Origin of the sequence: Nitrospira japonica, from assembly GCF_900169565.1 — a bacterium.
Lineage (GTDB): Bacteria > Nitrospirota > Nitrospiria > Nitrospirales > Nitrospiraceae > Nitrospira_C > Nitrospira_C japonica_A.
On the sequence record NZ_LT828648.1, the window covers coordinates 346029 to 403699 of the forward strand.

Sequence of the window (57671 nt, forward strand, 5' to 3'; positions counted from 1 at the left end):
CCGCACTGGAGGCGATCCAAGAAACGGTGCGTTTGTTGAAAATTCCCGGGCTGACAATGCAGAAAGAAAGCCACGTGTAACTATGCGATCCGTTGGAGGCTTGAAATTTGGAACTTGGAGTTTGAAGCTTGAGAAGCCACGAGGCTTGCGTTCATATTTGGCCGTTGCTTTTTAGTCGAACCAAGAGGACAATTCGGCGACATACATGCGGATCGAGCCCGGGTCGGGCCATGCGGTGTACGCAAAGAGAGAATCCATGCTTCGGTCGTGTTCACGGATTCTGAAGCGATTCCGCCCTCACATTCTGTTCTTCCTTCTTTTCCTCTCAACTCCGGCAAGGGCCGGGATCACAATCGACGGTCGTGATGCGGCCGACTATGTCTCCGAGCAGACCGGTGAAGTCTGGGCCGTCGTCATCGGAATCAATGAGTACCAGTATGCGCCAAAGTTGAAATATGCCGTGTCGGACGCCAGAGAGGTGGCGCGGGTGTTGGAGCAGCAGGGCTTCCAGACCACGGCGTTGTTCGATCTTCAGGCCACCCGCCGTGCCATCGTCAGCGAGCTGGGCGGAAAGCTCGTGAAGAAGGTGTCTCCCCGCGACCGAGTCCTCATCTACTATGCCGGACATGGCGTTGAGCAAAAGGTCGAAGGAGGCAAGGTCATGGGCTACCTCCTTCCGGTGGACGGCGAAATGGACGACTTCGCCGGAACCAGTATCAGCATGGGACTGATCAAAGAGCTGGCCGACGCGCTGCCTTCGAAGCACGTCTTATTCGTTGTCGATTCCTGCTATGGAGGAATCGCAGGACAATCGTTTCGCAGCGCGAACCGGTCGAAAGCCACCGAAGACTACGTTCGCTTGATTACCAGGGAGCGGGGACGGCAGGTCATCACGGCCGGAGGCCCGGATCAGGAAGCCCTGGAATCTCCGGAATGGGGTCACAGTGTGTTCACCCACTATTTCCTGAACGGCATCGAGCAGGGATTGGCTGACCTCAACAACGACGGCATCATTCCCGCCTCCGAGCTCTATACCTATCTGGACAGCCGGGTGTATGCCGCCGCGCAGCTGAAGGGGCATACGCAGAGACCCGAACTGTGGTCGCTGGCAGCGGACAAGGGCGAATTCGTGTTTATATACGGGGGAAAGTCATCCCGTCCGACCGCTGAAATGTCCGCCGGGACGACACAGCCGCCCGAACGAGCAGCCGGTACCGGTCGACCAGGAACACCGATGCCCGTCGATCAAGACTCCCGAACCGGCATCGCCCACTACGCCACGAGACCACGGGTTACTTCATCGGAATCCCAGAATCCCGATTCCGGATCCACCGACGCCCCAGATGTCCGGGTTCTTGACCGAGATCCGGCCGGCTGCACCTGGGTCGGTTCAACCGCTCGGGTGCCGTTCGGTGTCCACAACACGAGACATCAGGCTCAGGCGCAGGCGGTCTCCGTAGCGAGGGCGAAAGCCCTGCGCCGCTTTCTCGGCATCAAGGTACAAAACAGTTTTGTGGATTTCATGCAGGCCAACGATCTGAAGGACCAGGCCTCCTTGACTCAGCAAATCCTGCACATGACGCAGGAAGGGCACATCCTCAAAGAACAGATCCTGACATCCCGCGTGGAACACGGGACCTCCTGCCAGAGTTGCGAATACGAGGTCGCATTGAAAGACTGCCTGCTTCCCTCCTCCGACCGGATCGATCGGAATTTCAGAGTCTCCCTTGCAATGAGCCGGAGCACGTTTCGCGAGGGAGACGAAGGCCTTCTCTATGTGAGTGCGACCAAAGACGCCTACGTCCATATTTACAGCATCGACGTGGACCAGAATGCGGTTCTTCTGTTTCCCAACGAGTACGCGAAGGACAATCTCATCCGCGCCGGGCGGCCGTTCATCTTCCCGAGCGAGGACCTGCGTCAGCAAGGGATGAAACTGAAAGCCCGCCTTCCGGCCGGGGCATCGAGCTCCGCCGAAATGATTCGGGTGATTGCGACAAGCACGCCCATGCCTCTCCCGCTCCTCGACCCCAATCAGGACGACCGCGGTCATCCTGGCTCCCCGGTCGAAAAGGATCTGCAGGCCAGGGGGACATACCTGTATCTGGTCGCGAAACTGCTTCGCGCCAAAGTATCGTGGGTGGAGGACGGCCAAGCTTTCACGATTCATGCGGACTGACGGGCTTCGGCGGAAGGATCGGGAGATTGAGCATTGACCAATTGTATTTCACGGACGCTGCGGAGGAAGAATCCGGCATGAAACCGTCTGGGATGCGAAGACACTGGGCCGTCGTTGCCTTTCTGATCCTGACAATGGGCCTGCAATCCTGCGCGCCGACCAAGCTTCCGTTGAACACATCGGTTCCCGCCATGAAGGTGAGAAAATTCCCGGTCAGCGCGGCGGTGGTGATCCCGGAGACCGTGCGAAACGGCGTGTCCACGTATGACGTGTCGTGCGCCGGCAACTACGAGATTCCCATCGGAGCGGAATTGGAAGCAGGAATCGGGGAGACGTTATCCCCCATCTTTGACACTGTCGATGTGGTCACCGATAAGGGACTGGCGGTCGGACACTATGACGTCGTCGTCGAACCCAAGCCGCTGCAGCTCACAACGGACGGACATTGTTTATCCAGGAGATTCCTGTATCTTCTCGGCCCTTTCTACATCTTCACCAACCCGACCGACAGTTTTGATGCAACCGCGGAAGTGCCGGTGACCGTGATGGACCGGCAAGGTCAAACGATTCTCACGGACACGTTCAAGTCAAAGACCCATAACAAGGACGCCTTGTTCCAAACGGCAGCCGACAAAGACAGCGCCGTGAGGATTGTGTTGCGAGAAGCCGTGATCGACGCGCTGCAACAGTTGAGCCGGGGACTCGCCAACTCGCCGCAAATGGTCTCGTATGCCCGAACCGCTCCCAAGAGGCCGGCTGACCGTGCGCAGGCCTCGGTGGTTCGAACGGAACGATCCAGCGACGTCGATATCCTTCCTCAAGTGGCGGTCAAACCCCAAAAGACGCGCTTCGCCGTCATCATCGGCATCGAGCAATATCGCCAGAACCTGCCGCCGGTGGAGTTCGCCTCACACGATGCGTACATCATGAGAGAATATCTCACGAAAACGCTGGGCTACCCGGACGAAAACGTCGTGCTGGTCGTCAACGAGCGCGCGGCGAAAAGCGACTTGGAAAAGTATATTGAACGCTGGCTTCCCAATCGGGTCGACAAGGACAGCAGCGTGTTGATCTACTACTCCGGTCATGGAGCCCCGAACCCCACCACGCAAGAAGGATTTCTCGTCCCTTACGACGGGGATCCCACGTTTCTCGAAATTACCGGGTATCCGTTGAAGCGGCTGTATGAACAATTGGCCAAGCTCCCTGCTCGTGAGATCTTGGTCGTGCTCGATTCCTGCTTTTCGGGTTCAGGCGGGCGATCGGTTATTGCGAAGGGAGCCAGGCCGCTTGTGGTCAGCATGGAGAATCCGGTCTTGACCGGCGACAGGGTCGTGGTGCTCACGGCCAGTTCCGCCTCGCAGATCTCCAGCACCTACGATCAAAAAAGCCACGGATTGTTCACGTATTTTTTCCTCAAGGGGCTCCAAGGCGCGGCTGATACGAATAAGGACGGTACGATCGATCTGTCGGAGCTCTATGCGTATGTGAAACCCGAAGTCGAGCGGGTCGCGAGGCGAGAATATAATAACGATCAGGTTCCGCAGTTGATCGGCAGCCCGGAAATCCTCAAGAGAGGCGTGCAGCTACTGGACCGTGGCGGTCCGTAGCATGAACTAGTCTGAGAACCGCTCTGTTCTACGGCACGACGAGACCGTCGGCGACTCCTTTGGGCCCTCTGATAGAGACAAGGAAAATGTAGTTGGCGAATGACTCCGTGTCTCCAAAACAGCCATCAACCCAGAATCTCACGTTAAAATAGGGCCAGTTGGTTCCGAGCTTCTTCTCTTGAAAATATGCTCCTCCTCTCTTGAAAAAGGTAGGAGTGAGAAACACCTCATCGAGAACCCAGTCATTCGCCAACCTCGCGTTTGTGAAAAATTCATCGTTCCCCTTATAACCGATGAAGGGATTGGGGTTCCCGTGCCCTATTTGCTGATGGCCGAGATTGCTATTTCCGCCGACAATCTTGAAATCTTTTCCCGGCTGCCCGATGCGCCTGTCTGCGGTATAGATAATTGTCCTGAAATCCACGGTCGGTTCAAAGTGAAACGGCGTGAGGGAAGATTTTCCTTTGTCCGGATTTCTTACCACGTACACGAAGCCGTTGTAGGCTCGCAAACCATCCTCCTGTGGCACATGCACCAGTATTTGATTGTCGTACCACCAAACTTGACCTGTATAGGTGACGTCTTTGTTTGGACCAAGGATGAAATGGACCTCTCCTTGATTAGTACCAAATCCGCTGCCGTTGACGATCACCTGATCTCCAGGTTGACCAAGTCCACCCACGCTCAATGAGGTGATGGTGGGATTCTGCATCACCTGCTGAGGCGGAGGGCCTGATCCTGCCGCTCCCAGAGCCTGCTGCGAACTCACGGGCTCTTCCATTGCGGCCATGGTCGGAGGCCGAACCCCGCCGGGAGCTTGCATAAGCGGCGCACCTGGTTGTTTCAGCGCGCGCGTGCCGATTTCGTCGGTCGGCTCAGCAGGAATGTCGGGACTGTCGCCTTCAACTCCCCGAGGCCGGATCTGTCCACCTTGGCGACTCTGCAGTTGATTGAGCACAGGTTGAATCTGCGCAATCAAGGCGGCCCGACGACCCGCCTGCTGCTGGAGGAACTGGGATTTGTGTTGTTGGAATGCCTGCTCGAATTGAGCGGACCCCTGCGCTGCCATCTGTTGCTCTTGTGCTTGCTGCTGCGCAGCTTGCTGTTGCACGGCCCGTTGCTGAGCGGTCATCGCTGACTGGACTTGTGATGGATTCGGTAACGGATACTGCACGTTCACCGTCCCTGCAGCCCGGCCTCCCTGCTGTGGCGGCATGGGCTGAGCCAAGCGAATCTGCACCATCCAGAGAACACTACGCTGCACATCCTGCGGCGTGACGTTGTAGCTCATTCGCACATTGCCGGTGGCCTGCTGCGTGATCGGCTGGCCGCCGGGAGATTGCAATGTCACAAGGACCGGGGCTCCTTGACCCTGTACATCTATGACGATTGGCCCCGGCTGAGTCACTGCGAAGCCGAAGGAGTCCGATTCGGGTCCCTGCACCTGAAAATTCTGAGGGAATGTGGGTATCTGCACATTCGATTGTCCGGCCCCTCCCGGTTGCACTGGAACTCCCGGCTTCACCGGCTGCTGCATCTGACCGACTCCCCGGCTCTCGACGCCGCCCTCGCTCGTCGGCGAGGCATTTTCGGTCGATGAACAGGCTGTCAGCATACCGACCAGGACGAACAGTCCGCAGTTCCAACCTGTTCTCCTCAGCCCCCGACCGCATGAACGTTGCATCAGGTTTCTCCTCTCATTGGAACGCTCCTCACATCACCCCTCTCGATCCATTCCTGCAGCGCCGCCCTCTTGCGTCATCGCGTCGGAGGAATAGGCTTCATGCCCGGCGCCACCATGTCCTTCTGTTGGACAGATGGATGTTTCTGTTGAGTCGCGTCCATCCGTTTCTGCGCAGGATCGAACTTTTGCTGCGTGGCATCCGGTTTCATCCGGTCTCCGGACTGGCGCATGCCTTCCGGCGGCATCGGCGACGGGGACGACGAGGCCAACACTGTCGGTACGTCGACACCGACCGATGCACCCAACAGGGCGAGTGCCGCCGCCATTGCCAGCCTATTCGCACGTCCAGCATCGTTGTCGTTGGATTGTCCCACGGGCATCCCTCCTTGATGGATGGTTATAGTTTGTCCAGCCGCTCCGTCACGGCCCTGATATGGAGAGGCATCCTCTCCGTTACGTCGTCGGGCACGGTCATTCCTCGTTCAAGGCAATACTGCGTCAGGACGGAATCCATGTCCGTCCAATCCCGCAGGATCGCGTCATGCCGTTGATCGACGCCTTCGGTCGCCTGCTTCACCTCGGCCAGCAGGTCGTGGTCATTCGCCGCCACGCTGTGCAGTTTGACGGCCATGCTCCCGACCAACTCGACGTAACGATCGACGGCCTCGATGAACGGCTGCGCGCCTTGCGTCGTCAGGAAATCTTGAACCGTTCCTCCACGACCGTACTCTCCCTCGGTCCGTGGATGGGGCGTGAGTTCATGGAACGTTTCTTCGCCTTCGGCCGTTACGCGGCGCCCCAACGGATAGAGCCGGCAGACCAATGGGCGATCCTCATGCACGCCGCACCCCTGCCTGCTCAAGAATACACAGGCGCCCTCTTCAACGCGCCGGAGAGATGTTCCGTTGGACTCCGTATAGCGCGAGAGAAATTCCGTCGTCGTGATCCCGCGATTCATGGCAAGCCGGTCCACTTCATACGGATTGAGACGAATGACCTTGTCGTGGCAACACCGGCTGCATGCGTGACAGGCATACGAAAAGGCGCTGTCGCGCCGATAGACGGAATTCACCGGCCTGACGACGACACCATCCTTCATGGCATCCACGGCTTTCTCATCCTGCCCTTTCACGGTCGGTCGCTTCGTCTGCCACAAGCGTTCAACGCTGCCTCGTTCGAACTGCGTGTATCATGACGGTCCGTCCGTTTCGCACGACCGGGCAGGTCCGCACTAGTACGGATTGGGCTCGATCGGATATCCGTTAAGGATCGCCCCCTTCATGGGCTGCTCGCGATCCGTGGCGACAAAGCCCACACGGTTGACACGCCCGTCGTCGTACTCGAGCACGAGCGTCCAGTGCTCGAACCTGTAGTGCCCTTGTCCCGGCAGCACGCGCGCCTCATGCGCTTCCTTGCTTTCACCTTCCCGGTCGGGCGACACAATCCACATCAGTTTGTCGTCATGAAATGTCCCGTCTCTTGAGAATGACAATCCCTTCAAGGTTCCGAGGCCGCTGGCATTGCCTGGCGCGGGCCAATGGTCCTTGCGTCGCACCTCGCTGTCGAGCCGCACGCCGTCAAGGCTGGGTCGAGGAATAAACCGTTCGCCTGTCCGCTCCTTTCCTCCTTCAATGTAGCGATGTTCAAGGACGCCGTCTTGCAGCACGGCATACAGGCGTTCTTCCTTTCCCCTGGTAACGATCACTTGCTTATCGCGTGCCGTATAGGCACCCCATCGCTCGGGCCAACGTGCCCGATAGGCAGTTCGATCAAAACCCAGAAGTCCCTCGCCCGGCATGCCCCATAGGGCTGTGCCATCGGCAAACAGAATCAGCTCCGACACCACCGGTTTGTTCGCCAGGCCGGTCGTCCCATAGCGCAGTTCATGCGTCGTCGCCGTCCACACACCGGTAAGGCGGCCGGGGCCGGATGTACCGAGCGGACTCGGTCGGCCGAACACCGGCGCCTTCTCTCGCATCCGGGCTGCTTGAGTCTTGGCCGGCTCTCTCGGACGCACCGAATTGAGCACGGCATCGATGCTCTTCTGATGTCGTTCGAGCGCGCTCGGCGTTCCAACCGTCAGAAATCCCTCCGCTCGGCCGGCAAGTTCCACGACGCTGAGCAGGAGAAGGTACGGCGTCCCTGCCTCCTGAATGATTGCGGAATCAACCGTCCACTGGCGTCCCAAGTCGTCCTTGTCTTGTTGGGTGGGATTCGCCTGCAGGACCTGACGGCTACTCAGGGCGGAAGCCCACAGCTGCCGATGAGCATCGGCGCGCGTCAGTGTCTCGCCGAGCTGCAGGCCGGTTCCAACCGGTGCGATACCCAATTCATTGGCTCCTCCCGACGGGTAGAGCATCCACCGTTCCCCATCGACTTGCGACGACCAGCCGGCAGGCACTTGAAGGCTGTAACGAGGCAAGTCCAATTGTTCTTGCGCGGCAACGAGTGTTGTTGCACAGCCAAACAGGAAAAGTACCGTGGCTATCATGGCCACGGTAATGGCTCGTACATTCAACAGACGCACCATGCTAGACATCATAGGTCCACTTCTCTAGGCGCGAAAATTCGCTCCTCGGCATCACCGCTCTCGATGGTCCTAGATTTGACTTGTCCTTGGAGGCGAGCGCGCGCAGCCTGCATCTGAGGCAGGGATTGCAGCCCGGCTGCAATGGCTGCACGGCGAGCCGTCTGCTCTTGTTTAAACTTTGCCAATTCTGCTTGGAATGATGCATCCGTCGCGGCCTTTGCCCGAGCAGCTGATTGCGGATCTAGCGGAGGGTGCGGGGTATTCTGTGCCTGTATCTGCGAGCGCAGGGTGTTCATGTCCGCTGGTGGGCTTTGGACGGCGATTGTGCCGGCAGCTTGTGCCGACGGTCCTCCAGGCTGAGCGAGCGCGATCCCTACCTTCCAAATGGCACTGCGTTGGACATCTGCCGGCGTGACCTGATGGGTGAGCCGAATCGAACCGCTGCCTAACTGCTGTTGAACGGATTGAGGGCCGGCGCCAACTAGCGCAACGACCACCGGCGCGCCCTGACTTTGAACGTCTACTGTCACGGGTCCTGGCTGGGTCACACCAAAGGCGACACCATGCGGTTCACGATTGTTGACATCCCACTTCTGCGGCCAGCTTGGCAGTTGAAACTTTTGTGGCGTCGGCGCGCCGGGTGCCGCAGCCATTCCGGGCTTTATCGGACGCGGCATTTGCGGCGCGCCCCGGCTTTCTACGCCGGCGGAGCTCGGACCGATGACCGGCTCGTTTCCTGTGCATCCCGCTACAAGCATCGCAGCAATGACCCACCACCCTCGATGCGATTTCGGTTTCATATTTTCTCCCAGTGAACGATATGCTTCTATCTATTTGGGTGGATCGCGACGGCCGAGGGTCATGGGGCGCTGCAGGCGGCCACTGTATGACACAGGACTCCGTCCGGCACATTTTCAGGGCCCCGGATGACAAAGAGATACGTGTAAGACATCCCGGGAATAAACGCATCGAACCACCACCGGACCTGAAGCTTCAAGGTCTGATCGGATTGGGCGACATAGGCGCCCGTCCCAAAGGGGATTCCGTAAACTGTGTTGGTGGGTTGACAAGAGCGTAGATCGTAGGGGATGACTTCCACGCAGCTGACGCGCCAGCCGTTCTGAAGTGCGGTGTTTTCGAAGAACCAATCGCGTCCGTCCTTTCCAAAGAAGATATCACCGGGAGCGAAAATGGAAGCGGCGACCCTGTTATGATGAATGTCATTACCGATTACGGATGCTTCAGTCATCGCCCCTCCCGTCGCTTGAGAATAGGTCTGGGTACTCGCAAGACGCCGGTCAAACGGCGAGACCATCGTGAGTACCCTGCTCTGTTGTCGAGGCACGAACAGAAATGGGGCCGCGTTGCTGAACTGTGGTCCTCCTGGGTCGCCCTCGACCGCGACAACCAAGCTCGCGTTGAAATGCGTGACGCCGGTAAGCTCCGGAACGGTAACCTCGATGAGCGTGTCGGTCCACGTGGGGCCGGCCGGCCCCATCACCACCCTCGCATCATGCTGCACGAGGCCTGTCGTCCCCGTCATGTAGACATGCCCCGCCGTAGTGGTGAAACCACTTCCATGGACAACGACCCTTGCGCCCGGCTGGCCGTTCGTCACGCTGAGACTGTCAATATGCGGAGGCGGTGGAGGTGTAAATTCGGGTCTCTGCGCGCGAGCGCCTGGCGGCAGCTTAGGCGCGATCCTCGCGGAGTCAGAAGGTGGCGGAACGGCCCTGCTTTGGACTTGGGCTTGGAAGCCCTTCTGCTTGAGGAACGTGTCGGCTTTAAGTGCCGCTTCTTTGAGGTGTTCTTGGTAGTGCCGGGCATCTTCATTCTTGTTGATCTGCAATAACGCTTGCATGTGGGTCTGGAGTTGAGCCGGGTTGAGCTGGGTCTGCTGCTGCACCTGTGCAACCCGCGCACGCACCGCCGCCTCTGCTTGCGTCTCGTTTGCCGGCGGATACTGCACTGACACTTGACCGGTCGCTTGACCTTTTGTGTTGGGAAGAAGTCCGAGATTGACCACCCACAGGACTCCTGCCTGGACATCTTGCGGCGTCACTTGATACGCCAAACGGACCTGCCCCTGACCACGTTGCACGATGGGTTGTGCGTTCGGCCCACGCAGCACAGCTTCCAACGGAGGGCCCTGCCATTGCACATCGACGACGAGCGGTCCGGGCTGCGTGACCGGGAACCCAAGCGACGCCTGCCTGCGATCTTCGATCTCAAACTTTTGCGGCCATGTCGGCAATTGGAACTTTTGCTGCGCCGGCGCACCGGGCGCCATCGACATCCCGGGTTGCCCCGGGCGCTCAAGCTTCGGCATGCCACGGCTCTCGACCTCGTCCGGCTTTTCCTCATCGGCAAATACACACGCAGGCCCGACGAGTCCCGCGACGAGACACGCGAGAAGAGCCCCGTTATACGAAACACGCCCCCATAGGCTTTGCTGATCCATGATGCCCTCCGTGGTGAGAACCCGCTTCATTGGTTGTTTGCCAGATCGATGCTCTCCGTGTCGCCGGACGCGGCTTCATGATTTCCCGATGCATCCGACCCCCACCGCACGAAGCTCAACTCCGACCTTGGTCGAATAACGTCCGGTCGCCAGATGGTCATAGGGTCCCTGTGCGTGGGGCATGGTGCCGAATCGGCAGATCGCCGCGCCGGGATTCGACTGTTTGAAGTTGTCGTAGGTTTCGAAATCGATGCGAGCGGGTTGCGCCATGTGGCAGAGCCGGCAATACTTCCCCACGAAATCACGATAGAGATCCTCGTGCCCTCGCCAGCCTGCGGGAACATAATGGGCGGCTGCCGCATTCGCCATCCCGTTCGGCGCCCGATGCATACCGTCGATCATCCGCGCGATCGGACGGCTTGGATTGTCCTTGCTGGGACTCGTTTCAGCCACCAGGAGATTGAGGTCTCGAAATGCCACTTCCTGATCCTGCCTGCGAAATCCTGGGTTTTCGGAATAGAGAAAATTATACGGGTCGAACGGCAGGAACGAGGCTCCGCGAACCGTGTGGGTCGCATCATCATAGGCGCCGCCGTGACAGGCAAGGCACATGTGGGGCACAAACTTCGGCCCTTCGCGGTCCAACGCCACATTGGGGATGAGCCGGCCGTCTTGATCGTAGACGTAGAACGTCACCTGCCGCTGGACCCTGATCGATACCACAAAAGATCCGGCTCCGTTTCCCGGCCTGTCGTCATTGATGCGCAGATACAAACGCCCCCTGGCGGCACGAACTGTAGTGGTATTGCGATCACCGATGAAGAAATAGGACGGACGAGGTTTGCACGGAGGAGATTGCCCGTATTCGTCATAGGTTTTGATGCAGTCGACGTCCGAATACGCTCCGACATCGTTTGGCTGACCAATACGTCCGACCAGACCGAATGGGGAGGCGTTACCGATGGGGAGTTTGGGGTTGTCCGGTCTCGGTCCCCACCCGGAGGGACCATTGTTGCCGGTCAGACATTCACCGCCCCAGATGGATCCTGTCGCCGAAAATTCAATCACATCTCCCGGCATGACATCGATGCCCGTATCCACGTCCTGCCGGATAGGAGGGCCATCGCTATGACTTCCAAGACAGACTTCTGGATTGGATTGAGTAAACAACCCGTCACGTTCCCGTACCACCACCGTCTTGGACGCAGGCACGGGGTGATATTCCATCGCTACGGTTGCCAATGGCTTCGACGGTGCCGGTGTTGATCCGGTCCCGGTCGAAGGGCGAACGTTTGCCGATCCGCGTGGCGCATTCAAGGCACTGCTCGATGGTTGCTGGAGCGAACCGGGTGGGATGAGACCTCCGGCGGCTTGAACCGCTTCCGTCAGCGCAGCATGAGGGTCCGGATAGGCCGGATTGGCTGCTCCGTTGAGGAATGCCGGTGGCCCATAGTTGGAAACATAACAGGCGATTCCACCGGCGTTTCGTCGGCAGTGCATATCGCGGCCGATCCGCAGGTCGATGTTATTGAAGTACGTGGCCCGGACTTCCCCCTGACCGACCGCAAAGCCGTTGCGGGCCTTGAATTGGTTCAGCGAGTCGGTGAATTGTTTGACGCATGAAAGCCATTGGTCGCTGCACTTGGCCAGCCCGAGTGTGCGAAAGAACTCGAACGATTCATCGAGCGCCCCGAGCCCGCGTCGGCTGAGCCAGCATTGTGCCCGTCCCTCGCAGGGAATCGGCATGGTAAACCGCTCCGACAACAGTTCCGGAACGACGAGGACCGGAGCAACGGCAAGCGGCGGCGGTGGGGTCGGTGCGATCGGCTTGAGCTGCGGAGCCGATTGAGGATTTGAAGGAAGCGGAGCGAACTTATCCCTGGGCGGAAGAATCGGACGATCCGGATTCGGGATGCCACGTGATTCGACGTCCCTATCTGCGGAAGTGGTTTCATCAGCATTCGGCGGGAACGCGACGTCCGCAATGCCCTGCTGATTGACGCGGGCGTCCGGCATCTCCTTCCGATCGCTCGCGGTACAGGCGATCGAGAGGCAGCCGATCAAGAGAAGAATGATGTCCGGAGGATGTCCGTGGACTCGATTCTTCATAGGTCGCGAGCCCTCCTCTCGATGCGTCTCGACGTCAAGGCACGAGAATCCCGTCCGGCGTCCCGGCCGGACCACTGATCGTCACGGCATAGGTGTATGTCATCTCTGGTATGAAGGGCTCGAGCCACCAGTGGACGGCAAATTGTGGACTTGAGGTCCCAAGACCTGCGACCACATATGCACCGGATCCTGGCGGAACCCCGTACGCCACTGTTGTTGTTGGGCCGGACGTGGGACCGCACGTCCGAGGATCGTACGGTAAGACTTCCACGCAGTCGAATTTCCAGCCGTTCTTCAGTGTCGTGTTCTCAAAGAACCAATCGTTACCTTTCTTGCCGACGAAAGGAAGAAACATGCCCCATACCGGAATGAGTGTGCCCAGCTTCGTGTGGTGAACGATATTGTCCTTCACAAATGAAATTGCACTGCCGCCGACGTCGTCGATGCGATGATCCCCGGTGACAAGGGTGATGACCCTGGCTTCCTGACGGGGGATATACTGGAAGGGGACGGAGTTGCTTCGGTATTCAGGCCCCGGTGACGAAGGATCCACTCCAATCGATACGAAGAAGTTCGCCATGAAGGGAAGGACTCCGGCGATCTCCGGCACCGTGACCGCAATGAAGCCATCGGACCATATGGGCTGCGCCGGGGCTCCGACGACCTTTGCAAACAGCTCTCGTGTGGGAGCGGTCATGTGGACAAAACGGGGAACATTTCCAAATCCACTTCCCTCGATGATGACAGTACTGCCCGGCGGGCCTTGCGTCACGCTGAGCTTGTCGATATGAGGACCAGAAGGGATCGCACTCATTTGAGGTGTCTTTTTTCCTTCATACAAGACCCCGGGTTGACCGAATCCTCTGCTCTGGATCTTTCCTCCTGACTGCGCTTGCTTGAGAAATGCGTCGAGTTGAACTCCTGTCACTCTAATGACGTCTTGGTACTGGCGGTCCAGCTCGCTTTGACGAGCCGCAAACAGAGCCTGCCGTCTTGCTTGAACCTGTGCGTCGTTGAGTTGGGTACGTTGCTTCGCCTCTTCAACCCTCGTGCGAACCGCCGATTCTGCCTGAGCCTCATGCACCGCGGGGTATTGAATCATCACCTGACCTGTCGCCTTGCCTTGTGTGTTGGGAGCGAGAGATATCCGCACGACCCACAAGATCCCGCGCTGCACATCTTGTGGCGTGACTTGATAACTCAGGCGAATGTTGCCTTGGCCCCGCTGGACAATCGGTTGCGTGTTCGAGCCTCGCAGAGTGATATCCAGTGGCGGCCCTTGGAACTGCACGTTGACGACGACCGGACCCGGCTGCGTGACTGCGAATCCGAACGAGGCCAGCTGCCTGTTCTCGATGTCAAATTGTTGAGGCCAAGTCGGGAATTGAAACGGTTGCTGCGCGGCTGAACCGGGCGATATGGACATTCCCGGCTGCACTGGACGCTCGATTCTCGGCATGCCTCGGCTCTCGACCTCGTCCGGCTTTTCCTCATCGGCAAATACACAGGCAGGTCCGGCGAGTCCCGTTACGAGACATGCGAGAAGAGCCCCTCCATACGAAACTCGCCCCCATACGCCTTGGTGATTCATGGTGTCCTCCTGGTGAGCACCACGTCTGATCGGTTGCGCGTCAAACCATTGACGGCACCGCAACGCCATCCGCGGTCTTGGCCGAATGATTGATCGTCACGGCATACAGATGCCTCAGCCCGCCGCTTAGGGAGCAAGCGTGAGATTCCATGTGCAGTCGACGGTTCCTCTCGGCATCATGTTCTGATACGCCGGCATCATGTTCGGAACATTTCTGTTCTGGACGGCATCGATCGGAAAGACCTTCGACTCCTTGGTCGTCAGCGTTCCGTTCGAATCCATGATCGGCATGCCCGATATCTGTCCGAAGGGTTGGTAGCCGAATGCATTGGACATTTTTTGAACCTGGACGGGCGGGGGCACAGGGCTTCCGGCGATCACATGTTGCTGTGTTTCGCGGATACCACCCGGGAACGCCGTCGGAAGCATGTTGACGATCCAATTGCCGCCGGCACTGTTGAGCGCGGTGAGTTGCGGTTCGCCCGTCATGACCGTGGGAATGCTGCTGGCTCTGCTCCCGGCAATAGTCCAGGTCCAATGATCGCTCGTCCCCACGCCGTTGTCGTCGCCTCGATCGCCTGATCCACTGGTCGCCCATTGGACCGCATAGGACCTTCTCGTCGCACTCTGTCCTGGAATCGGCATCGAAGTGACGATCCACAGTTGGACCTCGAAGTGACGATATGATCCTCTGGCACCCGGCTGCCCGACCGGCGGTCCATATTGTCCCTGGACGTCGACGACGCATCGCCCGCCGTTGGCCGGAACCGGCGGAATCGTCGGAGGCGCGGTTGGATTCGCCAATTCCCTTCGTACGTCTTTCAATTGGTTGATCCGATTTCGACAATTGATATCCGCGCTCGACAGACAGGGGTCGGAAGGCAACACGCGTCGGCTGGCGACCTCGCCTCCATCTCCAACGGAAGCGGAGCCTTCGTCCGGCGATGCGGCCGGGACTGGCGCAACGGGCGGCGTCGGCTGAGCAACCCGTTTGTCCGATGAATTGTCGGTCGTTGAACAGGCGGCAATCAGCAGTCCCAACAGTACCGTCCCGATCATCGGTTCAATTGGCCGTCCAACCTGCCGCATGGCTCTTCTCCCGATCGGATAGAGGCTGTAATCCAAATGTCCTCTGTCTGGTTTGTCGATCGTTCTTATGAAAAGGTTCAACCCTCCCTATGCCCGACAGACCGCCATCCCAGATCGTTCCTCCGTACCTTCCGGTCGTCTTCCGTTCACATGATCGAGGACGTACGCAGTGTCAGCGCCCCACTCCTGGTTGCAGGCTTCTATTCGGAGGGGCCTGCATGGGCTCTTGAGGCAACGGCCTTACCTGGTTCGGCGCATTGGGGTCCAGAACTGGTCCGCCTTCCATTGGGCCGCGTAGTTGTTTCGAAGATTGAGGTTTGACGATCGGGCAACAGGGATTCAGGCTGTCGAGGGATACTTGTTGCTTGTTGAAGTCCGCATACACCAATTGTCCCATCTTCAATGAACGAAGGAGTTTCGGATCCGTGACCTGGAAGGAGAAGACTTGCTTCGTCTTCAGGTCAGTGGCCGTAACCAGGCCGCTCTTGTCGATGCTCGTGATCGCGCCGCTCCCAAATGCTCCGTACGCGTACTGGCCAATCAACAGAACGAGTGCGACGAGCCCCGCACCGATAGGCATTCGGCATTTGAGTGACATGACGTGGCTCCTTCCTCATGACGGTTTGACGGACTCTCGAATGATACGCGTCTCTCTATTTGATCCAGACCGTTCCGGGCATCCCGGGCATTTTGTTATTGGGATCGAACTTATCGTACGTCAGGTATCGCCTGGGAACGACGAAGAGCTCTTCCGACAGCACCTCGTTTCGGATGTCGGTCACGTCCATGCGCGCTTGAGCCTTGCCATTGTTCATTCTGATCACGACCAGCGGAAAGATCTTTTGGTCTCGGAGGGCTCGCACCCATTCAGGGGAATCTCCTGCTCGGCCGAATCCGGAAGCGCGCGTATGTAACCCGATAAAGACCCCCAACCCGGTCGTTCCCCAGATCTCGGTCTCCTCTTCCTGACCCGTATGGATAAATTGGTCGGTGTGATAGCCGAGGATCGTCCGGGTTTTCCCGGTTTTCACGAGGCTCCCGACGGGTCGGACGGAGGCCAGCCGCGAGGCTTCTTCCATGTTCATCACCATGGCCAGCCTCCAGCTCAGCAGAAGCATGGACACCTTGCGCGCATCCAAGTCCATGATCACTGCCGCTCGACCATGCCTCGAGCGGTTGGTCTCCATTCGAGCCTTGTTTCCTTTGGAATAGTAGTCGAACTCCGATTCCTCCCCCCAATAATTGCTCTTGAAATGCACCACCCCTTCAAACGAGGCTGCAAACGCGGGCGAGAACGACATCGCGATGACGATACCGGACGGGATCATCATCACCATGAGCGCCGGCAGGAGCGTTCGCCGACCCGCTGTCCATTTCATCTCGAGTTCCCTCTGTTGAGTCGACCGTTTCTTCTCCACGGTTCAACCACAGTTTCAATACACCGCGAAGTCGTATTCCAGGTTCTCCCGCCTGGCGGTCGGATTCTGGCCGCCCTCCGTCAGCTTGCGCACTTGCTCGATGACATAGCCTTGCAATTCGCTCACGGTGACGGTCCGGTCCTTATTGGTGTCGGCGACCTGGTTCTTGAGCCCGTTCAACAAGGCATAGGTGAAGACGCCGTTCTTCCACTGTTCTCCTTCCAGGCTGTATTCGTTTCCGCTCGAACTGGAAATGACCGCCGCGCCGGTACCCCGCCTGAGGTCCGCAAACCAGTCCTGCTGGAACTTCACCATATCGGTGGAAAGCCGCGGCTCAGCCGGCGTGTTTGCCTGGCCATCACCCGCGTCCGCCACCAAGGTGACGCCCCTGGCCGCCTTGAACGACCGCATCTTGACCGTCCCCGAGCCGCCCGCGTCGGCTTTGGCCACAACCACCGGCTGATCCTTTTCGATTTCTCCCGAGAAACAGGTATCGAGCAGGAGCATCTTCTGCAGCGCGGGAATCCCATCGAGCAGGCGTTCAAATTCCTCATAGGGCAGTCCGTTCACGGCCGGATGTTTGGGATCGATGTCGTGCGTGCCGAAATAATAGTTCGACTGCTCATCAGTCATTCCATGCCCCGCGGCGAAGACGATCACCAGATCGTTGGCCTTGGAGCGCTTGAGCCAATCCTTTGCTTTCCGAATTTCCGGTCTGGTCGCCTTCTCATTCGTCAGATCCAACAGATGGACGTTTCCCTTCACCCCTGAACGCGCTTCGACCGACTTGTACAAGGCCAGCAGGTCGTTCGCGTCCTTGGCCGCGTAGCGCAGATTGTAGGCGCGGTTCTTGTACTCGCTGACGCCGATACCCACGAGATAGATGTCCGGGGGAGCCATCTCGGCCGTGGACGTCGTATAGAGCGTTTCCCTCAGAGACTCGGTCCCTTGCTGATTCAAGACGGAAACCTGGATCTTATTGCGTCCCGCCACGAGAGGAACCTGGATCTCCTGTTCATAGCTCCGTGCCGTCCGGTCGGCAATCATCAAGCCGGACGTGCCGTATACCGGCACGTCGTTGACGTACACCTGAAGCCGATCGAGGGCATACTTCGTGTCCATGGCTTTCACACGGAGCGGCAAGGTCGCTCGGTCGATCGAAACAGGGACCTCTCCTCCCTGGATGTGAAGTTCCGGAAGATGAAAATCGATGCCGAGCATCTGGTCATTGAGGCCCATTTTTCTGAGCCGTTTCTCATAGGCGAGCCGGTAACTCTTGACGAGATCCGGGGATGCCATGCCCAGACGCTCCAACACGATGTCGGGCCGGTTGAATCGCAAGTCGAACTGTTCGAAAGGATACAGCTGATCGTTGACACGGAAGGCGACGCCCTTGATGCGGCTCTTGGACGCTCGATAATACTGATCCGGCGTGACGGCGACGAAATCCTCATGGCCGAGCGCGATGAGCGAGGCCACCTCCTTCCCCGAACGCAGGCTCCAAAGCCGAATGGCCCCGTCGCCGCCGGCGCTCACAATGAAACGGCCGTCGGGGCTGAACACGAGGGAGCTGATTGCGCCCGTGTGTCCCACCAATTGAAGAACGTCCTGACCTGTCGCCACGTTCCACACCTTGATGATCTGGCCGTGGCCTCTCGCGGCAATCCGGCCGTCCGGGCTGAACGCCGCTCCCCTTCCTCCGATGTTCATTTCCAGGTTCTCGACGACGCTCATCGGATCGAACTGAGCGCCCCGCATCTGTCGTTTCGGCACGTGCACTTTCTTTCCCGTCACGACGTCCCAGACCGTCTTACCGCGGACGCCGTCGGTGGCGAGGAATTTCCCGTCCGGGCTGAACGCCAGGCTCGTCGCGCCGTGAGTCCCGTCTTCGAACGCCTCGAATAACTCCGAGGGATCGTCCAACGTCCTGATCTCGCCCTGCGGCATGGACATGGATCGGGAAGGCGCACCCAGGCCGAAGGGCAACAGCGACTTGAGACTGCCGGCTTCCTCGATCATCCGCTGGTACTCCTCCTCGCGTTGCCGCTGCTGCATCGCTCTGGCTTGCATGGGGCTGACATCCCGGAACTCAAGGACCAGTTTGCCGGTCTGTACATCCCAGAGACTCGTGCTTTCGGACCGTCCGATCGCGATCAGTTTGCCACCCGGATGGACGTCGAGAGCCCGGATCCATTGAGCGGACTCCTTCATCCGTTCCAGGGTCTGGCGATCGATGGAAGGTTGTTTCGGAGCCTGGGCGTCCATCATGGCGCGGGTCTTGGGATCCAGGCCTTCATACGCTGCCGATTGATTCTCCAGATGGGCGATCCCCTTGACCGATTTATTCGGCAAGATAATCCTACTGAGTTCCATCCCGTTGGAGACGTCCGCGACTATCACCTGATTGCCTCGACCAATAATAGCCGTCCGATCGTCGCGTGTAAGACGGAGATACACCGGCGTGAACTGATCCGGCGGGAGCGGCCGAGTCAGCGCTTTCAATTGCTTGCCCGTGGCAAGATCCCAGAGCCAAGCCGAACCGTTTATACAACCGGTGGCCAACAGCGTCCCGGCGCGGCTGACGGCAACGGAAGACACGGCCATCCCGTCGGGGCAGTCGAAGGTGCGGACCAGTTGCCCCGTGGGAAGATTCCAGAGCTTGGCGCTTCCGCCGTGCATGCCCGCCACGATGGATTGTCCGTCCGCCGTCAGGGCTAGGTCGGACACTTCGCTGGCGCCGCCGGCCAATCGCGTCTCCTTCCCGCTCGCCGCGTCCTGCAGATAGGGCGCGCCTCCGTTTGCTGCGCCGATCACCCACGTCGCGCCGTCGGGGCTGAAGTTCAGCGACGTGGCGTCGAATTCGCGCACTTTCTTCCCGGATGGGAACTCGAACAACGTGGCCGCGCCGTCACCCTTTCCGATCGCGAGAAGCGTTCCATCGGGGTTGAACGTGAGAGAATGGGTCATCCCCATGCCCTTCATGCCCGTTTCTCCCAAACGTATGGCCACGACGGGCTTGCCGGTTTCCAGATCCAGTACGCGAAGTGATCGTTCGACAGGCTGCTCCATGGCAAAATACCGTCCGTCGGGGCTCAGAGTCCCGCCCAGCCCATCGGATGCCGGCGCATAGGGCCACGTATGCCGTTGCGTCTTGGCCGGCACCTCCCAGACCAGCAACTCTTGCTTGACGGCCGGGATGGATGGTTCGTTGCTGAACAGGCCACCCAACCCGATCATCGACCCGAGAGACGAGCCGATGGTTCCGATCACCCCCGTGGAGGAATGGCCTGTGTCGGTCCGGACGGTGACCAGGGTCCTGCCGTCTCTGCTGAATGCGAGCGGCTGCTGCATGGCTGAATCGGGAATCGTCCATACCGTTCGGCCGGTGCCGAGATCGATGATCGACAATGACCGGTTTCCGCCGAACAACGGACTGTCGCTTGATTTCGGATCGGCCGCTTCGCCGACCGCCGCGAAGCGACCATTCGCGCTGACGGCTCCTCGGCCGTCCAAGCCGGCTCCTCCCGCGCGAACTTCCCGCCCTGACGCCACGTCAAAGACTTTGACCGCTCCGGTCATCTCATGGGTCACCACCTGGGTACTGTCTTCGCTGAACGTCACGAAGTCGGCTCCCTGACCGAACCCGCCGAAGCCTGAAAAATTCCTGACTTCCTGCCCGCTCGCCACGTCCCAGATCTTGACCGTCCCGTCCTGACTGCCGCTCGAAGCGAGATAGCGCCCGTTGGGGCTGACCGCCACCGCGTGAATCGCTCCCGCATGGCCGGTCTGAAACACTACCTGGACGCCATCGGTACTGACCGGCGCGTGCCGGACCGGCGCCTGCCCCATCATCTGACCCATCATCTTCTGCATATCGGCTTCGCTCGGAGGCTGGAAATCACCCCTGCTCGGTCCGCCTCGCCCATAGGAAGGGGCCATGGCGCAGCCGGCAAAACTGAGCAGCAGAAAAACGATCATGATCATGCGGCCGATCCGAACCGCACGTAGCGGCAACCCTGATCGGGATGTGGACCGGGATGTGACCGGCACGACCGTCTCCGGCTCACTGCCTGAACGGCTCATCCATCGGCTATTGTAGGAATCGACTTGAAGAAAAGGAGGGCTGACGAAGGCGTGATCGCAGCGCCGCATGGCACCTTCTGGGATCAGCTCAATGCTCGGTGCACCAATGTCGGCCCGAGGGTACGCCGAATGGGCTCAAACTGCAACGACCTCACGTATCGGCGTGGGAAATCCGGATGATGAGGAAATCAGAAATGCGAATCGAGGGGGAAGTGTCGAGCAGACATCATCGACCGGTTGAGACGGCGTGACCGTCTCAACCGGCGTCGTCACCGCTATCTTAGGCCCTACCTTTAAGGATATTTGGAAACCGCCAATACACGCCCCTGTGCATCGAGTTGCATCTCCACCATGTCACCATCCTGGACCTGGCGGCTCAAATCAGGCGAGAGAACCACCGGTGTGTCGCCGCGTTGGCGGTCCCGAACGACATAATACTCGCTACCGTCGGCTCTCGCAGGCGTCGACGTGCGCTTCAATTCGCCGGTCACCGTACCGGTTCTTGCAGCGACCGGATGCGCATGTGCGGCTTGCGTCAGTTTCACCCGGGCGTCGCGGAGCGCGGCGGGGGCGATATGATTCCGCTGTCCCAAAATCATCGTTTCCCGGAGGTCCATGATCCCGTCGTTCAGACTGGCATCATCGACGGCCCGCTGGGCGGCCGTTGCGTGCGACAGAGACAGGTCCGTATGGCGCAGCATGTCCGGAATATTGCCTTGGTCACCGGCCACCTCGGCCCTTCGCACATGGTCCACGGCGGAGTTGATGTGGCGATTGTAATAGGCCGGGTCTTGGACGTCAGGCGTCGTCTCGGTCGTCCGGCTGTCTCGGGTCGGACATAATGGATCGTCGTAAATCCGATTTCCTTGTGCGTCGAGGTGCGTCGCACAGACGGTCGCGGCTGTCTGCATGCCGGTCGCGGCCCTCGGAACAATGCGGTCGGGAGGCATCGGCCGCTCTGCGACGCCGGATGTCCGCTCCGTCGGTACGACAGGGCGCTCCACCACCACTTGCTGTTCGACCGGCGTCGGGGAAGCCGTCCGTGTGTGACTGGGCGAGGCACAGGCGGCGAGGCCGACGGCCAAGCCTAACGTGAGAATCGCGCCACCGACGGGCGTCGGCCCGGTAATGCCGTTGCCATGTGCCATAGAACCTCCAGATAGGCCAATTAGGGTTTGGTAATGATAGAAATCGTCCTCGGGCTTTCCGATCAGTGCTTACGCCCGCTTGATTCTTTTAGCGTAGAGAGCCATGCAAGAGTGTGCCACTGGGAACGCCCCTTGGAGAGGACAAGAAATCGCCGGGGATTGATGGAGTCGGAACGCTGAATGGCGTTAGCCTCAGGAAAGGATCTAGGACGGATCTAGGACGGGTCTATATGGAACGGAGGGCTTGGTCAGGTCGTTGTTGATCCAATTATTGCCCGCATTGACGTCGATGCCGCCGGCCGGTGCCGGCTTGTCGATATTGGTGTATTGGAATGTGCCGAACGGCTGAATTTGATCGTCCGTCGGCAGTTGTTTGCGATTCCAGCCTCCGCCGAGCGCGCGGATCAGTCCGACCGATGATCTCAGCAACTCGGCTTTGATCTGCACGGAATCGATGCGCGCCGTCAGGGTCGCCACCTGGGCATAAATCAGCTCGAGGCTCGAAGCCAGACCGCCCTGATAGAGTTCCGTGGTCAGATCCTGCGTCTTTCGCGTGGCCCCCACGGCCGCATCCTGGCGATTGGCGGCGAGAGTCAGCCGGTTGGTCAAGCTCAGATTGTTTTCCACCTCCCGAAACGCATTGAGCACCGTCGCCCGATACTTGTCCTCCGTTTCGCGATAGAGCGACCAGGATTGCTGCAATTGAGCACGGCGGTATCCGCCCTGGAAGAGGGGCATCGAGACGGTTGCGCCGTAAGACCAGAAGCTGTTGGCAAGAGAGATGAGATTGAAGGCGGCATCTTCGTATCCGCCTCCGAGGCGGAACGACACGTTGGGATAAAACGCCCCTCGCGCCATGCCGATGGCGCGATTGGCTTGCGCCATCCGGCGCTCCATGGCGGCGATGTCGGGCCTCCGTTCCAGCAGGGTCGAAGGGATGGTCTGCGGAACCTTGAACCTGGTCACGCGAATTTCATCGACCGGTTTGACGGAGAAACTGGCCGGGGCCATGTTCAGCAGAACCGCGATCGACTGCTCCACCACTTGGCGATGTCCCTGGATCTGGGCTCTTCTCGTTTCCGTCGTGAACAGCAGGGACTCGACACGGGCGACGTCGAGCGCCGAGGCAATCTGACCGGCGAACTGTGCGTTGACGATGTCCAGCGACTCCCGGTACAGCTCGATGGACTGCCGATAGATCGCGTCCTGCGCGTCGAGGCCGCGCAGCGTGAAATAACTTTCGGCGACTTGTGCCTGCAGGCTCAGACGCGCGAGCCCGTAATCCGCCGCACGTTCCTCGGCGCGGTACAGTTCCACTCTCATGGCATTACGGAGAACCGACCAGAAATCGGGCTCCCAGGAGGCCAGCCCCCCCGCGACGACGCTCGACTGCTCGAGCGGAATGCCCGGGGCCAGAAAGAGGTGATTGGCCGATGCGCGATTGTCCGAGGCGTCGAACCCGATACCGAAACGGGGCAGATACTGCGAACGGGCCTTCATCATCATGTCACGAACCTGGACGAACCGCTCGGCTGCGGCCTCCAAGTCCGGATTGGCCGCCATGGCCTGATCGACCAGCCGGTTGAGCGTGGGGTCTTCGTAGACTTTCCACCAATCCTGGCGGATCTCGTCGTCGGCGGGCTTGGCTTCGGCAAACGGACTGGATCCGTGCCAGGTCGCCGGCACGACATATTGAGGCGGCTCATAGGTCGGAGAGAGGTCAACGGCAGGAAAGCTGCACGCCGTCAGAACAGAAGCCAGCAGCCACAGGCCGCAAGGCCGCGCATGCCTCGCTGAAAATGATCGCAAGCTCATGGTCACTTGGCCGCCGACTCGCCGCTGATCAGGTCATAGCCGGCGGCGGGCTTCACGACTCGCACCTTGTCGCCGTCCAGCAACGCCGCGCTGGGATTATTTACAACGCGGTCGTTCGCGGAAATTCCGTCCGACACTTCGACGGCGCTGTCGAGCAGACGGCTCACGGTAATCGGCTGCATATGCACCCGGTCGTCATCCTTCACCACGGCGACCTGCGTCCCATGCTCCTGGAACACCAATGCCGTCGAGGGAATCATGAACACTTTTCTATCGACGGGTGCCGTGAGCACGACTTTGCCGTAGGAGCCAGGCCACAAGGCTCGATCCTCGTTCTCGATGGTAAAGACGGTGACAGCCGTCCGCGTGTTCACATCGAATCCCCGCGCGACGGTCAGAAATTTCCCGATGAAATGCCGAGTGGGCAATTGCGGCACGGTCACGTCGGCCGTGAGGCCCGGCTGCAGGAAAGGTCCAAACGACTCCGGAACGCTGACAAAGAGACGCATCATGCTGACGTCGGCGACGGTGAACAGGTTGCTGATGGAAACCGGCGTGCTGATCGTCCCCTCCTTGTTGACGTAGTCCCCCACGTTGATGTTACGCACGGTGACCACGCCGTCGTACGGCGCCACGATCGTCTTGAATCGAATGAGGGCTTCGAAGTTTCTGACGTTCTGCTCGGCGGCCTTGACCTTGGCCGCCTCGGCTTTGGCGTGGGCGACCTGGACCGAGATCGACTGCTCGGACACCGCATGGTTCTTCCGCAGTGCGAGCCAGCGCTTGGCGGTAATGTCCGCGAGCGCGTATTTGGCCCGCTCCGACTCCAGATCCGCTTTGGCCTGCGCGTATTGGGCGTCGAGGGCCGGCGCATTGATTTCTGCAAGAATGTCGCCTTTCTTGACCTGCGCGCCGTAGTCCTTGTACCACATCTTCACGTAACCCGAGACTTGCGCGTAGATCGGCGCTTCGAACCAGGCGGTAATATTGCCGGGCAGTGTGATGGTCTCGCTCGGATCCCCGGGCTTGGGGTGGACGACCGCCACGGTCGGTACGGCGTCCTCGACCGTCTTCTCGCGCAGCAATGCGGCGTCGCTTCGGCTTTCGTGAATTCGATAGCCGATGTACGCCACGAACAGCAGACCCAACGCCACGGCAATATACCGTCCCGTGAGCATCTTCATCATGAGCTCTGTTCCTTTTGCTGAGGTGGCCGCCTGCTATAGATCATGGCATATACGCAGGGCACGAAAAACAGCGTGAATATCGTGGCGACCAGCAAGCCGCCGATGACGGCACGGCCCAACGGCGCGTTCGTGGAATAGCCCGTGGCCATGGGGACCATCCCCATGATCATGGCCGAGGCGGTCATCAACACCGGACGAAAACGGGTCGTCCCCGCCTCGACCGCCGCCAAGACGGCATCGCCATGCTCCTGGAGCCGTTCCCGGGCATACGAGACGACCAGGATGGAATTCGCGGTGGCCGTGCCCATGGTCATGATGGCACCCGTCAGTGCCGGCTCGGACAGTCGCGTATGGGTCAAAAACAGCGACCAGGCTATGCCGGCCAGGGCCCCGGGCAGAGCCGTGATAATGATGAAGGGATCGAGCCAGGATTGGAAGTTGACGACGATCAACAGATAGACCAGCGCGATCGCGGCAAACAGTCCGAAAATCAGCTGAAAATAGGCATCGTGCATCAGCGAGGCCTGGCCGTGGATTTCGACTTCGGCGCTGCGGGGTTTCTCGTGCTCCATGCTCTTGACGACCTTTTCCACGTCCGTGAGCACGCCGCCGAGGTCGCGCCCTTCGGCGGATACGTAGATATTGAACAGCGGCATGATGTTTCCGTGCGTGACCACGCCCGGCGTGCCTTCCGCCGAAATGTCGGCCAGATTGCCGAGGAGCTGCACTTCGTGATCGCGCGACGTATTGTCTGAGGAATCGACCGGAACGGTCTTGATGCTGTTCAGGCTGTTGATCTGCGGCTGGGGCGTATACACATTGATCAGATAGGACATACCGGTCGAAGGATCGAGCCAATAGATCTGGTCGACCTGTTGGCTGCCCGCGGTCGTCATGAGCAAATTGTCGGCCATGTCCTTCAGGGTCCGGTTGACACCGAGACCGAACGTCCGGTTGCCTTCCACCATCAGCGTCGGTGTACGCATCGTCTGCTGGATCACCACGTCCACCGCGCCCGGAATGTCGCGGAACTTTCCCACCAGTTTTCTCGCGAACTCGTAGTTGGGATACATGTCGGGGCCGTTGACCTGCACGTCGATCGGGGCCGGCGCTCCGAAGTTGAGAATCTTCGCGGTGAGATCGGACGGCTGGAACGTAAATTCGGTTCCCGGGTAACGTTCCGCCAGGCCTTTGCGCAGCGTGCGCCGAAAGTCCCATACCGGCGACTTTTCATTCCCCAAGAGAATCGTCAGATCGCAATCCTGGGAGCCGATCGTCGGCGTCGGAATGAAGGCAAGATTGTGCGGTCCGACCGGCAGGCCGCAATTGCTGACGATGTTTTCCACCTGACCGGGCAGCAATTCCTCGATACTGCTGGACACCAGGGTGGCCAGACGTCCCGCCACCTCGATGCGCGTCCCGAGGGGCGCCCGCATATGCATCTGAATGACCCCCGACCGAATCTCGGGAAAGTAGTCCCGCCCGAGAAAAAAGAACAGTGACAACGAACACAGCGCAATGAGCAGCGTGATTTTGACGAACGTATTGCGGTTGGCAATCACCCGTTCGAGCCGATGGCCGTAGCCTTCACGAAATTGGTCGAACCGCCGCTCGAACCCCTTCTGAAAGCGGATGAAGAGGTTCCGGGACGGTTCAGATTGTCCGTGCTGTTCAGGCGGCTTCGACATGGTGACTCTTCAACAGATATTTCGCCATGGTCGGCACCAGCGTGCGCGAGAGAATAAAGGACGCCATCATCGCGATGATGACCGCTTCAGCCATGGGTTTGAACAGGTAGCCGGCGACCCCGCCGAGTTCGAACAGCGGAATCCACACGATCGCGATACAGAGCGTGGCGACGAGCGTCGGCACGACGATCTGATTGGCCGCGTCGATGATGGCCTGCTCGAGCGGCTTTCCCATTTCGATGTGGCGATCGATATTTTCGATCATCACGGTCGCATCGTCGACCAAAATGCCGACGGCCAGCGCCAATCCGCCCAACGTCATCACATTGATCGTCTCTTCGAGCCAATGGAGGCCGATGATGGCGGTCAGAATCGACAGCGGGATCGAAGTCCATACGATGACCGTCGCCCTCCACGATCCGATCAGCAGGAGGACGATGAGACCGACGAGCGCGCCGGCGGTCGCCATTTCATGCACCACGTCGAAGATCGAATCTTTGACGAAGGTCGAGGCATCGTCGAGAAGCCGGATCTTGACCCCCTCAGGGGAAATTTGCTCGGCACGCGGGATCATCTTCTTGATCCCGTCCACCACGTCCAAGGTCGAGGCCTCCGTGCTTTTCATCGCGACGATGATGACGGTTTGCTTGCCGTTCACCAATACCGCGTTTTGCTGCACGCGGCCCATGAGTTGTACCGTCGCCACATCGCGCAAATAGATGAACGCATTGCCGTCACGCTTGATCGGAATGTCGGGAAAATGGTCGATCTGCAACGGGGACGCATTCGTCTGGACGATCCAATCGGTCGATTTGATCTTGATATCGCCGGACGGCAGCACGAGATATTGCTTCATCAGAACGTTATGGACGTCCGTCGGCGTGAGATTACGGGCGAGCAGTTTCTGTTGATCGAGGTTGACCATGACCTGCATGTCCTGCCCGCCGTAGGGGTGAGGCAGGACGATTCCCGGCACGGTCACGAGAAGGGGACGGATTCGCATATAGGCCAGATTGTAGAGTTCCGCCGGCGTCATTCTGTCCGAGCTGATTTGCAGCATGGCCACCGGGATGGAGGACGGCGCGAGACGCATGACCATCGGGGGGGAAATATCGGGTGGCAGCGCCTTCACGACATTCTGCGCAATGCCTACGATATCCGCTTCGGCTCTCCCGACGTCGACTCCGTCCTGAAGAAAAATATTGGTGATGCTGCTGCCGTAATACGAGTGGCTGTGAATGTACTTGATGCCTTCGACAGTCGAGGTCAGAAAGCGTTCGAAGAGGTAGGTGATGCGTCCCTCGACCTGTTGCGGCAGCAGCCCGGAGTAGATCCAGACGACTGAGGTCACTGGAATCGTAATATTCGGGAAGACGTCGGTCGGCATGTGAAGCAACGTCTTCGTGCCCCACAGCACGATGAGAATGGACATGACGACGAACGTGTAGGGTCTTCGGAGGGCGATGAGAACGATTTGGTTCATGCGAGACGTCTACCTGAAGCGAGGCGATTTTCTGTCATTTGGATACCTTCTGTCCAGTTATGGTTTCGGAATCCCCCTAGGGGGACATAGCAAGTGCCTTACCGGTCTCTTTCGTTGCCATTGGAATGAGCCTTCTCTGGGCATTTGTCCGTTCAATCGCATAATTTTCCCAGTAATCAGCGTGATACAGTGATCGGGCCTGTCAAGTCACACCGCTGCCGCCGAGTCCTGGGAGACCACTAGTCGACATAGCGCACTGGGCGGCCTGTGCGAAAACTCACATTTCCATGCGAAGCAGTCGATCGATCCCAGGCCGCTTCACGGCTGATTCCTCATGAATGAAGAGAGTTTGATGAACTTTTCCATGCGCCGAAGGATGCGAATGAATTGGTATTGATCTTGCCATGATTTCTTTATCGCGAGCGAGTGATCATACGGCGATTCAGACCCGATGGAGGACGGCATGATGGCGGGAATGAGAGCAAGCGGTTTGGCGGCGGTGTTGACCGTCGGACTTGCGGGAATTTGCACAGCCGGAGGGCCGAATGCAAGCGGCATGGCCACGGCGGTGGACCAGCCCGCCGTCGCGTCCCTGACCGTCGCTGCGGCCCACAGTTTGAAACCGCTGTTTCAGGAGATTCTGCCCATTTTTGAGATCGAACACGGCGTGACGGTACAGGTGCTGTATGGTCCGTCACAGACATTGCGTCAGCAAATTGAAAAAGGAGCACCGATCGACGTGTTCCTTCCCGAGGGAGTCGAAGAAGTTCGGAAGCTCCAAAAGAAGGGTCTGACGCTCAACGGCGGAGCTCAGACCTACGCACAGACCTCGCTCGTGCTCGTCATGTCCACCACCTCCCAAGCCGCCTCGGTGTCGTTTCGCGACGCGCTGCCCGACCATGCCATCCGCGTCGCCCTCGTCGACCCCAAGACGTCGGCCATGGGTGAGGTGACCGCCCGGGCCTTGACCAAGGTCGACCCGGCCTCGCGGAGCCGTTCCCGGATCCTGCATGCACAACACAGCGACGACGTCATGAATCTGGTCAGCACCGGGGGGGCCGACGTGGGACTCGTCTATCGGGTCGATGCAATCAACAGCGGACAAGTCCGGATTATCGATGAGGCTCCGGCCGGCTCCGATCTCCCCGTTCAGTTCGGACACGCGGTCGTCTGGACATGCCGGGATTCGTCCCGGGACGTCGCGGAACAGTTTTTCGACTTTATCATGAGTCCCCGGGTCCAAAAACTCCTGCTCAAGTACGGCTTCGACTCCATCCCTTCCAAAGGATAGCGCGGCTTCAACCACCGAGACCTCGCATCATCCTCACCTCAGTCCTGGACGTAGAACCCGTTCAGGGTGTACGGGCCGAATCCGGAATTAGCCCCGCGAATGCGCACCTCCACCACGTCGTGGACCCATGTGGACACGTTCCAGATCGTGCTGTGGTTGAGTTCGGACCAGTACCACCAGCTCCCGTCTGTTTTCTTGAACCAAAACTGGATCGGCTGATCGCCGGCGACCCAAATCCACGGCAGGTCGAAGACTCTGGGCTTGTGGGACACCCGATCTTCGAGCCAGATCTTGATCCAATGGTCCTGCACGTGGGAGTGCATGACCCGCCGCTCATTAGTCCAATCCACGACCGGACAGGAGGCAGGCGTGCCTCGTCCGAACCCGCCTCCCAATCCGTCGCCCGGATCCGGCGTAAAACAATCCATGTCCGGATCTTCAAAGCTGAGATGAAAATGTCCATAGTTCATCGGCTCGACGTTGATATAGTCGTTGAAACACCGATGCCGATACGTCCAACAGGCGGCGTGCCCGTCGTTGCAAGGCTCGCGCTGGCCTGACGGGCTGATTCCCGTCGGCACGGCAAACGTAGTCCTGGCCTGGGCATACACATTGGTCAGAGCAAAATGATTGTCCCAATCCACGTAACAGGTTCCCAGCCACTCGTGCGCATCTGCCGCGTGCTCCGTGAAGAACGTGAACGTCGGCAGCATGACGACGAGACCAAGGAGCATGTACCGTCCCATCTCCCGCATGAATGCTTCCTCCCCGGTTAATGTGTCTCAATGCGTCCGCTTGAGTTCCTGAATGAGGGACGCGCGGCTCTGGACCAATGAGTCGCCGAGCTGCCGCATCGCCGTGTTCTTCTCTTCGGGTGCGAGTCCGGCCACGGCATGCAAATACTCGTGCACCAACGTCTGCCGTTCGGACTGCTTCCTCGCCTTGGCAACCTGCATACGCAAGCCGGCGAGATCCCGCTCCGGCGGGCGCGGCGTGACGGTCGCCGCAAGCTGCGCATCCATGAGACGGATTTGCTCGACCGTCGCGGGCCGCGGTTCCCCTGTCAATCGCCCCGGCCCGCCGAACGGATCCCCCGGTTGCGTGGGCGGTCCGGGCACGCATGCCGCAGCCAGACCGAGCAGAAGACACCCGCCCGTCATCACCACGCGAATGCCGACCTTTGTCACGAACAATGGAGAAGAATTGTGCACGGATCGCTCCTCTTCGCGTACGGGCTAGGACTCGATGCCGGGTCCCAACCCGATACGGGCCCGCAACAGATCATGACGCGTCACCGAGTACGCAACCTGCCCCTCCTTGATCACCGGGATATTGATCAAATGTTTTTCGTTCATGATGCGGATCGCGTCGCCGATGGTGGTCGATTCATTCGCGACGAAATGACTCGTGCTCATGATCTGATCTGCGGTCACCGTGTTCAAGTCCTTGCCCGATTCGATCGCCCTGAGCAGGTCGAACTCGCTGACGAAACCCATGAATTTTCCTTGATCGTCCACGATCGGTGCCCCCGAGGAATGGGTGGCAAGCAATTCGAGCGCAACGTCCATGCCGGTTTTCTTGGTGTGGATCCGCAAATCGTTGGTGGCGTCGATTTCGCCCAACGTCTTGAATCCTCCCGGTGGAACACCTTCCATTGTTGTGCTAGCCATACAGGACCTCCTGGTGAAAGCTCGAGCCTTTCTATACCTGTGGTCGAGGGACAGAAACTAGGAGCATCCCGAGCTTTCGATTCACGCTCCGATCGATGACCCTCTTCGGCCGATCCAACGGCGCGAAGCATCGGCTCGGTGAGACAGCGTCCGGGTCATGACCTGGAAGAAGCCCTAGTAGCGCAAACGGGAAATTTTTGAGAGGTAGAGGAAAGAAAGAGAGGCGATATGACCACCAGCCAGGCCGCCGAACTCAGAGTGAAATGGAAACAGCATATCGATGCCCCTGCATGCGAGCATCTCAATCTGGAATTGGAATGGAGCGACAACGGGTACCTGACGGGGAACTATAACTGCATCGTCTGCGGCCACCCGGTTCTTTCAGGAGCGAACAACCGAGATTCCTAGCCGGTCGATACATTCCGCGCGACTCAATCTATTTCCGGCGTGTCGACGTCTTTCCAGCCGTCACGTACCTGCCGCCTGGCGCTCTGGGCAAGGGATTGGTAGCGCTTGAGAAAACGATCCAAATCTCGCTGTGTCAATTCTTCGAGATCGAGCAAGGCATTGTGTGCTCCGCGTGTCGACCTGATCAATTCGTCCAGCTTGATTTGAATCGCGCTGCTGTCACGGTTCTGCGTGTTTTGAATCAAAAATACCATCAGAAACGTGATGATCGTCGTGCCGGTATTGATCACCAACTGCCAGGTATCGCTGAATCTGAAGGCCGGTCCCGCAACGGCCCAACAGACGATCACGGCGAGCGCGCCCCCAAAGGCCCAGGGGTGCCCCATGATGACCGCGCAATGTTTTGCAAATCGCGAAAACATTCCTGACATCCCCGCATGGTGCCCGCCTCGCCGATATGTCATTGGCCTGCCCCTTTCATTGCCTCATGCCTGACGTGGATGAATTCGCCCAGAAATTGCTCAAGCTCTTCGGAAAACAATTGGACATGCGCCTCGAGCGTCTCCAGCATCGAGGCACGCGCTCGGAGATCGGCTGACGCATAGGTGCCGCCGGCGCCGAATATGAGCGCCATCCGGTCGTCTTCACCGGGGGAGCCTGGCTCACCGAGGCGACCTTGTTGGCGCCACGCGTTGATGACGTCGTCTCGGGCCGTCGCGGATCGATCCGCATGATGCGGCCTCTGAAGAAATCGCCACACGGCAGGCGAAAAGATCGTCGAGCGTGTCGGATTGTCCCACACCTCCTTGAGAAGATTGCGCTCATGTGAGAATTCCTGTTTCGTCGCGGTAAAGAGCGCCATGCCGCCAAAGAGCGAGGCCAGAACACCCGAAGCCACCGTGCTGGCGTCGCTCGCGGTGGTGGCGGCTCCGGCCAGACCGATTGCCCCGGACACGATTGAAGCCACCCCCGCCACCACGATGGAAACCAGCGTCAATTTCTTAACTCGTGCCGAATCGATTTCGTCCATTCTATCGGCGACTTGATCGGCGCGATCACGCTCGCACACGATTTCGGCCGTCGTCGAGGACACCTCAAAAAGGGTCAGCAGCAGGCGGTCGGTCAGCATCTGACGTAATTCAAGAAACGCCAGGCCATGGGACTCGCCGGCATGATCCAGAACGGCCATTTTGGATAACAATGGGAGCACGTTCATCACGGCGGCAAGTTGAAGAGAACGCTCGGACAGAGGAATAGCCGTCGGATCCACGGAGGCAGGCGCGTGTGCGATCTCGACATTCATGGGCCTGACCGGCCCACAGTATCGCTCCGGGGTCGTCGTTTGCGTGGAGGGAATGATGAAGGAGCAACCGGTTGCAATCAGCGCCTGAGAAAGCGCAACCGCAAGAGGCTGAGAGAACCGCATATGACCTCTGGAAATTCTCTGAACTCGGTTGCCTTCAGGCACTGCCGGAGCAACGACTTTCCTGCCCGCTGTCTATTGCAGCCAACTTAGCCACTACACGTCATGGATGCCGTCCGTCGGTCCTTTTCGATTCATTATGGGATTTCTTTTTCTTTGATTGTCTCCTGGCCATTTTAGAAGCTTGTTTTCCCAGCGCTGTTCTCGTCCGTTTCGGCAGATGCGCAATCGTCCGGCCTCGTTTGGCTGCGCCTATGGCTTTCTTGATATTGCGGCGTGCTGCCGCCCTCTGGCTTGATGACGCCATGGCGCTCCTCCTATGTGACGTGAACGAGCTAGGGCGAGGGAGTGGTTGGCATCGATGACGGCGGAGGCACGTAGGGTTGGAGCGGCGCAGAGAACCAGTCACGGAGCAGAAACCATGCAACCAGCAGAATAAAGAACACGGCAATGAGCCTTGTCCACCATACTGACCAGCCGTCTTCGAATATATTCATCATGGTTAGATTCACCACATCCAGCCCCAAAATTGAACCCGGGCAAACCCTCGGTCCGTGATCGGCGCCGCCACTATTGACTGAATCTTGCGGCCGGCCTGAGCGACACGGTCCACGCTGGGGTTGAGAGCACTTCAAGATCAAGGGACATCCCTAGTCCTGGACCCGTGACCTCCATGCTATCGGTTAAACGAACCGTCGCCGAGTCCGTACAGCCATATGGTCCGCGTCAAGGCATGCGTCGCCCGGTTCAAACCATCATGAAACGTATCCGTTATGCCGTAGTCGGACTGGGACATATCGCCCAAGCGGCGGTACTTCCGGCATTTGCCCATACGGCTTCAAACTCACAGCTCACCGCCCTCGTTTCCGGCGATCCCGCAAAGCTCAGGACGCTCAGCCGCCGGCACAACATTTCTCATACGTATCGCTACGCGCAGTATGAACGATGTCTGCGAGAGGGACATATTGACGCCGTCTATATCGCGCTTCCCAACAGCCTGCATTGTGATTTCGCCGTACGAGCGGCTCGAGCGGGAATTCATGTGCTGTGCGAAAAACCCATGGCCGTGACTGCGGAGGAATGCCGCCGGATGATTCGCGCAGCCGATGGCCGGCGCACCAAATTCATGGTCGCCTATCGACTTCACCTGGAACAGGCCAATGTGAAAGCCGTGCAGATCGCTCGGTCCGGCAAGCTCGGAACGTTGCGGATATTCAATTCCGTCTTCACGATGCAAGTGCGTCCAGGGAACATCCGCGTCCGACGACAACTGGGCGGCGGGTCCCTGTATGACATTGGCGTGTACTGCATCAACGCGGCCCGCTATCTTTTTCAAGATAACCCGGTCGAAGTCAGCGGCTTTTCCGTGAAAGAAACAGATCGACGCTTCCGCGAGGTGGATAAGATGTCGGGCGCCCTGATGCGGTTTCCCGGCGACCGTCTCGCAAGCTTCGTGTGCAGTTTCGGAGCAGCGGACGTATCGTCCTATGAAATCGTCGACACGAAGGGACGGCTGCTACTCGACCCTGCCTTCGAATACGTCGGCTCCCACACCCAGCGTGTGACGATCGATGGGGACACGAAGGCCGAGCGATTTCAACCCGGCGATCAGTTTGCAGCGGAGATCATCTATTTTTCCGATTGTATTCGCTACGATAGGGAACCCGAGCCGTCAGGGTTGGAGGGATTGATCGACGTCCAGATCGTTCAGGCCCTCTATCAATCGGCGAAACGCAGGAAATCCGTCACGCTGAATCTACCGGCTAAACGCCGATGGCCGACGGTCAAGCAGGTCATTCATCGCCCTCCCGTGTCCAAGCCCAGACTGGTGCGAACCCGGTCTCCATCACTCTGAGGCCTCGCCGGGCGCTGCCTTCATTTCTCTTCTCGCACCGCGTCCTGATTGTTCACCGCCTGAAAGTCGTTTGCAAACGCCGATACCAGGTCTTCGACCACTTTCGTCGCTTCGCCCAAACTGTTTGCGCCGGGAGTTCCGATCACGCCCTGCTCCCACGTGCTCGCAAACATCTTTCGCTGCGGCCGATGTGCCAACACTACCGACTGCTTGAGGGCCACCGTGACGACGTACACATACTGGTTCGATTGAATTCTGTAGGTGCCTACCCGCACGTATAGAGACGGTTTCGACGGGGAAGACGCCTGTTCCACGGGCGTAAGGATCCTCGTCCCGCGTGATTGCAGCGATCGTTCCGCGGCGGCCCGAATCAATTCCTCGGATAACCCCTCCGCCTGGGCATCCGACGGGACTTCTTCAACGACCACCGTAACTCCGGGAAGATCCCGCAAGGACTCGCGCTGGATAGACGATGCTCCGTGCGCAACGCCGGAAGTGAAGGACCATACGATCGCGCTCAGTAATACGAGATAGTGCATGAGATCACCAAATTATGAATGGATAAGAACGTCGCACGATACCGCGAATCCGAGCGACTGACAACCCCCGGTTCGTCATCTGGAAGACTCGCCAGTAACAATAGTACGGGCCAGGCTATGACATAACTGAGCCTTTCGAGCCGTAGCCGGAATCACGGGATGACGGAGGAAAGATCGGCATCGCCTGGTGCAGAGGAAAACATGAGACCGGCAGGATTGCAGAACAGCTGCGCGCCTGTTCAGCCACCCACTTCACGTAGCTCCAGGCGGCTCACCTCCCGGCCGGGGTTCGTTGGTAAGAGTCGTACCATGCGAATGCTTGATTTCTTGAACGGCCGCGCGTATCGCGCCATTCAGTTCGTACATGGTTTCTTTCTGTATGACTGCCTTCGCACCAAGCTCGAGCATCGTATCGCGATACTCATCCGCATTGGCCGACAGACCGAGGATGGCTATATGGGGAAAGTGGAGTTTGATGTACCGCGCCGCCTCGATCCCGTTCATCCTGGGCATGTTGATATCCATCACGACGACATCCGGAAGGAGATCTTCCGTAAGGGCAGTGGCTTCCGACCCATCAACCGCTTCACCGACCACCCGCAGGTCTGTTTGATCCGCAAGCATGCGACGGATGACCATTCTCATCATCGCATTATCTTCAGCCACCACTAGACGAATGGGACGACACCTTCCGTCGACCATCGCTCACCCTCCACATCATCATTTTCCAATAATGAGAGGAGGCCAGGAGTCCGTGGACTCGGAAGATCCCTTGCAGAAGACATCACGATGCCGCATATTCCAGAAATGTTTCCAGAATTGAGTTGGAGATCGTCAAATACGCAACAAAAGCGGAGGCTGCGACACCAGGTCAATACAAAGCCTGCGCACCGACATTACCCGATTCGCCATTGGATGAGCGATGCAGTGGCGGGGGTACCGGCAATGTCCGGAATGATGGTGAGCTCGAGCATGACGGCTCCCGGGAGATCGACGTCATGATCTTCGATTTCACGTATCGATCCCCGTGGGCTAAAATTCCATTGCTGACGTACAATATGTTGCAACGGCTGGGATCCGCCAGCTGACCATCGCAAGGTGTATTCTTGCGTCCGCTGCAGAACCGATTCGACAAACTCCAGCCGAATCCGCTTTATGGTGGTCGGCCGACTAAATAGCAGGCGGATGACTTGTTCTCCATGCATTCCTGCGCGCCATCCTGAAGGCCGATCAGGCAATAGTGCGTTCTCGATTGGCCTCGCCGGATCCTCTGACGTCACTTCCACGTCCGCGAGATGTTCGATACCAAGCCACTCCGGATCGGACAAGGCCGTCTTGCTGTACGATCGGCCGATGAAACGTTTACGCATACGCCCGCCTATGGTGACTGCGCCTTTTCGTGTTCATGCCCGCGGCAATCCGCATGGGGGCAGTGACAAAGACCCGCCGGCAATCCCTGCCGACATTCATCGCTGCAAAATTCCTTTCCTTCAGGAATATGACATGTGCATAGGGGCACGGCACATTTTTTCATCGTCTCCCTCCTGACTTGTCTGCAGCTGCAGCCAACATCCTCCTGGAGCAGAGTCACCTTCTGAGGCACAGGCCAATGCTGGCACGATCATGCCGGAGGACAAACTAGGGAAATACCTGGCGAAGGAGTACGGGGTGGATGGTCAACACCACTTTCTCGCATGGCGGCACGTGAGAAGACTCAGTCCCACTCGTCCCTGAGCCTTGAACTACCGCCTTCACCTTAAAAGTGTGATAGAAGGTGCGCTGACGATTTAAGCGTTGTTGTGCCAGTCAGAAGGAGTCGAACCATGTACGACGTCATCATCATCGGCGGAAGCTACGCGGGGCTCGCCGCGGCGCTCCAGCTGGTGCGGGCACGTCGACACGTGCTCATCGTCGATGCGGGTCAGCGGCGAAATCGCTTCGCGCACGGCTCACACGGATTTCTCGGGCAGGATGGACAACCACCGGCGGCCATTGCGGCAAAGGGGCGATCCGAGGTCCTCGCATACCCTACCGTCACTTGGCGGGAGGCGCTCGCGACCGAGGCTCGCTCCGTCTCAGACGGCTTTGTCGTACGTACCGGATCTGACGAGCATCGGGCGAAACGTCTCATCCTCGCCACCGGCGTCGTCGATGAGCTGCCCGCCATTTCCGGTCTGGCCGACCGGTGGGGCAAGCAAGTCTTCTCTTGTCCGTACTGCGACGGTTACGAGTTGGGGATGGGGCGCCTCGGCGTGTTGGCGACGGGCGTCGCGTCGACGCGCTTCGCCCTCCTGATTTCCGAGTGGGCAGGAGTCGGGAAGACTACGTTCTTCATCAACGGCGCCGTCGAGCCGGAGGCTGAGCAGCTCGCCGCATTGGCATCGCGTCACATCGAGGTTGAGCGCGGGGAGGTCGTCGAGGTCGCGGGCAACGAGCCTGTTTTGGAGCTGCGTCTCGGCAATGGACGTTCCAGCATACTGGACGGCCTCTTTCTCCTCCCTCACACGCGGCTCAACGGCCCCTTCGCCGAACAACTTGGATGCGAGGTAGAGATGGGACCCCATGGTCCCCTGTACAGGACTGACGAGACGAAGGAAACGACCGTGGCGGGCGTATTCGCGTGCGGCGATGCCGCGCTGACGATGCCATCAGTCGCGTTCGCCGTTGCCGACGGCGTGAGGGCGGGAAAATCCACGCACCAGTCGCTCGTCTTTGGATCGGTGAAAAAGGAGGAGACGAAGACCCAACGCGACAGTGATGGAGCCCTACCCGAGCCAAACCCGTGACCGAACCGTCACCATGAATTGAGCACTCAATTGTGGCATGTGAGGGGGCTCGCATGCGTTTCGTTTACCGACAATCCAGGGACGTTGCCATCAATAATGCGTTGCGCATAGCTGATGCCGTGAAGATCGGCCTCCTCCTCACTTCCGTACGGCAAGTCTGCCGTGAAGGATCGCGTCCTCGTGGTCCCCTTGTGCCGCCAAAAGATCTCGAGACTGATCGTCCACTCATTGAACGTTCTGCCGTGTTGCGGGAAGGACTTGATGGTGTAGCCCTGGTGGATGACGGTTTTCATGTGATCACTCCCCCTGCTACAAGTGCAAGGACCTTTACAAAGCTTGCATTGCAGGCACTCCGACCGCATGTGCGCGCATAAGACTCGTATCGCCGCAGGGCGCGAAGAATGCCGGCCGATTATCGATGCACCATCATTGAAACGCGCGTTTTCACTCGAGCCAGGAATCTGTTCTCCTTCCGACCCGGAGGCGGAAAAGGGAGTGAAAGCGGCGGCCTGTAGAACTTGAGGCTTCCATGCAATGCTCCCACCTGCCAGGCGAAGTACCATATCCATCGATTCCAGGCCAGGCCGGTCCGAGAGCTCGGGAGCGCCTCGATCAATCGGATCCAGTTCTTGATGTAGGTCCCCCAGGAATGGAACTGACCAACGGCTTGCTGCTGATACCGCTTGGCCAGCAGCACATTGTAGAGCGCCGATTGCCGGACCTGCTGAAATCTTCCCGCCTCGTCGTTCCTGCATCGAATATGGAGCACCGCATCAGGCACCCATTCGATCCGGCACCCCGTCTCTTGAATTCTGAAGCAATATTCCGTGTCCTCAAGAACAGGAAAGGCCTCATCAAATCCCCCGACCTGCGCATGAAGGGCGCGCTTCACGCCTAACGTGCCACCCCCGGCATGCTGAAGGTATGGCGGATACCAGGTTTTTTGCAGCCCATGGTGTTGATCATGAAAGGCGTGCTGCTGCGCCAGCGCCGGCTCATTGAGTTTCGTAAAGTCCACTCGGCAGGCGACACAATCAAACCGGGACAGCGCGGTCGCCATAGCCGCGAGCCATCCTTCCCCCACGACGTCGTCGGCGTCGCAAAAGACAATCGACTCACCATAGGCTGCTTCGACCCCCACATTGCGGGCATATGGCCTGCCCTGTCGATCCAGCGCATCGACGATCCGAAGATTGCGGACTCTTCCGACATACTGTCCGACAATTCCGACGGTGTCATCGTCAGATCGGTTATTGACGACGACGACTTCCCACGGCATGGAACATTCTTGACTCGCCAATGCCTCGAGCTGTGCCCCGATCGTACGGGCTCCGTTATAACAGGGAATCACCACGCTCAGTTTTACTTTCGTTGCTTGATGCGGTTTATCGTCCATCATTCCCCCCAATGGCAAACGGCCGCACGAGTTTGTCGGACACGTCGAATGTAGATGGACGTGACGAAGCGTCGCAGGAAGAGGTTGCTACTTGGAGTTCAAAGAAGCAGGCGTGAAAGGGCAGGAAGGCACGGCAATCGAAATGCACTTCATCTAAATTTGGCGGATCACAACCATGACGATAGCGGGAAACATCTGATTCGTGCGAAAGCAGGGGGGATATGAGAGTGGAACTTGGGGCTCGCATGAGAGCCTTGATGAGGTTCGGTGCGCGAAGTGGCTACCGCAAATGCTGGCAAACGCTATCACAATGCTACGAAGCAATGATAGGGTGAAAATTATTAAATATATTCAATGGTTAGAGATTCAGAATTCACGCGATGCGGAAAGGACCTCGGAGGATTCTGGGGATCCGATCGCACCCGAGCACCATTCTCGGAATGAACGGCGGCGAAGGGGCGGGCACTATACGAACCTCCTGATTACCGGTTTGAGCGCAGCTTCCAGCCGCTGAGGGCACCATAGCCGGAAGAACAAATATGCCGTGCGCCATGACGGACGCCGACGAAACTGACCGAACAGAAACGACAATGCCCACGCCCGATGTCCGTTGCGGCCGTCTTCGAAAGCAGACGTCGTGACTTCGTACAGCTCCTGGGCGATCCTTCTGCGGATGACAGGCTGAGTTTCCTCGTCGGCGATTCCGAGATGCCTGCTCCAGATGGCGATATTTGGTTCAAAATGCTTGAACCGCCTTCGATCGATCTGACCCGACCAACTCGACGGCTGGTAACGGTATCGCACGAGTGATTGCTTGATTAAGATAATAGGAAACCGGGCCGCGACTCGAATGAACATGTCGTAGTCGCTCGACCCTCCACCTTCATGGAACAGCCCCACACGGTCTAACACCTGCTTAGGAATAATGACTTGCGATGGTGTCTCGATCAAACAGTGGTGGAGCATCGGAAGATACAAACTTGCCGAAAGCATCGCGCCGTACGGAAGCGTCTCGTACTCTTTCACAATTCCGTTGAAGAGAGTCGGAGTAATGATCATCCCGTTGCTCGAATTGAACTGTATCCCGTCGACCGCGATCATGCCGGCGTCGGGATAGCGACGAGCAGCTTCGATCTGCACGGCCAACTTTTCAGGTTCCCACAGATCGTCTCCGTCCAGGAACGCAAGAAGTTCGCCGCGTGAATGCCGGACGCCCGTATTGCGGGTTGGCGCCCCCTCCGCATTTCGCACGGTGCCTTGGTTGCTCGCGTGACGGACATAGCGGATGCGATCGCCAAAACCCGCTACTCGAGTTTCGGTGTCATCGGTGGACGCATCGTCGACGACAATGACTTCAAAATCCTGGTAGGTTTGGGCAAGAACACTGCGGATGGTGTCTTCGATGCACCAGCCCAGATTGTAGGCGCTGATGATGACGCTGACGAACGGGTCCATTTCGCTACGTCCCACGTCCTGCTGCATGGTCGGCAGCAGATCTTTGGAAGTGTTTCCGAGTCTGCCGGGAACCCTCGCTCAAACCCGGTTATGTGCGGCCCATTATCGTCCGGCGCAGCCTCAGATGCAATCAGAGCTGTTTGAAGGTCAGCGCCCTATATACAATTGTGGGCGGGTTCGTATGTAGGACAGCGTGTCGATAGCGTGTAGGATTTCGTGCCGACGGCGTGTAGGAGGATATGGCTGTCCGTATGGATCCTCCGCCCCGGATGAGCACTCACACGGCTGGCGTCCATAACTGACTTGGTATATGTTCTGGGCCTGTCGCTTCCGAACAAGACTCATGTGGGGAGACGTACGATGAACATCCGATTCCTGATTCTGTGGCTGGCGCTAGGGCTGCTCACTGCCGGAGGCTGCTCGAAGGTGAAGGCGTGGTACGAGGATACGAGGTACGAGGTGCATGCGCGCACGAATTTCGAGCCGTCCGCCGACTTCTCTTCGTTTCATACATTTGCCCATTCGGGCATGACCGACAGGGGGCGAAAGATCGCGGCCACTGACAACAATTCTCCCTTGAGGGCGAGGGTCAAAGAGATCGTCAACAAGCAGCTCGTCGCCAAGGAACTTCGGCAAGTCGGCTTGGAGGACCATCCGGACCTGCTTGTACACTTGTTATTCGGCATGATGGATGCCGATAAGTATCAGGAAGCCACTTTGGTGGTGAATCTGACTGAATCGTCGAAAAAGAAGCTGGTGTGGCAGGCCGTGATCAACGAAACCGTGGGAGACAGCTTGGAGAAGAACTTTGAAATGATCGACAAGGGAGTCGCCAAGGCATTCAAAGACTATCCCCCGGCCAATTGATGGGATAGGACCGACCTACTCTCGATGGCTTCCCCGGTAGATTCGTCGCGGTTTTCCCTCAAGTCCAGCGAGTTCCGGCACGCCAGTCATGGCGTGCCGGAACCACTGTCAATTCAAGGAATACTCAACGGCTTTCCTTATGCTTACCCTCATGCAAATCGATGACCGTCCCCGCCTCGTTCAGTTCAACCGTCACCTCAGTCCCCTCAGCCAACGCCTTGGTCTTGGTCTCTTGCAACAACAGCGGAAAGGTTTTCTCTCCTTCCGCCGTCTGCAGCTTGATTTCCTTTTTCATGAGCCCAACATGGATGAGCTTTCCGGTGACGTGCTTGTGCTTTCCCTTTTCCCCCACCAGATGCACGTCAATCAGCGCGTTGTTTTCATTGACGGTGAACTCAACCTTGTCCCCCACCTTAAACTCGCGACCTTGGCGATGCGCTTCATTTTCGCTTAAGGAATAGGTCGATCCCGTCTCATCCTTAATGGCGAGATTACCCGCCTTCTCAACCACTTCCCCTTTGTAGTGCCGATGTGCCCCCGTGCCCTTCCCATCGGCAAAGGACACCCCCGCCGTTCCAAGTGCCACGGCCCCGCAGACCACCACTACCATTGCGAATGCTGAAATGCCCTTCACATGCTCCATGTTAAGCCTCCTGAATTGAAATGAGTAAGACCACCATCGCCATGGTAAATGATATTGACGATGAGAGTCTCCATTGTTTTTTGGGCTAGAACTGATGAACAACTGCTCGGGAGGAATATACCGCTGACGGTATAGGCATTGTATTCGCCTTCCGTCATCTGTGTCGTCCCGATGTTATAGCTGAAGCACGGCGGTGCCGGTGTTTTCCTTGGCCCGGGTGTCTAATGGAACGCCGTCGACCGCCGGTTCACTGATTCGAAGATTTCATCTCGTAGTTGGTCCACAGCCATGTCTTTCGAGATGACGGTGGTGGCTCCGGCCGCCCGCATGGTCTGACGCGTCTCTTCAGTCGCATACACGGAAATCCCAATCACGACAACGTGAGGAAAGGCCTGTTTAATTCTCGCCGTGGCATTGATCCCATCCAACCGTGGCATGCTGATGTCCATCACCACGACGGAAGGCCTGACCTGGTGAACCCGAAGGACCGCTTCTTCACCGTCACAGGCTTCGCCAACCACCGTCATGCCTGGATAGGCCGCCAGAATATTCCGTAATGATTCCCGAATCGCCTTGATATCATCGACGATCAGGACGCGAATGGTGTCTTCCTTCACCGTATCCATGCGCTTGCTCCTGTGACTTGTAGAATGATGATAAGAGTTTCGGCACCACCGTATTATCCCTAGGTAGTGTCATCGGGCCCACTGGGAGTACTCCCAGTGGGCAGTCATATGGCCGCAAATGCCTCAATTGCATTCCTCGCCAATTGTCTGCTAGCTTTTAGGGCCATGTGTACGTAGAGGGTCTCATGCAGGCATCGGGAATTCGTGGCGTAGGTGACATTCCCTGGGGTGCCCACCTCTGTGCGTTCTATCGCGATCGTCTCGAGCTCCAACATCTGTGCGCCTCCTTTCTGGCAGCAGGGCTGGAACAAGGGCAATACTGCCTCTGGATTACCGGGCCTCCCGTCGAGGAGCAACAAGCCGTGAAGGCGCTGACGGAAGCCATGCCCACCGCGCAACAGTATCTGGATCGCAAACAAATTGAGATCGTGCCCTATACGGAATGGTATGTGCGTGACGGTCGGTTTGATCGGCACGCCGTCATTCGCCGGTGGGAGGAAAAAGCGATCGTAGCGGCGCAGGAGGGCTATGAGGGCATCCGCATTACCGGTAACCCAGCATGGCTGCATACGGAAGCCCAGTGGTTGGAATTCGGCGTGTATGAGCGGGAAGTGGATCTCGCGTTGCGCCGCCAACGCATTATTGCCCTCTGTACCTACCCCAAGCAGCAGTGCGATTTAGATCAAATGGGTCGCGTCATGCGAAATCATAGCCATGCGATCTATCGGCAGTCGCTCTCCCAGTTCGAGTGGCATAGCGTCACGGTCGGTGATGAACTCTGCCAAGAGAATCCGTAATCGTTAAAATAGTTCCTACTGCTGTTGTCTGCACAGGCGTTCCCGCCTCCGCGAGCGATCGTTGGAAGAGCTTGCACATCAGGCAAGCCTCGGACACTTTGAATCTTTCACGGATTCGGTACTGGGGTCATCCCAATCGGCGCTACCAATCATCATTTAAATGCTTGCCTGGAATCGAAAGCTGCGGGAATCCGTGGTCCTGCTCGATCAGGCTTCCCTTTGTCCTATGGATTGTCCGATGCGAAGAAAAACAATGATCGTGGGGACGCTGCAACCCTTTGATGTTAGTGGTGAGCCGCCTGGGACTCGAACCCAGGGCCCTCGCCTTAAAAGGGCGATGCTCTACCGTCTGAGCTAGCGGCTCACGCGTGCGAGAATGCGAGGGATTCAGCGGAGCTGGAGACAGTACCGGTTTCAGCGTAGCGTGTCAATTGGTCCATTGTGTCAGAAAGTGTGCCCATTTCTCTCGAAAAGTCTGTTTCCCTCCGTCACCGCTCGGCCGTGGCCTTCGGTCGTCGAGCCTCGGCCAGTAAGCGTTCCAACCGGGTCAACTCGACGGCTCCCCTTCCTCTCTTCGATTGCAGCCGGAAGGCTCGCCCACCGACCATGCGGCCGTTGATCTTGACCATTCGGCCGTGGTCGTTCGCACATGCCGGATGAGCTCGGCCCCTGACGTGTCGCGCTTCTTTTCTGCGTCCAATTTCGCTTTGAGCGGTGCCGGAAGCTGAATGCTGAGACGCTGCATTTTCCTGTGTACCTCTAGGTATTTGGATATCTAGATACCCAAAACACCTAGACGGTATCAAGTGGGGTTGGTTGATGGGTAACAAGGTATCTGGTAGAGTCCGCGCCGCGATGCCTCGCCCCAAGTCTTCGAAAACCCGAAAACAATGCGGACTTCGGCTCGATCCTTATCCAATGCGTGAAGTGAGCACTTGACGGTCGATCAGCAAAGATTTCTCAATGAGCTCGTCGAGGAAGCTCTTCGGGATCTACCGAAGAAGTACAGGGACAAGGCGAAAGGGAAGGCTGACTGTACGGTCAGCACGTTCATCTAGAATAAAGGAGAGACCATGCAGCTGGTGATCATCGTCCTGAGCCTACTCTTTGCTGCCTGCTCGACCCTCGGCAATCCCGTCCTAGACAAGAAGCCGACAGATTGGCCGCCGCCGACAATGACCAAAGCACAATTGATTCAGGAACTCGGTCCCCCGAAATCGACATCCACACGCACGATTGGCGGCAAGCAGATTGAAGTCCTGTTGTGGGCGTATACGAAGTCCGTGATGTTCACCTCGAGAAGCAAGATCCTGTCTGTTGAGTTTGAGGGAGAGACGATGGTCGATAAAGTGTGGTCACAAACAGAGAAGTGAAGATATGAGAACGCTCGCCGCCTGTATCGCCCTTCTCCTCGGATGCGGGGTAAACTCCTCCCTAGCGAAATGAAAAAGCAGTGGCTGTTGCCAAAGGTGAAGTAAGCAACCAGTCGTAAGATGCGACTGGCGATGGAGGTGCTGAAAGAAGTATGGCGCACGGAGACGGAGGCTGAGGTTATCTCGGAGGTGCGGGCTGATACCTAAAGAAGGGGAGCACGGTACGCTATGGCTATCGTGCGGGTGATCGTTTGGTACTGACGGATGTCCCTGCATCGAAGCTGTGCGCTCGCTCAATATCCGCCGGTTGCATCTTGGACTTCAACGTATCCAAACCTGACTTGTGTTCCAGGCTTCCAGATATAGCGTAGGCCTTGGAATACCAAGCATAGGCCTGGACATAGTCACACATCGCTCCGCTTAATTATCGATTCAGACAGGCAGGCATGTGAGTATTGGTCGCAATGTTTGCAGATCATCTCTCCATCCTTTGTGATCCAGGAAGCCGAGACGGGAAGAGCCGGAGGGATCAGCGCCTACTGTTCCGTCGGGTGACGACGATCCCAACAGTCGGCGCAGAGTCCATACAACTCTAACCGCTGGCGGCCCAGGAAGAACCCATTGCGTTGAGCGACGGCACGTGCGTGTTTGGCAATGTCTGGGTTATGAAATTCCCAAATGCCTCTGCAGTCTGTGCAGAGAAGGTGATCATGCTGCCCCGTCAACGTCACATGGTCATAGTGCATCTGCGTGCCAAAGCGATGGGCTTGCGCGATGCCTGCACGACAAAAGAGATTCATGTTCTTGTAGATGGTCGCGAGCCCAAAGCGCCGCTGCTGTCTCAGGAAGTGGTGAAACAGCGTCCGGGCTGTCACATGGTCATGTTTCGCAAAGGCCGCTAGGATGGTCTCGCGCACCTGGCTTCGCTTGAGCCGGTGCTGGCGCTCGTAAGCGCTGAGGAGCCGGCGAGCTTCCTCGAGTCGATTGACAGAGCGGAGCTTAGGGCTTCGTGGCATGAGCGGTCGTGCTAACCGGTTGAGCGTTGGGACGAGCGGATTCTCGGGGTCTACAGATATGACGAGTGGCAACGTCTCAACATCACCTGGTGGCTGAAAACAAACCGGTTGAGTCGATGGCACTCATCAGTCTGGCGGGCTAAAGGGGTTGGTTCCATCGCGGCCGAGGGTACCCTTCTGAAGATTTGTTCATTCAGGAAGCCGAGAGGGTCAGCGGGCTTGGGCAGATATAAAGTGCTAGGCGGAGAGGCTCACCAGTGGCCCTCCGCCTGCCACAAGAAGGGCATGCCTAGCCGGAAGATGTGGCGGAGGCTACTGTGTCGAACCGGAGCAGTCGGCTCACCGTTTGCGGCGGGAGGACGCTTTCAGCGGATTCTTCAAGATGATCGTGGCATCCCGCTTGGAGCCGGTCGAAACCATGTCGATCGGGCATTCGGCCTGTTCCGCAATGTACTCGAGATACCGCTTGGCCTCGACAGGCAGTCGGCCGTATGTCGTCAATCCCGTCGTCGAGGCTGACCACCCTTTGAACCGTTTGTAGACAGGCTCGGACTCCTGCAGCGCTTGGAGGTCCGCGGGCATGTCCTTGGAGAGGGCTCCCTGATACCGGTAGGCGGTGCAGACCTTCAGTTCCTTACAGCCGTCCAGCACATCCAGCTTGGTCAGAGCCAAGGACGAGAGTCCGTTGACTTTGGTGGCGTGCCGCATGACCACTGTGTCAAACCATCCGCAGCGCCGGGGACGGCCGGTCGTGGAACCGTATTCCTTCCCCCGTTCCTGTAATCCCCTTCCGACTTCATCGGACAACTCGGTAGGGAATGGGCCGCTTCCCACACGAGTCGTATAGGCCTTGGCCACGCCGAGGACGGCGTCGATCTTCGTCGGCCCCACTCCGCTGCCGGTCGCGGCGCCACCCGCCGTCGCGCTCGATGAGGTCACATATGGATACGTGCCGAGGTCCACGTCCAAGTGAGTCCCTTGAGCGCCCTCGAACAAGATGGTCTTTCGATTGTCGATCATCTTATTGACCCGCGTGACCGCATCGGCGATGTGACTCTTCAGCCGTTCCGCATAGCTCATATACTGTTGAAATACTTTTTCGACTTCGAAGCGCTCGACCTTATAGAGCTGTTCCAGGAACCAGTTGATCTCGATCAGATTCTCTTCGAGCTTGGTGCGAAACGTCTTGGGATTGAGCAGATCCCCCACGCGGATCCCGATCCGAGACATCTTGTCTGCATAAGACGGACCGATGCCGCGGCCGGTCGTGCCGATCCTGCGGGACCCCTTGGACTGCTCCGAAGCCTTGTCGATGGCCTTGTGGTATGGAAGGATGAGATGGGCGCGCTGGCTGATGATGAAATTCTTGCCGATGTGGACCCCTTGCCCCCCCAAATGATCCATCTCCTCGATCAGGGCCGCCGGGTCCACCACGACACCGTTTCCGATCACGCACAAGGTTCCCCGATAGAGGATGCCCGAGGGAATGAGATGAAAAATGAACGTGCCGTTCTGGTTGATGACGGTGTGGCCGGCATTGGATCCGCCCTGGTAACGAACGACCACATCGGCATCACGTGCCAGGATGTCGACGATCTTTCCCTTACCTTCATCTCCCCACTGTGCGCCGATGACGACGAGATTGCTCATTGGTTTCCTGCGTTGAGTACGTATCTTCCGGTTTCGGCGTCCGCGCCGCCCGGGCCTTAACTGTGCTCGCTCCGATCTTTTGCTGCAACTGATCCGGCAGCCCGAGCGATCAGAACCGGGGCATGGTATGGACCCCTCTAATGTTTGTCAAGAAGCGCGGGGGATTTGTTGACTGACCGCCTCCTGCGGTGTTAGCATGTGCTTTCGTCTGAACACCGCATTTCGATTGAACATTGTTGCAATCCGACGTGTGGGGCTGTAGCGCAGCTGGGAGCGCGCGTGAATGGCATTCACGAGGTCGCGGGTTCAATCCCCGCCAGCTCCACCAAATCAAGTCGTCGTCCGTAGAATGGAACCCGCGACCGGGGGTTCCGAAGGGGGTGCGCCCCCTTCGTGGGGAGCAGGCGAGGGGGATGGCCCCCTCAGCAAGAGTCGGTGAGAGATGTTTCAGACTCGAACCGACGAGGGAGCGTGGTTCAATCCCCGCCAGCTCCACCAAACCTTGCTTGCGCGTGCCGTCGGCTGTTCACCGGTTTATCGGAATCCACGCCGACGGATAACCACCTCAAGTGATTCAGTGAATTTTCGGTTCAGCCGGCAGCGGATAAACACCTTTAGTCATCTTAGACAGGACATGAAGCCTCTCTTCCCATTCATGCGCCTCCCGCCCGCGCTTCGCTAGGCCGATCTTTACCTGACATACTTGTTCACCTTCTCTATCGAGCATCAATATGCTGCAAATCGAGTCTGTCCATAAGCAATTCTCCACCAAGGTGCTGTTCAACGACGCGTCCGCTCATCTGCGGCCTCACAGCCGTGTCGGGCTCGTCGGTCCGAACGGGACCGGAAAAACCACGCTGTTCAAGATGATTCTCGGAGAGGAGTCTCCGGACGAGGGCGCGATTCGGAAGCGGCCCCGCCTGCAGATCGGCTATCTTCCCCAGGAACTCGAAACGATCTCGGGAAAGACCGCCCTGGACGCCGCCCATCGGGATCAGTATCCCGAGCATGAGGCCAAACGCATTCTTTCCGGTCTCGGGTTCAGCGAAGCCGACTTCGCGCGACCGGTGGAAAACCTCTCGGGTGGATACCGAATGCGCGTGGCGTTGGCGCACCTGCTGCTGTCCAACCCGGACGTGCTCATGCTGGACGAGCCCACCAACCACCTGGACAAGCCGACGCAACGATGGTTCGAAGACTTCCTCCTGAACTCGAAGCTGACGCTGCTCGTGATCAGCCACGACACGGCCTTTCTCGATCGCACCGTGACGCACATTTGGGAGTTGCGCGACCGGAGCATCCAGGAATTCCGCGGCAACTATACGAAGTTCCGGGAACTGCGCGCCGAACGCGACGCGCAGCTACACGCGGCCGCCAACCGCCAGGCCAAGGAAGTGGCACGGGTCCAGCAATTCGTGGATCGGTTCCGCTATCAGGCCAACAAGGCCCGTCAGGTCCAGTCACGCATCAAACAATTGGAAAAGGTCAAGTTAATCGAGCTCCAGCGGGACACCAAACGCGTGAAGTTCAGGTTTCCACTGCCCTCGACCAGCGGCCGCCACGTGCTGGACTTGGCCGGTGTTTCCAAACGCTACGGCGAGAAGATCGTCTATGGCTCCCTGGATTTTTCGGTCGAGCGGGGGCAGCGGATCGCACTGGTCGGCGAAAACGGCGCGGGCAAGAGCACGCTCCTGAAGATGCTGGCCGGTGTGCTGCCCCCCGATAAAGGCACGCGCACGGTCGGCCACGGCGTCAGCCTCCACTATTTCGCCCAACATCAGGCCGAAACGCTCAATCCCGAACATACAATCCTAGAGTCCCTTGGCGAAGTCTCGAGTACCGCGGAAACCAATTTTCTGCGTGGACTGGCCGGCGCCTTCCTATTCTCCGGTCCCGACCAGAAAAAACCGGTCAAGGCGCTGAGCGGAGGCGAGCGCAACAGGGTGGCGCTGGCCCGGATGCTGGTCGAGCCGGCCAATACGCTCTTGTTGGACGAGCCGACGAACCACCTGGATCCGGCGTCCGTCGACGTGCTCACCGACGCATTGACCGAATTTCCGGGGACGATCATCTTCATCTCCCACGATCCCACGTTCCTGACCCGCATCTCGACGCGCATCGTCGAGATCGAGGAGGGAAAGGCGCGGAACTTCTTCGGCGATTATGAATATTATTTATGGAAGAAGGCGCAGGAGCTGGAATCGATCAAAGAGAACAGCGAGGAGCTGGAGGACGCAAAATCCGGTCAGAAAGGAGCCAAGGCCGGTCAGCCGGGAACGCCCGCCCCGACCAAGGCCATGACGTCCCAGTCACAGCCGAAATCCTCGGCGGGAGACCGGAGAGACCTGAACAAGACGCAGGCCCGCCTGGAGAAACAAGTCGCGCGCGCCGAGTCCGATATCGCGGACCAGGAAGGGCGCATCAAGGAGCGCGATCAGGTGCTCGCGGATCCCACCCTTTATCAGGATCTTCCCAAGTGGAACGGCCTGCATCAAGAGCAGGAATCCTGGAAGAAGGAATTGGAACGGCTCACCGCCCGATGGGAGTCGCTGTCTGCAGAACTCACCGACGTGAAACAAAAACTCGAAGCCCTGACCTGACGGCCGGAACCGGATCCGATTCCGCCGGCGAACTCTTATCGGACGCTGTTGGTGATCATTCAGAAACGCCAGGAAGGGAAACGGATCTCACGGGTTAGGGCGAGGACTTGATCGTTTCTTCCAAATAATAGTACAGCCAGCGGTTCTTCTCTTTCGTCACGACCTCATCCCAGACGACCCCGATCAAGTACCCCTTTTCCCAGGGTTTGACCCAAGCAACCGCGCCGTTCAGCTTTTCCTGCTGCTCCATGCGGTCGGAATCGAGGAATGCCAGCGATACCGTGACACGCTCCCCCATGCCGAGCGTTTCCTTGGCATGGAGACCGGCCCCGACCTTGTTGACGTTGTCCAGGACGGCCGTGATGGCCTTGGACCCGCTCTTGGGAGATACCAGAGCAGATCCGACCAGCGTCGCGCGAACGAGCTTACGCCGCTCGCTCGCCGTGGTTGCGGCCGGAGCCGATTTGGATTCCGACTTTTTCATGGACTACGTATAAGTATAACCGATAGGAATTCTTTGTCCATCGAGAATATGGCCCTACCGATCCTTGGGGCGGAAGTATCGACGACCCCGAAGCGGCTCGGGCAGATGCGTTTGGCTTTCCGCCGCTTTGGGATCGTCGTGGACGTACCGATAGCCTTTTCCGTACCCCTGATCCCGCATCAGCGAGGTCACCGCATTACGCAGATGAAGCGGAACACCAAGATTTCCGAAGGATTTGGCATCGTTCATCGCTTCGAGCAGGCCGACGTAGGAGGCATTATCCTTGGTCCTGGTGGCCAGATACGTCGTTCCCTGCGCCAGGTTGATCTGCGCTTCCGGTAATCCGACGAACTGGACCGCCTGGGCCACCGCCGTAGCCACCAACAAACCGGTCGGATCCGCATTTCCCACGTCCTCGGACGCGAAAATGACGAGCCGCCTGGCGATGAATTTGGGATCTTCTCCCGCCTCCAGCATCCGCGCCAGCCAATAGAGCGCCCCGTCTGGATCGGAGTCTCTCAGACTCTTGATGTAGGCGGAGATGAGGTTATAGTGCTCCTCGCCTGCCTTGTCGTACCGGAGCGTCTTCGTAAGCAGCGCCGCTTCCATTGCCGGATCGTCGACCCGTCTGACATCGGTCTCGTTCGAGGAGACCTGTCCCGCGACGAATTCCAGTGCGGTCAGCAGCGAACGGGCATCGCCGTTCGCATAGTTCAGGAGCCGCCGTTTCGCTTCGTCGGTCAGTTCCAGGCGAGTCGCCCCCAATCCCGCTTCGACATCGTGGAGCGCACGGTTCAAGATCCGTTCGAGCGCCTCTTCCGTCAGCGGTTGCAGGGTGACGACCAGCGACCTGGATAGGAGCGGCGCGATGACTTCGAAGGACGGATTTTCCGTCGTCGCGCCAACCAAAATGATCGTCCCGCGTTCGACGTGCGGAAGAAACGCGTCCTGCTGCGCCTTGTTGAAACGATGGATTTCGTCGACGAAGAGCACCGTCCGCCGGCCGCTCGTCGCCAACCGATGTTCCGCCGTCTTGATGATCTCGCGTAGTTCGGGAATGCCGCCGGTGACCGCCGAGAAGGACACGAACTGCGCCTTCGTATGCCGCGCAATCAGGGAGGCGAGCGTCGTCTTGCCGCATCCCGGGGGCCCCCAGAAAATCAGCGACGCCAGACGGTCCGATTCAATGGCCTTGCGCAACGGCCGATCAGGCCCGACGACGGCCTCCTGTCCCGCCAGATCCTCGAAGGAGCGCGGACGGAGGCGTTCGGCGAGCGGAGATGTTCCGGCACTCTTCTCCGGACTGGGTTCCGCAAAGAGATCCAATCGATCGTGTGTGTCGCGCGGCATGGAGAATTCTATACGGCTTTTTCAAACGACTGCAAATCGTGACCGGCAGAGGGCAGCGCTTGACGGCATCGAGCCGATGTTGCTAGGACACAGGCTTTCGGGAGGCAATCATGATTCATCAGGCCAACGGCATACGATTGGGCTATACCGACCGTGGAGCGGGCCTTCCCCTCGTGTTCCTGCACGCCTTCCCCCTCAATCGGACGATGTGGACCGACCAGGAAGCATTGTCGTCCCGGTTCCGGATCATCACCGTCGACCTTCGAGGCCACGGAGAATCCGATGCGCCGGCCTGGCGCTACAGCCTGGAACAGTATGCGGCCGACGTGCGCCAACTGCTGGGTCTACTCGGTGTATCGCGGGCAGTGTTCGTCGGTCTGTCGATGGGCGGCTATCTGGAATTCGCCCTCTACCGGAATTGTCCGGATCTGATACGGGGTTTGGTCTTCGCCGATACGAGAGCGGAAGCGGACGGGCCGGAGCAAGTCAAATGGCGGTTTGACCTGGCGCAGCGGACCGCGGCCGTCGGTCCCTCCGCGGTCATCGACGATATGCTGCCGAAATTACTATCCCCTGGGGCCTATCAGCGGCGGCCGGATCTTGTGGAGCGCGTCAAATCCATTCAGGCAGCGGCACCGGTGCATGGCATCGTCGGCGATCTCATGGCGATGGCCGAGAGGCCTGATTCAACGGCCCTGCTCGGATCCATTGCCGTCCCGACGTTGGTGATCGTCGGCCAGGAGGACGTACTGACTCCGCCCGCCGACGCCGAGCGGATCGCGCACGGGATTCCTGGAGCCCGCCTGGTCACGATTCCCGATGCCGGGCACTTAAGCAACATGGAACAGCCGGATCAGTTCAACCGGGCGCTGGCGGAATTCGCGGCCGGACTCCCCGCCGCAAGCCGCTAGCCCAGGTCTCCCACTCCATTCCGGCTGATCAGCTTAAGAAATTCCGCGCGGGTTTGTTGCTGAGTCCTGAACGCCCCCAGCATGGAGCTGGTGACGGCGATGGTGTTCTGCTTTTCGACGCCCCGCATCATCATGCAGAGATGCTGGGCCTCCATGACGACGCCGACCCCATGCGCGTTCAGCTTCTGTTTCAACGTTTCGGCGATTTGCGTCGTCAGCCGCTCCTGCACTTGTAGCCGCCGGCTGAATGCGTCCACGACGCGGGGGATCTTGCTGAGACCCACGACTTTCTTGTTCGGCAAATAGCCCACGTGGCATTTTCCAAAGAACGGCAACATGTGATGCTCGCACATGCTGAAGAAGTCGATGTCCTTGACGATGACCATCTCGTCGTATTCGATCGGGAATAGCGCGCCGTTGAGAAGGTGGTCGATGTTCTGATGATAGCCCCTGGTCATGAACTGCAGCGCCTTGGCGACCCGCTCCGGGGTCTTGAGCAAGCCGTTGCGGCTCGGCGTTTCTCCCAGCGCTTTGAGCAACTGCGCGACCAGGGATTGAATATGCCCCTCATCCGCCGGACGCTTGACCGGCGGCAGATCCTCGATGCGTTGCAAGGTACGACGGCGTAATTTTGCCATGGAGATTCCTATCCTTCGCGAACTCGTTCAGCGTGGCCCGGTCGGAGCCGCATACTCGAAATAGTTGTCCCGGGTTTCGATCACGCCCACCTTTTCCAGTATTCCGGCCGGCAGTTTGGGCGCCAGCAGGTTCCAGATGAGCTTGACCAGGTTCTCACCGGTCGTGGTGAGCGCGGCGAATTCCGAATCCTGATTGAGATCCTGATGGTCGAATCGTTCGACGATCGTCTCCTCCACGATCCGGTCCAGGCGCTCGAGCGCGACGGCGCCTTCGTTCGCCCCGCTTCGGACCGTGACCAGCACGACGTAATTGTGGCCATGGCCGTTGGGATTATTGCACTTCCCGAACGCCGTCCGGTTTTCTTCGGGCGTCAGATGGTCCGTGTGCAGCCGGTGGGCGGCGCAGAACCGATACCGCCTGGTCATGGTGAACTGCATGCGCGTCCGTGGGTCAGGATTTCACGTGGGAAAAACGAAAAGCCAGGATCGCCCGTTCAACCGAGCGGCCCTGGCTTTCTCTGTCGCTCCCTATCGTCGGCGCTCGTACGGCAAGCCCGTAAGCCGTTTATGCGCTGAATGAGCTGCCGCACCCGCAGGTCGTCTTGGCTTGCGGATTCTTGATGGAGAACCCGGAACCTTGCACGCTGTCGACGTAATCCACTTCCGCGCCCTGGAGGAGCGGTGCGCTCTGGGAATCCATGATGACCTTGACGTCGCCTTTTTCGATGACGGTATCGTCCTCGGCCATCTTGGACTCGAACGCCATGCCGTACTGGTAGCCGTGACAGCCGCCGCCGCGGACGTAAATCCGCAATCCGACTATGTCTTTTTCTTCCTTCATCAACTCTTGAATCTTCTGTTCCGCCACCGCTGTGATCGTCACCATCGTGGGCCTCCTTGCTCGTCAGCCAGACCTTCCGGGCCTGCCTGGATTCGCTTTAGTGTAACACCTCTCTACCGAATATCAACACCCCGCGCTTCAGATTGTCCCGTGGACGGCGCCGCCCACTTTGATTCCGGCACTCTCACCACGACGTCACCCAGAATCTTGGCCTGGCATCCGAGGCGGTGCCAAGGCTCGCTGAGCGCTTCACGATCCAACAAATCTTGCTCCTCGAAATCAATCTCCGACAGATGCTCTCCCCCGCTCTGCACCTCAACGCGGCAGGTCGTGCACGAGGCGTTGCCGCCGCAGTCGTGGTTCAACGGGAATCCCAATTCCTTCGCGGCGTCGAGCAGGGTGGTATTCCGCGGCACCGAGCCGCTCCTGCCTTTCGGATGAAGAAACGTCACGTGAGGCATTCATCCCTCGTCAATGGACCGTCGTGTCTACCGGTGCCGCCGGGTAGGGACAGCGGTGTAGCCGAATATGCTCTTCGAATTCATGACGAAACAGCTTCACGCTGCTCTGGACCAGCACGGACGCGCCCGTCACGAGCGTACAGTAGCCGGTGCCTTTCACAAAGCCGCAGAGTTGGAGCAGACTGTCCAAATCTTTTTGTGTCCCTTCCCCGGCTTCGATCTTTGTCATCAGGTTCGCGAGATTGATGGTGCCCATCCGGCACGGCGGGCACTGGCCGCAACTTTCGCCCTTGAAGAAATTCGAAAACTTCAGCGTCTGACGGACCATACAGGTCGCATCGTCGACCACGATCACGCCGGCCGAACCGAGTCCGGTCCCCGCCTTCTTCAGCGAATCGAAATCCATCGCCAGATCCAATTGATCGGCGGTGATCATCGAGAACGCGGGACCACCCGGAAACACCGCCTTGATCTTTCGGCCGCCCGGCACGCCGCCCCCGCACGTCTCGATCAACTGCCGGATCGTGATTCCCATCGGCATTTCATAGACGCCGGGACGGTTGACCGCCCCGCTCAGCGAAAACATCATCGTGCCCGGACATTTTTCGGTGCCCACTTGCGTGAACCATTGGGCGCCCTTGTACAAAATGCGCGGGATGTTGCACAGCGTCTCGACATTGTTGACGAGCGTCGGTTTGCCGTAGAGACCGAAGTCCGTCGGATAGAACGGCGGCTTTTGGCGCGGCATCGCGGGCCGGCCCTGCATGGACTCCAGCATCGCCGTTTCTTCGCCGGCCACATAGCTGCCGTGCCCCTCGAATACCTGGAGATCGATGTCGATGCCGCTGCCGAGAATGTTCTTGCCGACGAAGCCCCGCTCCTTGGCTTGGGCCAATGCCCGCTTAAGATTTTCGCGTTCCTCCTCGTACTCGTGATTCACGTAAATGAAGGAGGCCTTGGCCTGGGCGGTGTGGGATGCGATCAGACAGCCTTCGATCAGCTGATGAGGTGCCGTTTTCAGCAAATGCCGATCCTTGAAGGTCCCCGGCTCATGTTCTCCAGCATTACAGACGAAGTAGTGCTCTTTCACTCGATGATTCAAGACCTTGTCCCACTTGACGCCGGTCGGGAAGCCCGCCCCGCCGCGGCCGCGAAGGCCTGAGGCCTTCAGCTCCTGTACGACTTGCTCCGGGGACAGCTCCCTGACGCATTTCTTCCAGGCCTCATACCCCCCGACTTTCAGATACGCATCGATGTCCCAGGGGGGACCGTCCAGCTTTTGTAAGACACGAGGTTCCGTCAGCGTGACCATAGTGCCGGTACTATACGGGGGCCAGGCCGGTCCGTCAAGGCAAGGACAAGAGAATAGGCCTGAATCTCAATGGGTTAGGACCACAGCCCTAGGATGGACTGGGTATATTGGTCTGGTGAGCCGGTAGACATACGAGGCCGGTCGGACTTCCGCACCGGCCTCGCAATTTCCACTACTTGAAGTGGCTGCCCGCCCCCATGAAGAACAGCATGGGAATGGACAACAGAAAATTCACGCGGGAGGCCAGCAATGCCGTCCGGCCCCACTGAGCCATCTCGGCCGGAGCCGGTGTGCCCTGTGCCGCCGCCGTCACCGCCGCGATGATTTTTTTCTGGTTGGGCCAAATGACGGCATGCACGTTCACCATCATGATGATCCCCAACAGACCGCCGATGGCGAGAGCATAGGCACCCGTCCCGCCGTGCATATACAGCTTGCCGTAGAGCAGGATCCCCGCGAGCACCGTCACCGTGGCGCCGTGACGAAACCAGTTCAACGCCGACGGCATCAATTTCGGGATGACGACGTTCTTAGTCGGGCCATCCAGGCTTTTCATGAACGCGGCATTGATCAGGTTGAAGAAATACAGCAATCCGATCCAGGTGATTCCCGCCAGGAAGTGGATCCAGCGCAACAGGATTCCGGCCCAATCCGCGTCGCCGGCGCCGACGCCCGAAAGGCCGAGATAGACAATGATCAACACGACGGAGAGCGCGAAGCCGGCTCCTATCGTTTGCATCGGATCTTCAAGAAACTTCATAGATTCCCCCGTTCATTGTTCAGTGTAAAGCTGATGGCGTGTTCTGTACTGTAGCGCCTCTTCCGTTGTCAAGCGCGAGCGCGGCGCCGCACGCGACCGCGCACGTGATCGTGTCCCGGCTGCCAGAAGACATCGTAAGGGCCTGCTGTCTCCGGCGTTCGAGCCCGATCGATGGAGAGGAGACCAACTCGCTGGGGCGGAGACGGCGGGATTTCGGCGAGGTGCGTACCGGGATCGGCGGTTCATGGTCGGCACTGAGGATCCGCCGGACATCCGATCGTTGCGGAGACGCTACACGAAACCCTCGGACACCGGCCTGCGCCCCGGTGAAATCCGCAGCGCGGTCATGGACGGCCGTTCGGATTTCAGGCCATCAGCCGATCGACGACCGTACAGAGTTCACGGACCGCCGCCGCAGAAGCAGAGAGCGCGCTACGCTCTTCG

General features: G+C 58.6%; 51 protein-coding genes, 2 tRNA genes and 1 pseudogene (2 of these 54 cut by a window edge). 13 read left to right on the forward strand and 41 right to left on the reverse strand.

Annotated features, from left to right (window positions below; genetic code table 11):
• The 3 genes from NSJP_RS01590 to NSJP_RS01600 all read left to right on the forward strand — a co-directional run.
• Positions 1 to 80 carry the final stretch of a LysR substrate-binding domain-containing protein gene (locus NSJP_RS01590; RefSeq protein WP_080885193.1) on the forward strand. It extends 838 nt beyond the left edge of the window, so 80 of the gene's 918 nt are visible here — the last part of the coding sequence; the start codon falls outside the window, past its left edge; its stop codon occupies positions 78 to 80.
• Positions 81 to 256: 176 nt separating this feature from the next.
• Positions 257 to 2179, forward strand: coding sequence for a caspase family protein (locus NSJP_RS01595; protein ID WP_172834086.1), 1923 nt, complete (start codon positions 257 to 259; stop codon positions 2177 to 2179).
• A gap of 77 nt (positions 2180 to 2256) precedes the next feature.
• Positions 2257 to 3789, forward strand: a complete 1533-nt coding sequence (locus NSJP_RS01600) for a caspase family protein (protein ID WP_155969763.1) — start codon at positions 2257 to 2259, stop codon at positions 3787 to 3789.
• A gap of 28 nt (positions 3790 to 3817) precedes the next feature.
• On the opposite strand, the gene NSJP_RS01605 is transcribed toward NSJP_RS01600, so the two are convergent.
• The 16 genes and pseudogenes from NSJP_RS01605 to NSJP_RS19965 all read right to left on the reverse strand — a co-directional run bounded on the left by NSJP_RS01605 (position 3818) and on the right by NSJP_RS19965 (position 28075).
• A complete protein-coding gene (locus NSJP_RS01605; RefSeq protein WP_155969765.1) occupies positions 3818 to 4900 on the reverse strand; it encodes a hypothetical protein in 1083 nt (360 codons plus the stop codon).
• A 647-nt stretch (positions 4901 to 5547) separates the two neighbouring features.
• The gene (locus NSJP_RS01610) at positions 5548 to 5847 is read right to left on the reverse strand and encodes a hypothetical protein (protein WP_155969767.1); all 300 of its coding nucleotides are present in this window, start codon (positions 5845 to 5847) and stop codon (positions 5548 to 5550) included.
• A gap of 23 nt (positions 5848 to 5870) precedes the next feature.
• The gene (locus NSJP_RS01615; RefSeq protein WP_080885198.1) at positions 5871 to 6629 is read right to left on the reverse strand and encodes a YkgJ family cysteine cluster protein; all 759 of its coding nucleotides are present in this window, start codon (positions 6627 to 6629) and stop codon (positions 5871 to 5873) included.
• 75 nt (positions 6630 to 6704) lie between these two features.
• On the reverse strand, positions 6705 to 8015 hold the full coding sequence (locus NSJP_RS01620; protein ID WP_155969769.1) for a hypothetical protein: 1311 nt from the start codon (positions 8013 to 8015) through the stop codon (positions 6705 to 6707).
• A complete protein-coding gene (locus tag NSJP_RS01625) occupies positions 8012 to 8803 on the reverse strand; it encodes a hypothetical protein (protein ID WP_155969771.1) in 792 nt (263 codons plus the stop codon). The genes NSJP_RS01620 and NSJP_RS01625 overlap by 4 nt, the downstream gene beginning before the upstream one ends.
• 59 nt (positions 8804 to 8862) lie before the next feature.
• Positions 8863 to 10464 carry a hypothetical protein gene (locus NSJP_RS01630; protein WP_155969773.1) on the reverse strand — a complete coding sequence of 534 codons (1602 nt, stop codon included), beginning with the start codon at positions 10462 to 10464 and terminating at the stop codon, positions 8863 to 8865.
• Positions 10465 to 10539: 75 nt separating this feature from the next.
• Positions 10540 to 12573: a hypothetical protein gene (locus NSJP_RS01635; protein ID WP_080885202.1), complete on the reverse strand. Its 2034-nt coding sequence runs from the start codon at positions 12571 to 12573 to the stop codon at positions 10540 to 10542.
• Between the two features lie 34 nt (positions 12574 to 12607).
• A complete protein-coding gene (locus tag NSJP_RS01640) occupies positions 12608 to 14164 on the reverse strand; it encodes a hypothetical protein (RefSeq protein WP_080885203.1) in 1557 nt (518 codons plus the stop codon).
• Between the two features lie 126 nt (positions 14165 to 14290).
• Positions 14291 to 15253, reverse strand: a complete 963-nt coding sequence (locus NSJP_RS01645; RefSeq protein ID WP_080885204.1) for a hypothetical protein — start codon at positions 15251 to 15253, stop codon at positions 14291 to 14293.
• 172 nt (positions 15254 to 15425) lie between these two features.
• Positions 15426 to 15851, reverse strand: a complete 426-nt coding sequence (locus NSJP_RS01650) for a hypothetical protein (RefSeq protein ID WP_080885205.1) — start codon at positions 15849 to 15851, stop codon at positions 15426 to 15428.
• Between the two features lie 55 nt (positions 15852 to 15906).
• Positions 15907 to 16632 (reverse strand): DUF4412 domain-containing protein, encoded by a 726-nt coding sequence (locus NSJP_RS01655; protein WP_080885206.1) that lies wholly within the window; start codon positions 16630 to 16632, stop codon positions 15907 to 15909.
• A gap of 54 nt (positions 16633 to 16686) precedes the next feature.
• Entirely contained in the window at positions 16687 to 20655 is a 3969-nt protein-coding gene (locus tag NSJP_RS01660) for a WD40 domain-containing protein (protein ID WP_172834087.1), read from the reverse strand.
• A 392-nt stretch (positions 20656 to 21047) separates the two neighbouring features.
• Positions 21048 to 21902: a small metal-binding protein SmbP gene (locus NSJP_RS01665; RefSeq protein ID WP_080885208.1), complete on the reverse strand. Its 855-nt coding sequence runs from the start codon at positions 21900 to 21902 to the stop codon at positions 21048 to 21050.
• A gap of 204 nt (positions 21903 to 22106) precedes the next feature.
• The gene (locus tag NSJP_RS01670) at positions 22107 to 23717 is read right to left on the reverse strand and encodes an efflux transporter outer membrane subunit (RefSeq protein WP_080885209.1); all 1611 of its coding nucleotides are present in this window, start codon (positions 23715 to 23717) and stop codon (positions 22107 to 22109) included.
• 2 nt (positions 23718 to 23719) lie between these two features.
• A complete protein-coding gene (locus tag NSJP_RS01675; protein ID WP_080885210.1) occupies positions 23720 to 24904 on the reverse strand; it encodes an efflux RND transporter periplasmic adaptor subunit in 1185 nt (394 codons plus the stop codon).
• Positions 24901 to 28075: pseudogene (locus tag NSJP_RS19965) on the reverse strand (efflux RND transporter permease subunit). Before NSJP_RS19965 ends, NSJP_RS01675 begins: the two are co-directional and overlap by 4 nt.
• Positions 28076 to 28538: 463 nt before the next feature.
• Here NSJP_RS19965 and modA point away from each other — a divergent pair.
• On the forward strand, positions 28539 to 29366 hold the full coding sequence (gene modA, locus NSJP_RS01685) for a molybdate ABC transporter substrate-binding protein (protein ID WP_172834088.1): 828 nt from the start codon (positions 28539 to 28541) through the stop codon (positions 29364 to 29366).
• Positions 29367 to 29404: 38 nt separating this feature from the next.
• Here the strand turns inward: modA and NSJP_RS01690 are convergent, their stop codons facing one another.
• From NSJP_RS01690 to NSJP_RS01700, 3 genes are read right to left on the reverse strand one after another with little or no spacing between them, the layout of a single operon-like run.
• Positions 29405 to 30121 carry a hypothetical protein gene (locus NSJP_RS01690; protein WP_080885212.1) on the reverse strand — a complete coding sequence of 239 codons (717 nt, stop codon included), beginning with the start codon at positions 30119 to 30121 and terminating at the stop codon, positions 29405 to 29407.
• Between the two features lie 27 nt (positions 30122 to 30148).
• Entirely contained in the window at positions 30149 to 30577 is a 429-nt protein-coding gene (locus NSJP_RS01695) for a hypothetical protein (RefSeq protein WP_080885213.1), read from the reverse strand.
• A 24-nt stretch (positions 30578 to 30601) separates the two neighbouring features.
• Entirely contained in the window at positions 30602 to 31036 is a 435-nt protein-coding gene (locus NSJP_RS01700; protein WP_080885214.1) for a CBS domain-containing protein, read from the reverse strand.
• A 228-nt stretch (positions 31037 to 31264) separates the two neighbouring features.
• Between NSJP_RS01700 and NSJP_RS01705 the strand changes: the two genes are divergently transcribed.
• Positions 31265 to 31444: a hypothetical protein gene (locus tag NSJP_RS01705; RefSeq protein ID WP_080885215.1), complete on the forward strand. Its 180-nt coding sequence runs from the start codon at positions 31265 to 31267 to the stop codon at positions 31442 to 31444.
• 23 nt (positions 31445 to 31467) lie between these two features.
• On the opposite strand, the gene NSJP_RS01710 is transcribed toward NSJP_RS01705, so the two are convergent.
• Both NSJP_RS01710 and NSJP_RS01715 read right to left on the reverse strand, forming a co-directional pair.
• The gene (locus tag NSJP_RS01710) at positions 31468 to 31866 is read right to left on the reverse strand and encodes a low affinity iron permease family protein (RefSeq protein ID WP_197685461.1); all 399 of its coding nucleotides are present in this window, start codon (positions 31864 to 31866) and stop codon (positions 31468 to 31470) included.
• Positions 31867 to 31904: 38 nt separating this feature from the next.
• The gene (locus NSJP_RS01715; protein WP_080885216.1) at positions 31905 to 32870 is read right to left on the reverse strand and encodes a hypothetical protein; all 966 of its coding nucleotides are present in this window, start codon (positions 32868 to 32870) and stop codon (positions 31905 to 31907) included.
• A 754-nt stretch (positions 32871 to 33624) separates the two neighbouring features.
• On the opposite strand from NSJP_RS01715, the gene NSJP_RS01720 reads away from it, so the two are divergent.
• The gene (locus tag NSJP_RS01720; RefSeq protein ID WP_197685462.1) at positions 33625 to 34722 is read left to right on the forward strand and encodes a Gfo/Idh/MocA family protein; all 1098 of its coding nucleotides are present in this window, start codon (positions 33625 to 33627) and stop codon (positions 34720 to 34722) included.
• A 20-nt stretch (positions 34723 to 34742) separates the two neighbouring features.
• Here the strand turns inward: NSJP_RS01720 and NSJP_RS01725 are convergent, their stop codons facing one another.
• The 3 genes from NSJP_RS01725 to NSJP_RS01735 all read right to left on the reverse strand — a co-directional run bounded on the left by NSJP_RS01725 (position 34743) and on the right by NSJP_RS01735 (position 36631).
• On the reverse strand, positions 34743 to 35261 hold the full coding sequence (locus tag NSJP_RS01725; protein WP_080885217.1) for a hypothetical protein: 519 nt from the start codon (positions 35259 to 35261) through the stop codon (positions 34743 to 34745).
• 252 nt (positions 35262 to 35513) lie between these two features.
• Positions 35514 to 35963: a response regulator gene (locus NSJP_RS19970; protein ID WP_080885219.1), complete on the reverse strand. Its 450-nt coding sequence runs from the start codon at positions 35961 to 35963 to the stop codon at positions 35514 to 35516.
• Positions 35964 to 36157: 194 nt separating this feature from the next.
• Positions 36158 to 36631 carry a carbohydrate-binding protein gene (locus tag NSJP_RS01735; protein WP_080885221.1) on the reverse strand — a complete coding sequence of 158 codons (474 nt, stop codon included), beginning with the start codon at positions 36629 to 36631 and terminating at the stop codon, positions 36158 to 36160.
• Between the two features lie 453 nt (positions 36632 to 37084).
• Between NSJP_RS01735 and NSJP_RS01740 the strand changes: the two genes are divergently transcribed.
• Positions 37085 to 38047: an NAD(P)/FAD-dependent oxidoreductase gene (locus tag NSJP_RS01740; protein WP_080885222.1), complete on the forward strand. Its 963-nt coding sequence runs from the start codon at positions 37085 to 37087 to the stop codon at positions 38045 to 38047.
• Positions 38048 to 38073: 26 nt separating this feature from the next.
• Here NSJP_RS01740 and NSJP_RS01745 read toward each other — a convergent pair whose 3' ends face one another.
• The 3 genes from NSJP_RS01745 to NSJP_RS01755 form a co-directional block, all read right to left on the reverse strand.
• Entirely contained in the window at positions 38074 to 38340 is a 267-nt protein-coding gene (locus NSJP_RS01745) for a CV_2116 domain-containing protein (RefSeq protein ID WP_080885223.1), read from the reverse strand.
• A 119-nt stretch (positions 38341 to 38459) separates the two neighbouring features.
• Positions 38460 to 39446: a glycosyltransferase gene (locus NSJP_RS01750; protein ID WP_197685463.1), complete on the reverse strand. Its 987-nt coding sequence runs from the start codon at positions 39444 to 39446 to the stop codon at positions 38460 to 38462.
• Positions 39447 to 39908: 462 nt separating this feature from the next.
• Positions 39909 to 40898, reverse strand: a complete 990-nt coding sequence (locus tag NSJP_RS01755; RefSeq protein WP_172834090.1) for a glycosyltransferase family 2 protein — start codon at positions 40896 to 40898, stop codon at positions 39909 to 39911.
• A gap of 360 nt (positions 40899 to 41258) precedes the next feature.
• On the opposite strand from NSJP_RS01755, the gene NSJP_RS01760 reads away from it, so the two are divergent.
• Positions 41259 to 41765, forward strand: coding sequence for a DUF4136 domain-containing protein (locus NSJP_RS01760; RefSeq protein ID WP_080885227.1), 507 nt, complete (start codon positions 41259 to 41261; stop codon positions 41763 to 41765).
• Positions 41766 to 41889: 124 nt separating this feature from the next.
• Here NSJP_RS01760 and NSJP_RS01765 read toward each other — a convergent pair whose 3' ends face one another.
• Together NSJP_RS01765 and NSJP_RS01770 are read right to left on the reverse strand one after the other, a co-directional pair.
• Entirely contained in the window at positions 41890 to 42408 is a 519-nt protein-coding gene (locus NSJP_RS01765; protein ID WP_080885229.1) for a hypothetical protein, read from the reverse strand.
• Between the two features lie 221 nt (positions 42409 to 42629).
• Positions 42630 to 43034, reverse strand: coding sequence for a response regulator (locus tag NSJP_RS01770; RefSeq protein WP_080885231.1), 405 nt, complete (start codon positions 43032 to 43034; stop codon positions 42630 to 42632).
• Positions 43035 to 43219: 185 nt separating this feature from the next.
• Between NSJP_RS01770 and NSJP_RS01775 the strand changes: the two genes are divergently transcribed.
• Positions 43220 to 43831: an MEDS domain-containing protein gene (locus tag NSJP_RS01775; RefSeq protein ID WP_080885232.1), complete on the forward strand. Its 612-nt coding sequence runs from the start codon at positions 43220 to 43222 to the stop codon at positions 43829 to 43831.
• A 288-nt stretch (positions 43832 to 44119) separates the two neighbouring features.
• Here NSJP_RS01775 and NSJP_RS01780 read toward each other — a convergent pair.
• Positions 44120 to 44195 (reverse strand) — tRNA-Lys (locus NSJP_RS01780).
• A gap of 709 nt (positions 44196 to 44904) precedes the next feature.
• Here NSJP_RS01780 and NSJP_RS01785 point away from each other — a divergent pair.
• The gene (locus NSJP_RS01785; protein WP_080885233.1) at positions 44905 to 45204 is read left to right on the forward strand and encodes a hypothetical protein; all 300 of its coding nucleotides are present in this window, start codon (positions 44905 to 44907) and stop codon (positions 45202 to 45204) included.
• Between the two features lie 536 nt (positions 45205 to 45740).
• Here the strand turns inward: NSJP_RS01785 and NSJP_RS01790 are convergent.
• Both NSJP_RS01790 and NSJP_RS01795 read right to left on the reverse strand, forming a co-directional pair.
• On the reverse strand, positions 45741 to 46220 hold the full coding sequence (locus NSJP_RS01790) for a Fur family transcriptional regulator (RefSeq protein ID WP_080885234.1): 480 nt from the start codon (positions 46218 to 46220) through the stop codon (positions 45741 to 45743).
• A gap of 339 nt (positions 46221 to 46559) precedes the next feature.
• A complete protein-coding gene (locus NSJP_RS01795; protein ID WP_080885235.1) occupies positions 46560 to 47870 on the reverse strand; it encodes an adenylosuccinate synthase in 1311 nt (436 codons plus the stop codon).
• A 252-nt stretch (positions 47871 to 48122) separates the two neighbouring features.
• Between NSJP_RS01795 and NSJP_RS01800 the strand changes: the two genes are divergently transcribed.
• Positions 48123 to 48198, forward strand: a tRNA-Ala gene (locus tag NSJP_RS01800).
• 403 nt (positions 48199 to 48601) lie between these two features.
• Positions 48602 to 50470 carry an ABC-F family ATP-binding cassette domain-containing protein gene (locus tag NSJP_RS01805; RefSeq protein ID WP_080885236.1) on the forward strand — a complete coding sequence of 623 codons (1869 nt, stop codon included), beginning with the start codon at positions 48602 to 48604 and terminating at the stop codon, positions 50468 to 50470.
• A gap of 94 nt (positions 50471 to 50564) precedes the next feature.
• Here NSJP_RS01805 and NSJP_RS01810 read toward each other — a convergent pair whose 3' ends face one another.
• Together NSJP_RS01810 and NSJP_RS01815 are read right to left on the reverse strand one after the other, a co-directional pair.
• Positions 50565 to 50954, reverse strand: a complete 390-nt coding sequence (locus NSJP_RS01810; protein WP_080885237.1) for a PilZ domain-containing protein — start codon at positions 50952 to 50954, stop codon at positions 50565 to 50567.
• A gap of 54 nt (positions 50955 to 51008) precedes the next feature.
• Positions 51009 to 52304, reverse strand: coding sequence for a replication-associated recombination protein A (locus NSJP_RS01815; RefSeq protein WP_155969781.1), 1296 nt, complete (start codon positions 52302 to 52304; stop codon positions 51009 to 51011).
• Between the two features lie 110 nt (positions 52305 to 52414).
• On the opposite strand from NSJP_RS01815, the gene NSJP_RS01820 reads away from it, so the two are divergent.
• Positions 52415 to 53215: an alpha/beta fold hydrolase gene (locus tag NSJP_RS01820; protein ID WP_080885238.1), complete on the forward strand. Its 801-nt coding sequence runs from the start codon at positions 52415 to 52417 to the stop codon at positions 53213 to 53215.
• Here NSJP_RS01820 and folE read toward each other — a convergent pair.
• From folE to mdh, 7 genes are all read right to left on the reverse strand, one after another.
• Positions 53212 to 53853, reverse strand: a complete 642-nt coding sequence (gene folE / locus NSJP_RS01825) for a GTP cyclohydrolase I FolE (RefSeq protein ID WP_080885239.1) — start codon at positions 53851 to 53853, stop codon at positions 53212 to 53214. The two genes, NSJP_RS01820 and folE, sit on opposite strands and share 4 nt — an antisense overlap.
• A 27-nt stretch (positions 53854 to 53880) precedes the next feature.
• A complete protein-coding gene (locus NSJP_RS01830) occupies positions 53881 to 54291 on the reverse strand; it encodes a 6-carboxytetrahydropterin synthase (protein WP_197685464.1) in 411 nt (136 codons plus the stop codon).
• A 127-nt stretch (positions 54292 to 54418) separates the two neighbouring features.
• Complete coding sequence (gene erpA, locus NSJP_RS01835; RefSeq protein ID WP_080885240.1) at positions 54419 to 54739, reverse strand: iron-sulfur cluster insertion protein ErpA; 321 nt, start codon at positions 54737 to 54739, stop codon at positions 54419 to 54421.
• Positions 54740 to 54807: 68 nt separating this feature from the next.
• Entirely contained in the window at positions 54808 to 55155 is a 348-nt protein-coding gene (locus tag NSJP_RS01840) for a 2Fe-2S iron-sulfur cluster-binding protein (protein WP_080885241.1), read from the reverse strand.
• 10 nt (positions 55156 to 55165) lie between these two features.
• Positions 55166 to 56467 carry an NADH-quinone oxidoreductase subunit NuoF gene (gene nuoF / locus NSJP_RS01845; protein ID WP_080885242.1) on the reverse strand — a complete coding sequence of 434 codons (1302 nt, stop codon included), beginning with the start codon at positions 56465 to 56467 and terminating at the stop codon, positions 55166 to 55168.
• A gap of 172 nt (positions 56468 to 56639) precedes the next feature.
• Positions 56640 to 57227, reverse strand: a complete 588-nt coding sequence (locus tag NSJP_RS01850) for a urate hydroxylase PuuD (RefSeq protein ID WP_231989461.1) — start codon at positions 57225 to 57227, stop codon at positions 56640 to 56642.
• 365 nt (positions 57228 to 57592) lie between these two features.
• On the reverse strand, positions 57593 to 57671 hold the 3' portion of the coding sequence (mdh, locus tag NSJP_RS01855; RefSeq protein WP_080888483.1) for a malate dehydrogenase. 860 nt of this gene lie beyond the right edge of the window; the window shows 79 of its 939 coding nt (coding positions 861-939); its start codon lies beyond the right edge, outside the window — the gene reads right to left on this strand; its stop codon occupies positions 57593 to 57595.

Coding starts and splice junctions, on each gene's coding strand:
- NSJP_RS01625 (WP_155969771.1), bottom strand. CDS start 8,803: ATGAAACCGAAATCGCATCGAGGGTGGTGGGTCATTGCTGCGATGCTT.
- erpA (WP_080885240.1), bottom strand. CDS start 54,739: ATGGTGACGATCACAGCGGTGGCGGAACAGAAGATTCAAGAGTTGATG.
- NSJP_RS01810 (WP_080885237.1), bottom strand. CDS start 50,954: ATGAAAAAGTCGGAATCCAAATCGGCTCCGGCCGCAACCACGGCGAGC.
- NSJP_RS01660 (WP_172834087.1), bottom strand. CDS start 20,655: ATGATCATGATCGTTTTTCTGCTGCTCAGTTTTGCCGGCTGCGCCATG.
- NSJP_RS01770 (WP_080885231.1), bottom strand. CDS start 43,034: ATGGATACGGTGAAGGAAGACACCATTCGCGTCCTGATCGTCGATGAT.
- nuoF (WP_080885242.1), bottom strand. CDS start 56,467: ATGGTCACGCTGACGGAACCTCGTGTCTTACAAAAGCTGGACGGTCCC.
- NSJP_RS01665 (WP_080885208.1), bottom strand. CDS start 21,902: ATGGCACATGGCAACGGCATTACCGGGCCGACGCCCGTCGGTGGCGCG.
- NSJP_RS01720 (WP_197685462.1), top strand. CDS start 33,625: ATGAAACGTATCCGTTATGCCGTAGTCGGACTGGGACATATCGCCCAA.
- NSJP_RS01760 (WP_080885227.1), top strand. CDS start 41,259: ATGAACATCCGATTCCTGATTCTGTGGCTGGCGCTAGGGCTGCTCACT.
- NSJP_RS01630 (WP_155969773.1), bottom strand. CDS start 10,464: ATGGATCAGCAAAGCCTATGGGGGCGTGTTTCGTATAACGGGGCTCTT.
- NSJP_RS01650 (WP_080885205.1), bottom strand. CDS start 15,851: ATGTCACTCAAATGCCGAATGCCTATCGGTGCGGGGCTCGTCGCACTC.
- NSJP_RS01755 (WP_172834090.1), bottom strand. CDS start 40,898: ATGGACCCGTTCGTCAGCGTCATCATCAGCGCCTACAATCTGGGCTGG.
- NSJP_RS01640 (WP_080885203.1), bottom strand. CDS start 14,164: ATGAATCACCAAGGCGTATGGGGGCGAGTTTCGTATGGAGGGGCTCTT.
- NSJP_RS01675 (WP_080885210.1), bottom strand. CDS start 24,904: ATGATGAAGATGCTCACGGGACGGTATATTGCCGTGGCGTTGGGTCTG.
- NSJP_RS01775 (WP_080885232.1), top strand. CDS start 43,220: ATGCAGGCATCGGGAATTCGTGGCGTAGGTGACATTCCCTGGGGTGCC.
- NSJP_RS01705 (WP_080885215.1), top strand. CDS start 31,265: ATGACCACCAGCCAGGCCGCCGAACTCAGAGTGAAATGGAAACAGCAT.
- NSJP_RS01805 (WP_080885236.1), top strand. CDS start 48,602: ATGCTGCAAATCGAGTCTGTCCATAAGCAATTCTCCACCAAGGTGCTG.
- NSJP_RS01690 (WP_080885212.1), bottom strand. CDS start 30,121: ATGCGGGAGATGGGACGGTACATGCTCCTTGGTCTCGTCGTCATGCTG.
- NSJP_RS01635 (WP_080885202.1), bottom strand. CDS start 12,573: ATGAAGAATCGAGTCCACGGACATCCTCCGGACATCATTCTTCTCTTG.
- NSJP_RS01740 (WP_080885222.1), top strand. CDS start 37,085: ATGTACGACGTCATCATCATCGGCGGAAGCTACGCGGGGCTCGCCGCG.
- NSJP_RS01595 (WP_172834086.1), top strand. CDS start 257: ATGCTTCGGTCGTGTTCACGGATTCTGAAGCGATTCCGCCCTCACATT.
- NSJP_RS01670 (WP_080885209.1), bottom strand. CDS start 23,717: ATGAGCTTGCGATCATTTTCAGCGAGGCATGCGCGGCCTTGCGGCCTG.
- NSJP_RS01745 (WP_080885223.1), bottom strand. CDS start 38,340: ATGAAAACCGTCATCCACCAGGGCTACACCATCAAGTCCTTCCCGCAA.
- NSJP_RS01820 (WP_080885238.1), top strand. CDS start 52,415: ATGATTCATCAGGCCAACGGCATACGATTGGGCTATACCGACCGTGGA.
- NSJP_RS01830 (WP_197685464.1), bottom strand. CDS start 54,291: ATGCAGTTCACCATGACCAGGCGGTATCGGTTCTGCGCCGCCCACCGG.
- modA (WP_172834088.1), top strand. CDS start 28,539: ATGATGGCGGGAATGAGAGCAAGCGGTTTGGCGGCGGTGTTGACCGTC.
- NSJP_RS01765 (WP_080885229.1), bottom strand. CDS start 42,408: ATGGAGCATGTGAAGGGCATTTCAGCATTCGCAATGGTAGTGGTGGTC.
- NSJP_RS01790 (WP_080885234.1), bottom strand. CDS start 46,220: ATGCCACGAAGCCCTAAGCTCCGCTCTGTCAATCGACTCGAGGAAGCT.
- NSJP_RS01815 (WP_155969781.1), bottom strand. CDS start 52,304: ATGCCGCGCGACACACACGATCGATTGGATCTCTTTGCGGAACCCAGT.
- NSJP_RS01600 (WP_155969763.1), top strand. CDS start 2,257: ATGAAACCGTCTGGGATGCGAAGACACTGGGCCGTCGTTGCCTTTCTG.
- NSJP_RS01645 (WP_080885204.1), bottom strand. CDS start 15,253: ATGCGGCAGGTTGGACGGCCAATTGAACCGATGATCGGGACGGTACTG.
- NSJP_RS01715 (WP_080885216.1), bottom strand. CDS start 32,870: ATGCGGTTCTCTCAGCCTCTTGCGGTTGCGCTTTCTCAGGCGCTGATT.
- NSJP_RS01620 (WP_155969769.1), bottom strand. CDS start 8,015: ATGATGTCTAGCATGGTGCGTCTGTTGAATGTACGAGCCATTACCGTG.
- NSJP_RS01710 (WP_197685461.1), bottom strand. CDS start 31,866: ATGTTTTCGCGATTTGCAAAACATTGCGCGGTCATCATGGGGCACCCC.
- NSJP_RS01785 (WP_080885233.1), top strand. CDS start 44,905: ATGCAGCTGGTGATCATCGTCCTGAGCCTACTCTTTGCTGCCTGCTCG.
- NSJP_RS01725 (WP_080885217.1), bottom strand. CDS start 35,261: ATGCACTATCTCGTATTACTGAGCGCGATCGTATGGTCCTTCACTTCC.
- NSJP_RS01655 (WP_080885206.1), bottom strand. CDS start 16,632: ATGAAATGGACAGCGGGTCGGCGAACGCTCCTGCCGGCGCTCATGGTG.
- NSJP_RS01750 (WP_197685463.1), bottom strand. CDS start 39,446: ATGATGGACGATAAACCGCATCAAGCAACGAAAGTAAAACTGAGCGTG.
- NSJP_RS01850 (WP_231989461.1), bottom strand. CDS start 57,227: ATGAAGTTTCTTGAAGATCCGATGCAAACGATAGGAGCCGGCTTCGCG.
- NSJP_RS01700 (WP_080885214.1), bottom strand. CDS start 31,036: ATGGCTAGCACAACAATGGAAGGTGTTCCACCGGGAGGATTCAAGACG.
- folE (WP_080885239.1), bottom strand. CDS start 53,853: ATGGCAAAATTACGCCGTCGTACCTTGCAACGCATCGAGGATCTGCCG.
- NSJP_RS01795 (WP_080885235.1), bottom strand. CDS start 47,870: ATGAGCAATCTCGTCGTCATCGGCGCACAGTGGGGAGATGAAGGTAAG.
- NSJP_RS19970 (WP_080885219.1), bottom strand. CDS start 35,963: ATGGTCGACGGAAGGTGTCGTCCCATTCGTCTAGTGGTGGCTGAAGAT.
- NSJP_RS01735 (WP_080885221.1), bottom strand. CDS start 36,631: ATGCGTAAACGTTTCATCGGCCGATCGTACAGCAAGACGGCCTTGTCC.
- NSJP_RS01840 (WP_080885241.1), bottom strand. CDS start 55,155: ATGCCTCACGTGACGTTTCTTCATCCGAAAGGCAGGAGCGGCTCGGTG.